At 71.5% G+C, this 56,807-nt stretch carries 45 protein-coding genes and 7 pseudogenes (1 of these 52 running past the window's edge); 17 read left to right on the forward strand and 35 right to left on the reverse strand.

All coding sequences use genetic code 11. The features are described 5' to 3' along the window. Positions 1-149 precede the first annotated feature (149 nt). Genes ACFVTF_RS05955 through ACFVTF_RS05970 form a run of 4 tightly spaced genes read right to left on the reverse strand, consistent with a single transcriptional unit; the run spans position 150 to position 9,870 of the window. Positions 150-1,406: a hypothetical protein gene (locus ACFVTF_RS05955; RefSeq protein ID WP_387809620.1), complete on the reverse strand. Its 1,257-nt coding sequence runs from the start codon at positions 1,404-1,406 to the stop codon at positions 150-152. Further along, on the reverse strand, positions 1,406-4,873 hold the full coding sequence (locus ACFVTF_RS05960; RefSeq protein WP_387809622.1) for a hypothetical protein: 3,468 nt from the start codon (positions 4,871-4,873) through the stop codon (positions 1,406-1,408). The genes ACFVTF_RS05955 and ACFVTF_RS05960 overlap by 1 nt, the downstream gene beginning before the upstream one ends. Before the next feature lie 32 nt (positions 4,874-4,905). Then, positions 4,906-7,035 carry a hypothetical protein gene (locus ACFVTF_RS05965; RefSeq protein ID WP_387809625.1) on the reverse strand — a complete coding sequence of 710 codons (2,130 nt, stop codon included), beginning with the start codon at positions 7,033-7,035 and terminating at the stop codon, positions 4,906-4,908. 15 nt (positions 7,036-7,050) lie between these two features. Further along, a complete protein-coding gene (locus ACFVTF_RS05970; RefSeq protein ID WP_387809627.1) occupies positions 7,051-9,870 on the reverse strand; it encodes a DUF6603 domain-containing protein in 2,820 nt (939 codons plus the stop codon). A gap of 1,162 nt (positions 9,871-11,032) precedes the next feature. Here ACFVTF_RS05970 and ACFVTF_RS05975 point away from each other — a divergent pair. Beyond that, complete coding sequence (locus tag ACFVTF_RS05975) at positions 11,033-11,389, forward strand: beta/gamma crystallin domain-containing protein (RefSeq protein WP_331743564.1); 357 nt, start codon at positions 11,033-11,035, stop codon at positions 11,387-11,389. Positions 11,390-11,555: 166 nt separating this feature from the next. Here ACFVTF_RS05975 and ACFVTF_RS05980 read toward each other — a convergent pair whose 3' ends face one another. From ACFVTF_RS05980 to ACFVTF_RS05990, 3 genes are all read right to left on the reverse strand, one after another. After that, entirely contained in the window at positions 11,556-12,113 is a 558-nt protein-coding gene (locus ACFVTF_RS05980; protein WP_387809630.1) for a hypothetical protein, read from the reverse strand. A gap of 180 nt (positions 12,114-12,293) precedes the next feature. Beyond that, entirely contained in the window at positions 12,294-13,220 is a 927-nt protein-coding gene (locus tag ACFVTF_RS05985) for a CAP domain-containing protein (RefSeq protein WP_387809632.1), read from the reverse strand. A gap of 146 nt (positions 13,221-13,366) precedes the next feature. Then, positions 13,367-14,491, reverse strand: a complete 1,125-nt coding sequence (locus ACFVTF_RS05990; RefSeq protein WP_387809635.1) for an RCC1 domain-containing protein — start codon at positions 14,489-14,491, stop codon at positions 13,367-13,369. Between the two features lie 235 nt (positions 14,492-14,726). Here ACFVTF_RS05990 and ACFVTF_RS05995 point away from each other — a divergent pair. Continuing rightward, a pseudogene (locus tag ACFVTF_RS05995) lies at positions 14,727-14,834 on the forward strand (2-hydroxyacid dehydrogenase); the annotation flags it as partial. 17 nt (positions 14,835-14,851) lie between these two features. Here ACFVTF_RS05995 and ACFVTF_RS06000 read toward each other — a convergent pair. The 4 genes and pseudogenes from ACFVTF_RS06000 to ACFVTF_RS06015 all read right to left on the reverse strand — a co-directional run. Then, a pseudogene (locus ACFVTF_RS06000) lies at positions 14,852-14,965 on the reverse strand (IS5/IS1182 family transposase); the annotation flags it as partial. 324 nt (positions 14,966-15,289) lie between these two features. Beyond that, positions 15,290-16,288 (reverse strand): DUF6529 family protein, encoded by a 999-nt coding sequence (locus ACFVTF_RS06005; RefSeq protein WP_387809638.1) that lies wholly within the window; start codon positions 16,286-16,288, stop codon positions 15,290-15,292. After that, entirely contained in the window at positions 16,285-17,238 is a 954-nt protein-coding gene (locus ACFVTF_RS06010; protein ID WP_387809641.1) for a metallophosphoesterase family protein, read from the reverse strand. Before ACFVTF_RS06010 ends, ACFVTF_RS06005 begins: the two co-directional genes overlap by 4 nt. Further along, positions 17,235-17,774: a plastocyanin/azurin family copper-binding protein gene (locus tag ACFVTF_RS06015; protein ID WP_387809644.1), complete on the reverse strand. Its 540-nt coding sequence runs from the start codon at positions 17,772-17,774 to the stop codon at positions 17,235-17,237. Before ACFVTF_RS06015 ends, ACFVTF_RS06010 begins: the two co-directional genes overlap by 4 nt. Positions 17,775-18,440: 666 nt before the next feature. On the opposite strand from ACFVTF_RS06015, the gene ACFVTF_RS06020 reads away from it, so the two are divergent. After that, on the forward strand, positions 18,441-19,745 hold the full coding sequence (locus ACFVTF_RS06020) for a cytochrome P450 (RefSeq protein WP_387809647.1): 1,305 nt from the start codon (positions 18,441-18,443) through the stop codon (positions 19,743-19,745). Positions 19,746-19,922: 177 nt separating this feature from the next. Here ACFVTF_RS06020 and ACFVTF_RS06025 read toward each other — a convergent pair whose 3' ends face one another. Continuing rightward, positions 19,923-20,480, reverse strand: a complete 558-nt coding sequence (locus tag ACFVTF_RS06025) for a GNAT family N-acetyltransferase (protein ID WP_387809650.1) — start codon at positions 20,478-20,480, stop codon at positions 19,923-19,925. 630 nt (positions 20,481-21,110) lie between these two features. Between ACFVTF_RS06025 and ACFVTF_RS06030 the strand changes: the two genes are divergently transcribed. Then, positions 21,111-22,262 carry a hypothetical protein gene (locus tag ACFVTF_RS06030; RefSeq protein ID WP_387809653.1) on the forward strand — a complete coding sequence of 384 codons (1,152 nt, stop codon included), beginning with the start codon at positions 21,111-21,113 and terminating at the stop codon, positions 22,260-22,262. 395 nt (positions 22,263-22,657) lie between these two features. Here ACFVTF_RS06030 and ACFVTF_RS06035 read toward each other — a convergent pair. The 3 genes and pseudogenes from ACFVTF_RS06035 to ACFVTF_RS06045 form a co-directional block, all read right to left on the reverse strand. Then, positions 22,658-22,915: pseudogene (locus ACFVTF_RS06035) on the reverse strand (IS1182 family transposase); the annotation flags it as partial. 52 nt (positions 22,916-22,967) lie between these two features. Next, positions 22,968-23,348, reverse strand: coding sequence for an alpha/beta fold hydrolase (locus ACFVTF_RS06040; RefSeq protein ID WP_387809656.1), 381 nt, complete (start codon positions 23,346-23,348; stop codon positions 22,968-22,970). Positions 23,349-23,390: 42 nt separating this feature from the next. After that, positions 23,391-23,549 carry an alpha/beta fold hydrolase gene (locus tag ACFVTF_RS06045; RefSeq protein ID WP_387809658.1) on the reverse strand — a complete coding sequence of 53 codons (159 nt, stop codon included), beginning with the start codon at positions 23,547-23,549 and terminating at the stop codon, positions 23,391-23,393. 3 nt (positions 23,550-23,552) lie between these two features. On the opposite strand from ACFVTF_RS06045, the pseudogene ACFVTF_RS06050 reads away from it, so the two are divergent. From ACFVTF_RS06050 to ACFVTF_RS06070, 5 genes and pseudogenes are all read left to right on the forward strand, one after another. Beyond that, positions 23,553-23,702, forward strand: a pseudogene (locus ACFVTF_RS06050) (aldo/keto reductase); the annotation flags it as partial. 323 nt (positions 23,703-24,025) lie between these two features. Beyond that, the gene (locus ACFVTF_RS06055; RefSeq protein WP_387809661.1) at positions 24,026-25,546 is read left to right on the forward strand and encodes an alpha/beta hydrolase; all 1,521 of its coding nucleotides are present in this window, start codon (positions 24,026-24,028) and stop codon (positions 25,544-25,546) included. A gap of 428 nt (positions 25,547-25,974) precedes the next feature. Continuing rightward, a complete protein-coding gene (locus ACFVTF_RS06060; protein ID WP_387809664.1) occupies positions 25,975-26,361 on the forward strand; it encodes an SsgA family sporulation/cell division regulator in 387 nt (128 codons plus the stop codon). Between the two features lie 163 nt (positions 26,362-26,524). Next, on the forward strand, positions 26,525-27,730 hold the full coding sequence (locus ACFVTF_RS06065) for an aromatic acid exporter family protein (RefSeq protein WP_387809666.1): 1,206 nt from the start codon (positions 26,525-26,527) through the stop codon (positions 27,728-27,730). 224 nt (positions 27,731-27,954) lie between these two features. Further along, positions 27,955-30,282, forward strand: a complete 2,328-nt coding sequence (locus ACFVTF_RS06070; protein WP_387809669.1) for a collagenase — start codon at positions 27,955-27,957, stop codon at positions 30,280-30,282. 238 nt (positions 30,283-30,520) lie between these two features. Here the strand turns inward: ACFVTF_RS06070 and ACFVTF_RS06075 are convergent, their stop codons facing one another. From ACFVTF_RS06075 to ACFVTF_RS06085, 3 genes and pseudogenes are all read right to left on the reverse strand, one after another. Further along, a complete protein-coding gene (locus tag ACFVTF_RS06075) occupies positions 30,521-30,970 on the reverse strand; it encodes a hypothetical protein (RefSeq protein WP_387809671.1) in 450 nt (149 codons plus the stop codon). 198 nt (positions 30,971-31,168) lie between these two features. Beyond that, positions 31,169-31,564, reverse strand: a pseudogene (locus ACFVTF_RS06080) (transposase); the annotation flags it as partial. Positions 31,565-31,717: 153 nt separating this feature from the next. Further along, a complete protein-coding gene (locus ACFVTF_RS06085) occupies positions 31,718-32,287 on the reverse strand; it encodes a GNAT family N-acetyltransferase (RefSeq protein ID WP_387809674.1) in 570 nt (189 codons plus the stop codon). Between the two features lie 304 nt (positions 32,288-32,591). On the opposite strand from ACFVTF_RS06085, the pseudogene ACFVTF_RS06090 reads away from it, so the two are divergent. Next, positions 32,592-33,117, forward strand: a pseudogene (locus ACFVTF_RS06090) (MepB family protein). An 80-nt stretch (positions 33,118-33,197) separates the two neighbouring features. Here ACFVTF_RS06090 and ACFVTF_RS06095 read toward each other — a convergent pair. Then, positions 33,198-33,632, reverse strand: a complete 435-nt coding sequence (locus ACFVTF_RS06095; RefSeq protein ID WP_387809676.1) for a hypothetical protein — start codon at positions 33,630-33,632, stop codon at positions 33,198-33,200. A 297-nt stretch (positions 33,633-33,929) separates the two neighbouring features. Between ACFVTF_RS06095 and ACFVTF_RS06100 the strand changes: the two genes are divergently transcribed. Both ACFVTF_RS06100 and ACFVTF_RS06105 read left to right on the forward strand, forming a co-directional pair. Then, the gene (locus tag ACFVTF_RS06100; RefSeq protein WP_387809679.1) at positions 33,930-34,751 is read left to right on the forward strand and encodes a lipase family protein; all 822 of its coding nucleotides are present in this window, start codon (positions 33,930-33,932) and stop codon (positions 34,749-34,751) included. A gap of 189 nt (positions 34,752-34,940) precedes the next feature. Next, positions 34,941-35,222: a hypothetical protein gene (locus ACFVTF_RS06105; protein WP_387809681.1), complete on the forward strand. Its 282-nt coding sequence runs from the start codon at positions 34,941-34,943 to the stop codon at positions 35,220-35,222. Positions 35,223-35,321: 99 nt separating this feature from the next. On the opposite strand, the gene ACFVTF_RS06110 is transcribed toward ACFVTF_RS06105, so the two are convergent. From ACFVTF_RS06110 to ACFVTF_RS06130, 5 genes are all read right to left on the reverse strand, one after another. Beyond that, positions 35,322-35,543, reverse strand: coding sequence for a hypothetical protein (locus tag ACFVTF_RS06110; protein WP_387809684.1), 222 nt, complete (start codon positions 35,541-35,543; stop codon positions 35,322-35,324). Positions 35,544-35,669: 126 nt separating this feature from the next. Then, positions 35,670-37,733, reverse strand: a complete 2,064-nt coding sequence (locus ACFVTF_RS06115; protein WP_387809687.1) for a dipeptide ABC transporter ATP-binding protein — start codon at positions 37,731-37,733, stop codon at positions 35,670-35,672. A 19-nt stretch (positions 37,734-37,752) separates the two neighbouring features. Then, positions 37,753-38,670 carry an ABC transporter permease gene (locus ACFVTF_RS06120; protein WP_387809690.1) on the reverse strand — a complete coding sequence of 306 codons (918 nt, stop codon included), beginning with the start codon at positions 38,668-38,670 and terminating at the stop codon, positions 37,753-37,755. Next, complete coding sequence (locus tag ACFVTF_RS06125) at positions 38,670-39,614, reverse strand: ABC transporter permease (protein ID WP_363581283.1); 945 nt, start codon at positions 39,612-39,614, stop codon at positions 38,670-38,672. The genes ACFVTF_RS06120 and ACFVTF_RS06125 overlap by 1 nt, the downstream gene beginning before the upstream one ends. 46 nt (positions 39,615-39,660) lie before the next feature. Further along, positions 39,661-41,565, reverse strand: coding sequence for an ABC transporter substrate-binding protein (locus ACFVTF_RS06130; protein ID WP_387809693.1), 1,905 nt, complete (start codon positions 41,563-41,565; stop codon positions 39,661-39,663). Positions 41,566-41,971: 406 nt separating this feature from the next. Here ACFVTF_RS06130 and ACFVTF_RS06135 point away from each other — a divergent pair, with 406 nt between their 5' ends. The 3 genes from ACFVTF_RS06135 (at position 41,972) to ACFVTF_RS06145 (ending at position 45,664) form a co-directional block, all read left to right on the forward strand. Then, positions 41,972-43,576: an alpha/beta fold hydrolase gene (locus ACFVTF_RS06135; RefSeq protein WP_387809696.1), complete on the forward strand. Its 1,605-nt coding sequence runs from the start codon at positions 41,972-41,974 to the stop codon at positions 43,574-43,576. A 70-nt stretch (positions 43,577-43,646) separates the two neighbouring features. After that, positions 43,647-44,348 carry a response regulator transcription factor gene (locus tag ACFVTF_RS06140; protein ID WP_387809699.1) on the forward strand — a complete coding sequence of 234 codons (702 nt, stop codon included), beginning with the start codon at positions 43,647-43,649 and terminating at the stop codon, positions 44,346-44,348. After that, positions 44,348-45,664 (forward strand): sensor histidine kinase, encoded by a 1,317-nt coding sequence (locus ACFVTF_RS06145; RefSeq protein WP_387809702.1) that lies wholly within the window; start codon positions 44,348-44,350, stop codon positions 45,662-45,664. Before ACFVTF_RS06140 ends, ACFVTF_RS06145 begins: the two co-directional genes overlap by 1 nt. A gap of 210 nt (positions 45,665-45,874) precedes the next feature. Here ACFVTF_RS06145 and ACFVTF_RS06150 read toward each other — a convergent pair whose 3' ends face one another. From ACFVTF_RS06150 to ACFVTF_RS06165, 4 genes are all read right to left on the reverse strand, one after another. Further along, positions 45,875-46,237 (reverse strand): hypothetical protein, encoded by a 363-nt coding sequence (locus ACFVTF_RS06150; protein ID WP_387809705.1) that lies wholly within the window; start codon positions 46,235-46,237, stop codon positions 45,875-45,877. 127 nt (positions 46,238-46,364) lie between these two features. After that, the gene (locus tag ACFVTF_RS06155; RefSeq protein ID WP_387809708.1) at positions 46,365-48,047 is read right to left on the reverse strand and encodes an FAD-binding oxidoreductase; all 1,683 of its coding nucleotides are present in this window, start codon (positions 48,045-48,047) and stop codon (positions 46,365-46,367) included. A gap of 137 nt (positions 48,048-48,184) precedes the next feature. After that, complete coding sequence (locus ACFVTF_RS06160; protein WP_387809711.1) at positions 48,185-49,390, reverse strand: serine hydrolase domain-containing protein; 1,206 nt, start codon at positions 49,388-49,390, stop codon at positions 48,185-48,187. 278 nt (positions 49,391-49,668) lie between these two features. Further along, a complete protein-coding gene (locus tag ACFVTF_RS06165) occupies positions 49,669-49,824 on the reverse strand; it encodes a hypothetical protein (RefSeq protein WP_387809714.1) in 156 nt (51 codons plus the stop codon). Between the two features lie 56 nt (positions 49,825-49,880). Here ACFVTF_RS06165 and ACFVTF_RS06170 point away from each other — a divergent pair, with 56 nt between their 5' ends. Continuing rightward, the gene (locus tag ACFVTF_RS06170; RefSeq protein WP_387809717.1) at positions 49,881-50,408 is read left to right on the forward strand and encodes a GNAT family N-acetyltransferase; all 528 of its coding nucleotides are present in this window, start codon (positions 49,881-49,883) and stop codon (positions 50,406-50,408) included. Between the two features lie 39 nt (positions 50,409-50,447). Here the strand turns inward: ACFVTF_RS06170 and ACFVTF_RS06175 are convergent, their stop codons facing one another. The 6 genes from ACFVTF_RS06175 to stsA form a co-directional block, all read right to left on the reverse strand. Further along, positions 50,448-51,323: an ABC transporter permease gene (locus ACFVTF_RS06175; protein WP_387809720.1), complete on the reverse strand. Its 876-nt coding sequence runs from the start codon at positions 51,321-51,323 to the stop codon at positions 50,448-50,450. Beyond that, complete coding sequence (locus tag ACFVTF_RS06180) at positions 51,320-52,255, reverse strand: ATP-binding cassette domain-containing protein (RefSeq protein WP_387809723.1); 936 nt, start codon at positions 52,253-52,255, stop codon at positions 51,320-51,322. The genes ACFVTF_RS06175 and ACFVTF_RS06180 overlap by 4 nt, the downstream gene beginning before the upstream one ends. Then, positions 52,252-53,133 (reverse strand): S24/S26 family peptidase, encoded by an 882-nt coding sequence (locus tag ACFVTF_RS06185; protein ID WP_387809726.1) that lies wholly within the window; start codon positions 53,131-53,133, stop codon positions 52,252-52,254. Before ACFVTF_RS06185 ends, ACFVTF_RS06180 begins: the two co-directional genes overlap by 4 nt. Next, positions 53,126-53,419 (reverse strand): PqqD family protein, encoded by a 294-nt coding sequence (locus ACFVTF_RS06190; RefSeq protein WP_331743653.1) that lies wholly within the window; start codon positions 53,417-53,419, stop codon positions 53,126-53,128. Before ACFVTF_RS06190 ends, ACFVTF_RS06185 begins: the two co-directional genes overlap by 8 nt. Next, a complete protein-coding gene (gene stsB, locus ACFVTF_RS06195; protein WP_387809729.1) occupies positions 53,407-54,852 on the reverse strand; it encodes a StsB family radical SAM/SPASM domain sactipeptide maturase in 1,446 nt (481 codons plus the stop codon). The genes ACFVTF_RS06190 and stsB overlap by 13 nt, the downstream gene beginning before the upstream one ends. Before the next feature lie 91 nt (positions 54,853-54,943). Further along, complete coding sequence (gene stsA / locus ACFVTF_RS06200; protein ID WP_279634967.1) at positions 54,944-55,078, reverse strand: StsA family sactipeptide RiPP; 135 nt, start codon at positions 55,076-55,078, stop codon at positions 54,944-54,946. 234 nt (positions 55,079-55,312) lie between these two features. Between stsA and ACFVTF_RS06205 the strand changes: the two are divergent. Next, a pseudogene (locus tag ACFVTF_RS06205) lies at positions 55,313-56,065 on the forward strand (helix-turn-helix domain-containing protein); the annotation flags it as partial. A 66-nt stretch (positions 56,066-56,131) separates the two neighbouring features. Here the strand turns inward: ACFVTF_RS06205 and ACFVTF_RS06210 are convergent. Then, on the reverse strand, positions 56,132-56,807 hold the 3' portion of the coding sequence (locus ACFVTF_RS06210; RefSeq protein WP_387809732.1) for a TIGR03619 family F420-dependent LLM class oxidoreductase. The gene runs 137 nt beyond the window's last position; the window shows 676 of its 813 coding nt (coding positions 138-813); the start codon falls outside the window, past its right edge; the stop codon is at positions 56,132-56,134.

The following is a 56,807-nucleotide window of genomic DNA, read 5'->3' on the forward strand; positions in this document are numbered from 1 at the left end:
TCCTCCCCCGCCGCCCCCCCCCCCCCCCCCCCCCCCCCCGGGGGGGGGGGGGGGGGGGGGGGGGGGGCCGGGGGGCGGGGGGGGGGGGGCGCCCCCACGACTCGGGTCGGTTGCGTCGGGGACGGGCGGGTGACCGGTCAGGTGCCGGGTCAGTCGCTGCTGGAAGGCTCCTCGGGTGCCGTCAACCCCGCCGGGTTGGTTTCGAGTTCGGCCGTGGAGAGCTCGGTGACCTCCCCGCGACCGAAGGGGACCCACGTCACGGTGACCAAGGACCCGGCGCTGTCGCCGACGTAGCGGTACATGCAGAGCGCGCCCTTCCTGACCGGCAGCATCGCATAGGACGAGTGGCCGGGCTCCGGTCGTAGGACGAAGGTCAACCCGCCACTGCTCATTTCGCCGTAAGGAAAGCTGGTGTCGGTGAGCTGCTTGAAGACTGTGAACATGAGGAGGCCATCGGTCGGCGCCTCGAAGCGCTTGATCGCGCCGTAGGGGGCCTCGAGCATCTGGAGGCCCCCGAGGATTCCCATCGTCGCCTCCTCGAAGGTGATGTCGCCCTTCACCGCGAGCTGGTGACCGGTGGGCACGGTCACCTCCTTGGCGGTGATCGTGCCGTTAACGACGAGGTTGGCGACTTCGAGGTCGGGGATGCGGACGGTGACGGTGGCGGAGAGGATCCGCTCGACGGTGTCGGTGCCGCTCTGGACGGTGGCGCGCAGGTAGAAGACGGTGCTGTGGCGGACGTTGTTGACAGTGTAGGTGCTTTGGTTGAGGACGTTCACCTCGGCGACGTCGTAGAGCAGCTTGAGGGAGGAGGCGCCGCTGGCCTCCCAGTTGAGCTTGACGCTGCCGCCGTTTTCGATGACGAACTGCTCGGAGATGAAGTTGCGCAGCACGAAGTCGGCGGGGAACTTGCCGACGTCGATCGTCAGCGAGTCGGTGCTCCAGTAGTCGTCTCCGCTCTCGGCCCACTCGACGTCGATGCGCAGCGGTGAGCTGCCGACCACGGTGTTGATCCGCAAGCCCATCAGCTGCAGAGTCACGCCATCGCCGCGGCCGATGGTGGCGTGGCCGGAGGTGGGGGTGAAGGTGATGGTCTTGGCGGTGGTGTTGGTGGTCGCCGTCCAGCCGGGGAGGCTGATCTGCGCGGTCGCGCTGTTCAGGTCGGAGGTGAGGTCCGGGGAGTTAGGCCCTGTGGGGATGTTGATGGTGATCTTGCGACAGTCGATGGCGAGGGTGCTGCGGCGGCTGCCCACAAGGATGAAGTCGGCCCGTGCGGGGTCACTGTTGGAGGGCGAGATGCGCACCGGGTCGGGGTTGGTGTTGAGTTCGAAGTAGAGCGGTGGTGCGGCGTCCATGCCGTTCTTGGCGTCGGGGTCGGTGGTGGTGATCAGCGGGATGGTGGCCATCATCGGGCTCCTCGTTCGTTGCCGGCGGTGCTGCGGGTGGCCTGGGCGGCGTCCTCCAGGACCAGGAACCCAGTGCGGATCTGCGGGTGTTCGCCGATCGGCAGGGAGGCAGGGTCGGGGACGGTGATGGGCAGTCGGGTCCAGTCGGCCCCGGTGCGCTCCGTCCAGGACCAGCTGCCGGTAGCGGTGGCGGGCTGCAGCAGGGTGGCCGCGCCGTGCTCGGTGGTGGCGATCAGCAGGGGGCCGGTGCGGAAGTTGACGGCCATGGCGGCCAGCGCGGCCTCGGTGAACTGCGACGGGACCAGGACCGAGCCGACCGGCAGGATGTCCGTGGTGGCGTGCACGGGCGCGCGCGGGTCCAGCAGCAGCGTGACGGTGGCGGAGCTGTCCTCCTCGAAGGCGAGCTTGAGGCGCTGGCCGCTCTCGATGGGTCGCAGGTAGCCGCCGTGCTCGCCGCGCGGGGCCAGCACCGTCTCCAGGTGGTCGTAGTCCTCGTCGAGGACGTAGCCGATCAGGCCGTCGTCGGTCTGCAGGGCCTCGCCCAGGCGCACGGTCCACTGGTAGCCGGGCATCTCCGGCTCCGTCTGGGCGATGACGTTGCGCCAGGCGACGTCGGTGCGCGCCGGCCCGTACAGCCGCAGGTCCAGGCGGGCCCGGACCAGGGCGAGGGGCCGACCCAGCAGGAAGGCGAGGCTCTGGTCCTCGGGACCTTCGGGGTCGATGGCGGCCAGGGTGTCGTCGAGCTGGGCCCGCACGGCGTCCAGCACATCCGGGCCGCGCCGCTCGATGGCGGTGAGCAGGTGGTGGGCGTGCGGCGAGAGCGCGGCGAGCTCGTCGAGCGCCTGGACGGGTGAGCCCGGCAGCGCGGTCCAAGTGACGATGCGCCGGCCGTCCGGGTCGAGCACGGCACGCAGATCGCCCAGCGCCTGGCCGTCGGGGGCGTAGCAGGCCAGTGAGCGGTCCAGGCGGTTGTGCAGCAGCCAGGCGCAGACCGGGTTGGTGCCGGGGGTGAGTTCGACGTCCTCGTCACCCGTCGAGGAGAGGAAGTCGAAGCCCAGGCGGGCGGGTTGCAGCAGGCGCGGGCCGAGCTCGGCGTAGCGGTCGGTCTGGATCTCGCCGACGGCGTGGTCCGGGGTCATCGAGGCGGGCTTGATCAGCCGGTCGAAGTGCAGCGGATTGTCGATCAGGTTGACGGCCCGGCCGAACCGGTCGACCACGGACAACTTGGTGAACATGAGGTGCCCGCAGCGCAGTTCCTGGAACGCGACGAGATCGACGACGTCGTCCCAGTCGTCCCAGGGGTTGACGGGCTGGCCGCCGGGGTCGGGCAGCGGCCCGGTGCCGCTCGCGATCAGGTCGCCCAGTTCGCCGGTGGGGATGGCCGAGCCGCCCGCCACGCGCTGGCCGACGGCGGTGCTCAGGCCGTCCAGGCGCTGGGAGAGCTGGTCCAGTTCGCGGCTTTCGCGGCGCAGGCGGCGGATCAGGTCCTCGGGCAGGTCGGCGCGCCCGGCCGCGTAGTGTTCGATCTGCCCTTCCTGGTCGTAGCCGCTGGTGGGGGTGAGGATCTGCCGTCCGCTGACCGTCCTGGGCACGGGCAGGGTGCCTTCGCCGTCCCAGCGGTAGCGGTTTCCGTCGAAGGTCCAGCACTCGGTGCCGTCCTCATGGAACGGGATGGCGGTGTACTCGGCCTCCCAGAGCAGGTAGAGCGGCTGCCAGGGCTGGCGCCAGGGCTCGGTGCCGTGCTCGGGCAGCCGGCCGTCGGCGTCGTCCAGGCCGACGCCGGTCCTGCGGGCCGTCTCGAGGATGAAGAACTCGCTGAGCAGCGCGGGGAGCAGCGGCGGCAGGCCGGCGGTGTTCACCTTGGCCACGTCGGCGGCCACGCTCGCCGCCGTGATCGAGCCGATGCGGGTGATCAGGCGTTCCTGGACGCGGCAGGGCAGGGCCGAGCCGCGGGTCATGGGGGCGTTGAGTTTGGCGCCCTGCAGCATCAGCACGGGGTCCGCGCTGTGTTCGAACGGTTCGGCGGGCACCCGCTGGAGTACCTGGGTGGTGCGCAGGCCGTGCTCGGCGGCGTACGCGCGGGCCTGTGCTGCGAGTTCCTCCTCGCGGGTGGACCAGGGCAGTCGTGCGCGGGCGGCGGTCACCTGGGCGGCCAGGGCCCTGGTGCGGCCTGCGGCGCCGGCCCGGTCGGGGTCGAGTTCGCGCCGGACCGGGGAGCTGAAGACCTCGGGCTGCTTCGGCTCCTGGCTCAGGGCCCAGAGTACGTAGAGGTGTTGCTGTGCGCCGTACAGCTCGCGTTCCAGTGCGTCGAGTTCGCGCTGGGCCCGGTTGAGTTCGGCGGTGACGTCCTGGGCGAGCCGGCGGTCGGCGGCGCGCTCGGCGGGGGTGCGCGCGGCGCGGGTGGCCTCGGTGTCGCGGTCGACCACGCGCCAGGTGTGGCCTCCGGGGACGGGGCCGAAGCCGGAGTCGTGGGCGGCGCGGCCGGGGAACAGGTCGCCGTCCGGGCGTTCGAAGTCCTCCAGCACGCCCAGGGTGAAGGCGGCGTAGCGGCGGGCGTCCTCGGCGCTGAGCGCGCCGGGGCCGCCGGTCTGCTCCTGTAGGACGGCCGCGGCCTCGCCCACGCTGTTGCCGATGGCGACGGCGATGGAGGAGGCGTGCGGGGAGTCTGACTCGGGGATGCCGCCCTCGGGCTGCCAGGCGACGCCGAGCGCGCTGCCGGTGTAGAGCGAGCCGCGGGGGCTTCCCAGGCCGGGGGCCAGGCTCCATTCCAGGTCGTGGAGCAGTTCGGCGAAGTCCCGTTGGTCGTTGCCGTCGGCGACCAGGATGTCGCTGTCCGGGTCGGCGTACCAGCCGGCGACCCAGTAGCTGAGCCGGTCGTCGCCGGTGATGTCCTCCAGGGTGTCGTGCAGGGAGAAGACGTTGGTGTTGTACGGCTGATAGACGGAGAAGGTGAGCAGCCCGGGGCCGAGGGCGGTCAGGAAGGCGTCCGGGGTGTCGGCGGGTTCGCGCCAGGGGTTGGCGGCGGTCAGCTCGACGCGGCGGCCGATCCTGGTGGCGGTCGCGGTCGTGGCGGCCGGGTCCAGGTAGGAGGCGGTGCCGGTCCTGAGGTCGAGGTGGTCGGACTGCACGATCCACGAGCGCACGCCGGTGGTGGAGCGGCGCACGACGAGCCAGCGGTTGGGGACCAGCGGGAAGTCGCCGATCTCGCCACTGTCCTCGTCCTGCCTTCCCTGGCAGAGGGCCTCGGGCAGCTGCCACTGCAGGTAGACGCCGAGCCGGGAGGCGTCGCCGGTCCACATCTCGGTGCCGGCGAACGGCTTCGGTTCGGGTGCCGCGTTGTCGTTGACGAACGGGACGTAGTTGGCGATCCAGCGCTGCATGACGTAGCTGCCGTCGGTGTCGCGGGTCTGCGCGTTGACCGCGAACGCCGCGACCTCGACCGGCACCACCAGGGTGTCGTTGGGCATGGGGATCCTCTTCGGGGACGGTGTCGGTGGGGTCAGGGCCGGACGAAGGTCTGCAGCTGCGGCGCCTTGATCATCTGGAGCGCGAACTGGGCCGGGGACAGGCTCGGCAGCTGGTGGGCGGCGGCCAGCTCGGGGGCGAGCGTGCCGGCGACGTCCAGGACGTCGTGCCCGCCCGGGCGCAGGAAGCGTGCGAAGCCGGGCGGCTGCGGGAAGTCGCCCATGGGGTCGCCGATCTCGCCGGTCAGTCGGCGCAGTTCGATGGTGCCCACGTCGCCGATGCCGAAGTGCAGGCCCTGCGGCGGTTCGGCGAGGGTGAAGGTATCGATGACCTGCGGGTAGAGCAGCAGCAGGACGTCGTTGCCGTAGCGCAGCCGGTGCACCGGGTCGACCACGTCCTCGCCGGCGAAGGCGGTGATGATGGTGCGCGGCCAGTTGGGGATCAGCTCGGAGCGGATCAGCACCGCGCAGGCGGACGGCGCGGGCACGGTGGCCGCCAGCGCGTTCAGGTCGGCGTCCAGCGCGTGCCCGACGCCCACACTCAGCGCTCCGTCGACGGCCGCGCGGACCCACCCCGCGTCCAGGTAGCCGAACCGGACGCTCTCCGGCGGGAGCATCCGCAGGTCGGGCACCAGGTGGTCGAAGGGGACCATGCCCAGCCGGGAGAGCCCCGTCAACCACTCCTCGACCGGCTCCCGTTCGGGGCCGGTCGCCTCCTGGAGCAGCTCGCGCACGTGCTCGGAGGCGAGTTGGGCGCGCAGGTCGCCGACCGCCAGCGGCAGCGCCGCGGCGGTGCGCTGGGCCGGGCGGTGGGCGGCGCCTGCCAGCTCGGCGCCGGTGCGGGCCAGAGCGGCGGGCAGCGTGGTGCTGATCAGCCGGTCGAAGGCCGTGCGTTGCGGGTTGGCGTTCAGCTGGTCGGCCGCCTGGCGCACGCTGCGCGCTGCGGTGACCAGTTCGGGCCGGGTGGCCAGACGGCGCACGGCCCGGCGGGCGGCCTTGCGGAACTCCAGGAGACGGTTGCGGAACGGCGCGTCGGCCAGCGCGAGGGCGCGCCCGAGACTGAACGCGGAGGCGTAGCCGGTGTCGAAGACGCCGTGCTGCTGGAGGTAGATCAGGGCCTCGCCGGCCGACTCCAGGCGCGGGTGTGCCGGGGCGGGCAGCTCCTGGGCGGGGGTGGCGGTGAGCGGGCCGCGGTAGAAGGCGAAGGTACGCTCCCCGGACTCCAGCCGCTGCGGCAGGGCGGTGGCGCCGCTCGCCAGCCGCTGCGGCACGTCGCCGTCCACGTTGCCGGGGTCGATCGGCAGGCGCAGCAGGGTGTCGGTGGCGGCGGCCAGGTTCTCCACGACGTCGCCGAAGCCGATCCCCGAGTCCGGCAGGGTCTCGAACGACCAGGTCTGCAGGGAGACCAGGCGCAGGCCCTCGGCGGGCGGGGTGGTACCGGTGACGTACGGTTCGAAGCCTTCCAGGGAGACCAGGTGGACGACCTGCTGGCCACCCGCTGCCGGTGGGAAGCGGTTGGCGACGACGACGGCGTTGAGGTCCTCCGTCAGTGGCTCCGGATCGCTGCCGGCGACGCGCTGGTGGTCCGCGTCCGGCGGGCCGCCCTCGCGGATGTGCGCCAGCAGCGCCAGCTCGGCGGGCTCGGGGAGGATCGCCGTGAACAGCTCGGCCGGTACCAGGATGCTGCGGCAGGCCTCCTCGGCCTCGCCGGGCAGCATGTGGTCGCGGTCGATGGCCGGGGGGCGGCCTTCTCCTGCCTGGCCGTCGAGGAGCTGAGTGACGGTGCTGACGGTGACCTGGCCGACCGCCTCGCGGTCGCCCGGCAGCTCGTCCTCGCCGAAGAGCAACAGGGCCACCCACGGCACGCCCTCGGTGGTGCCCTTCAGGGGGCGGGCCCAGGGCAGCGCGGGTGCGTCCAGGGTGATGTGCGGCAGGATCTGGCTGAAGGTGCCGATCGCGCCCGGCACGGGGTAGGCGGCCTGGACCTCGGAGGCGGCGATGGAGAAGCGCGGCTGGCGCACGTCGAAGCGCTGCACGCGCTCGGGCAGCGTGTCGCCGGTGGTCAGTCCCTCGATGCTCTCGCTCACGGTGGCGGCGTAGCGGCCGGCGTAGAGCGAGGGGAGGCGGTGATCGAAGAAACGGGTGCGGTGGGCGACGGTGGCCATGTGGGATCCCCTCTCTCAGCTGGTGGCGACGAGCATGGGCTCGGCGGTGAACGCGGTGCGGGCGGCGTGGGCGTAGCCGGACAGGTCGCTGTCCAGTGCGCCCAGGTCCAGGCCGAGCGCGGTGAGCTGGTCGGCCAGCCGGGTGCGGGCGGTGGTCTGGGCCCCGGCGGCGATGGTGTCGGCGATGGCGGCGATGACGCCGCCGGGGCGCCGCGGTACGGCGCCCACCGGCCCGGCCGCCGGGTCCAGCGGCTGGTTGCCGTCGGGGTAGATCGGGTCGAAGGCCAGTGCCTTCTCGTCCATGTAGCCGGTGGAGGTGCCGTGCCGGTTGGCTGGGGAGCTCAGGCTGACGCCGGTGAGCTGGTCCTTGACCAGTTGCTGCTCGCCGTCCGGCAGGGTGCCCTGGGCCGAGGTGCCCCACAGCTCCCGCGGGACGGCGGCCAGACAGCGGCTGTGCGACCAGGTGGCGGGGTCGACGGCCGAGCCGTCATGGGTGAGGGTGACGCGCTGGCTGCTGGTCAGGTTCTGCTTGCGCATCGGCCGGATGTTCAGGGCCGGGCCGGTTTCGGCGGGGGTGCCGGAGGCGCCCAGGAAGATCTCCTTCAGCGGCACGGCGCTGTCGGTGGCGAAGGTGAAGCCGTTGGCCGAGACCTCCCAGGCGGCCTCGGTGCTGCGCTCGGCGCCGGGCTGGTGGTCGACCAGCAGCCCGATCCCGGGGGTGACGCGCACGGTGGTGGGCGGTGGCGGGAGCATCTCCGTGAACCCGGCCCAGTCCAACGTGTTGCCCGCGCTCTGGCGGCTCTTGCCGAAGTCGATGGTGAAGGAGACGAACCAGAGCTTGATCTTGGCCTGTCCGCCGGTGGGCGGCCCCCAGATGCCCAGCGAGACGCCGACCTCGACGGTGATGGTCACCTTCACGAAGACGATCTTCACGGTCGCCGAGACGCCGATCCGCACCCGCAGGCTCACGTCGACGTAGAACGGCTTCCACTGGACCAGCGCGTCGACCTTCGCGGTGCACCAGGCCCGGACCGCCCCATCGTGGAAGCGCACGTCCAGCGCGCCGCCGGCCATCGCGGCGGCCGGGGTGATCGCCAGGTAGGCGCTGCCGGAGATGGTGACCGAGCCGGTCAGGTCCCAGTCGAAGCCCAGCCGCGGCACCACCGGATAGCGGGCCGGGGCCTTGAAGTTGGGGTGGTAGCCGCCCACCGTGTAGACGAAGTCGCCCGCGTGCGCGCTGGGCCCGAACCAGCTGCGGAACGCCACCCCGCCGCGCAGGCGGCAGTTGGGGTCCAGCACGAACGAGGCGGGGGTGAGCTCGGCATCGAACTCGAGTTCGCCCTGGCGGGGTTTGAGGACGGCCCGCAGCGCCGCCTCGATCCGCGCGTACGTGCGCGAGCCGCTCTTGGGCAGCGTGGCGGCGGCGGTGCCGAGCAACGCGACGGTCAGCTCCGAACCGGTCTGCACGACGGCCATCGCCCGGCCCTCGACCAGCTCGGCGATGGTGAACTTCAGGCCCGCCGCCAGCCACAGTTCGTCCTGGGCCGGGGTGATCCACGCGTCGTCGCCGGTGGTGAGGTTGCGCAGGATCTCCACCGGGTCCTGGCGCTCGGCGCCGATCGCGCCCGGGTCGTCCAGAGCCTTCAGCAGCGGGAAGTCACCGACCTCGGAGACCTCGGGCAGCCGGATCCGGCTGTTCCAGCCCAGCCCGGCGGCCACCCCGTTCAGCCGGATCGCCGGGATGCCGAACCCGGGGTCCGCGCCGAGGCCCGCGTAGCCGAAGAACGAGGGCTTGGCCCCGGCGGCCTCCGGTACCACGTAGGCGCCCGCGCCGGTGCCGTACACGCCCCGGCCCGGCGTGCCACCGCCCGCCGCGTCACCGCCGCCGAAGGAGAACATCAGCACGCCGCCGACGATCGACCGGTAGGGCGCCTCGGCGGGCAGCCTGCCCAGACCGCCGGTCACCCGCAGCGGCGCGTAGTCGTAGTCGATGTTGATGACGGCCTCATCGTCGCTGATCTCCAGCTGCCAGCGCCCGTTGCCGCGCTCGCCGTCACTGCCCGCCAGGACCGCGAAGCCCGTCGCGGTGGCGATCGCCCGCACCGGGCGCTCGAACCGCCGTCGCCCCCGCTCCGTCCGGGCCGGCAGGGCCCGGCCCAGGCCGTCCACCCGCGAGCCGTCGGCCACCAGGTGCGGCCGGGCCGGGCGCAGCGGAACCGGCCGCGACCCAGTGCCCGGCAGCAGCAGCCACGCACCGGCGGGCAGCTCGCGCCGGAACGGGCCGGGCCTCGCGGCGGCGGGCTCAGCTTCCAGTTCGACGAGTTGATCGTGCGTCAGCGCATGGTCCGTGCAGATCACCTGCCAGCCGTCCGCTTCGGCCAGGAACGCCCGCCCTGCGCCGGTCATGGCGCGCACGCGCCCGCGTGGGCCGTCGGCGGTCACTGTGCCGCCGGCGGGGTTCGCGGTGAGCGTGACCCGCTCGACCAGCAACGCCGGCAACGGCGGCACGTCGAGACCCAGTCCGCGGGCCAGCAGGTGGGCCAGTGCGCCGGGCCCGTCACCCCGCACGTCGATGGTGAACGCCGTCGCAGTGGAATCGTCATGGCTGATCGCCAGCCGCACTGCGACCGGCTGCTCGGCGAACGCCACCGTGGCCGTCCCCGCCGCCCACGGCACCTGCGGGTCCCCCTCAGCCCAGGCGAGGCGCAGCGTCCCGCCGGGGAAGAGCGCCCGCATCGAGTCGCCGCCGAACCCGAGGGCTTCGACCGGCAGTTCCACCTCCTGCCCCGCGGTCGCGTCCAGCAGTTTGCGCAGCGCATCGATGTGGATCGCCACGGGTACCCCTTTCGCCGCCGCCCGCACCTACGGCGCGGGCCCGGATGGCTTTGGCCTGGGCTCGCCGACCTGCGGGCGCCGCCGGCCCGAGCGGCCGGGCGACGGCTTCGCGCCGGACGGTCCGGGAGTGATCGAACACTTTTGGTGATCGTTACAATGCACACGGTATCTGCGGCAGGCGGCTTCTCACCAAGGGTGAAATCAGCACGCGCCCCGTGCCGACACGCAGCGATGCTGCACGCACATCCCTGCTTCCGCACCCCCACCGGGCCCCCGGCCGCCCGTTTCGGATCGAACCGGACACGAACCGGGTTCACCCCCAGGAGGGACTTGTCGAATGGAAGGCCGACGCCTGCGGTTCGCGATCCGGTCGGCGGGTTGGGGGATCACGGCGCTTGTTGATGCAGACGCAGGTGGCTGGGCGCGCCGAGTGGGCCCGGACCGCGAGTACGCTCCCGGCTGCCGCCGAGGTCACCAGCCAAGTCACCGGTCACGAAGCCAAGCACTGCGCCGACCAGGCGACGGCCGAACCAGCGGCCATCGAACCACCCACACCCGTCCTGACCAGGTAATCAGCACCTCCCACACGTCGGGGGAAGCCCGCCCCACCGCAGGCCCTACCGTCGCCCCGGCGTCGCCCCACATGCCAGGCCGGAGCAGGCCCCCGCCCCGATCCGCCGGCGTGCCGAGCGGGGCAACCGCCGACTCCACCAACGCCGGGCGCCCCTGGAGGCGCACCAGAAACGCTCCACCGTTGCCGCGGCGGCCGTCGCCCGGGAAATGTCGGGCTGGCGCCGGATCCTGTCAGCCATGAACACGTCATGCGTGAACTCGCCAGCCCCACCCCCCTCTCCCGGCCAGGTACCCCCAGCACCTGTCGCGCGCGGTCGGCGGTCGGGCCATCACCCCACGTCAGAGCAGCCGGTGGGCGATCTCGGTCGACGGCCGGTGCGCCCGGCCTCGGAACCACTCGCGGCACACCAGAACAACGCGCCCCACGCCTCGCCGAAAGTTCGGATGGAAATGACTGAGAACAAGTAAGGTCGGGGTTTGTTCGATTGACCCTCACAAAGTCGGTCTGGATACTGATCGAGCACGACGCAACCGAAACTCGTTGCGAAGCGGACTCCGATTCGAAATTTCATCCGGTTGGGGAGAATCCATGATCTCGAAAGCGAAGAAGGTCGTGAGCTCGATGGCGATGGCCTTCGCCGCGGCGGCCACGCTCACCGTGGCCGTGCCGTCCGGCAACGCCTTCGCCATCGACCACGTCCAGTGTGACGGGAGCCGCAATGACTTCCTGAAGATCTGGTCGCACCTCGATGGCCGTGACAGCGTCGACTGCTACGCGAACGGGGGGACGATCGGCTTCGGCGGGTGGTGGATCGACCGGATCTCCACGGGGAACAACGACCTGGTCTACTCCGACGCCAACGGCGACTCGGTGAGGGTCAACCGCTGGACCGACATCACGTACCCGAACCGGCCGCCGAAGGTCAACTCCATCCAAATCCTCTGACGAACCGGCGGAGCGGGACCCGAACGGAAATTCGCCCGGCCGTATCACCGCAAGTCCCCGCAGCGCTTTGATCGCCGGCGAATTTTCTGTGACGTGAATTCGCTCAATTCCGGTCCACCGGCGCCGGCCATGCCCTCCAGGGGCTGGCCGGCGTCGGCATGTGGTGTCACGGCTGCCCGCCGAGCCCCAACTTCCGCACCCCGAAGGGGGAGAAGACCATGTGCGCGGCCCAGCCGCGGTGGATCAGCACGATCTGCGAAGGCACCGGCATCACCGGGTACAGCTCCCTGCCCCGCGACCAGTTCGCGAGCAGGCCCTCCGTGGTGTCGACCGCCGAAACCACCATCGTCACCTGGAGGTCCCCGTCACCCCAGGTGTTCCACAGGGCCCATCCTTCGGGCCTGGCCTCGACCCCGAGGCGCGAGCACGCCTCCTCGTAGCTCTCCCCCATGCTCTCCGGCATCGCCCCGGGCCGCAGGATCGCCACCCCGGCCAGCTTCACCTCGGGCCGGTCCGCCTCCTCGCCGAGGCAGCCGTCCCCCGGGAAGTGGTAGTGCCGGATCTCCCGGGCCAGCGCGTTCACCGCCCGTTGCAGGCGCGTCGCGTCCTCCGCCTCGGGGCCGTACGACAGCCAGCCCTCCGCCGACGCCACGCCCGTCACCGCACGGGCGAGCCGCTCGATCTCCCTCAAGTACTCCAGCTCGGAAAGCTCAGGTCGCGTCACGGCGCCCAGTCTCACAGCGCTCCCCATCCTGGTCATCCCGGTTTCCGGCCTCCGCCTCCGCCTCCGCCTCCCGGAAGTGCCGTCGCTGGCGGAGGTTCTGGCCGGGGCCACCCCCGCGACCGCTCCGCCGGGGTGGGCGGTCGCGGTGGAGCGGCCCCGGCGGAGCGGTCGTGGCGGGGGTCAGCGGGTGCTGAAGTCCGCGTTCCAGGAGGCGTTGCCGGTGCGGGCCAGGCCGACCTCGTTGTAGTCGCCGAGCATGATCCCCAGGTGAAGGGGCGACCTGATCCAGCCGTCGACGGCAGCGTCGATGTCGGTGGGGCCGTAGAAGGCGATCTCGCCGAATCCCCTCCCGGTGTAGCCGAGGTTGTGCGCGATGCCGCTCGAGTCGCAGAAGTGGCCGGAGACGCGGCGCTGGTCCATCTGGTCGGCGTTGCACTTGGCGGCCTGGGAGAGCGTCTGGTTGAGGCGCACCGCCGGCCTGCCGTTCTGGGCGCGCACGGTGTTGAGCCGGTCCAGGAAGCGCTGCTCGACGGAGGTACCCGGGCCAGGGCCAGGACCGGTGCCCGACCCGATCAGGTCGAACCGCTGGGCCATGCTGCCGTCGCAGTTCTCGACGGTGACCTCCCGGTCGAGACCGTGGTAGGTCAGACAGCGGTTGTCGCGGGCGTTGTGGAGGTAGGTGCCGCCGCCGGCGGCGGGCTCCAGGGTCCACTGCTGGTTGTCGCCCGCCCACCAGTGGATGAACTGGGTGGACCGGCCGTCGTTGGTGTCCATCTCCAGCACGCGCTCGGTGCCGTTGACGTTGCGGGCGAAGTCGACCCGGTCGCCGGGCTTGTTGGAGATCCAGAACGAGGTGGAGGCGTTCTGGTAGTTGCGGGCGACGATCCGGGAGCCCTCGCCGTCGGAGCTGGCCAGCGAGTTGTGGTTCTGGTGGTCCTGGATCGTGACCATCTGCTCGACCACGGCGGCGTTCGCCGGCGCGGCGAGCAGCGTGATGCTGCTCGCGGATATCGCGGAGACGGCGAGCGCCAGGCCTGCCAGCCGGGTGCGGCGGCGGGTGCCGGTGCTCGGGCGGGGGCGGAGGGTCCGAGTGGACGGGTGGGACACGGGGATCTCCTGTTGTCGGTGGGCCGCGTGCGGATGCGACAGCGGAACGCGGCCAGGACACCAGGGCTGAATTGACGTTCGATCAGCAGCGCGTTGACGAACTGCCGTGCGCGGCCTCGACGGGGAACCGGGGCCGCGCACCGGGTTCAGTTGGCCAGGCTGAAGTCGCCGCCGAGGGGTGCGGCGATCTTGTCGACGCCGGTCAGCGCGGTGAGCGAGGTGACGGGGGTGCTGGCGTCGGTGGTGGTGCCGTTGCCGAGTTGGCCGGAGCCGTTGTTGCCCCAGGCGCGGACGGTGTTGTCGCCGAGCAGGGCGATGGTGTGTTCGCGGCCGCCGGCGATCAGCTGGACGCCGGTGAGGCCGGGGACCGGGACGGGGGTGACCCGGAAGTCGGTGGTGCCGTCGCCGATCTGGCCGGAGGTGTTCCGGCCCCAGGCCTTGAGTTTGTTGCCGCTGTCGGTGACGGCCAGGCTGTGGTGGGCTCCGGCCGCGATCCCGGAGACCCCGCCGAGCCAGCTGCCCTGGGTGTCGACCGGGGTGAAGCGGCTGATGGTGGTGTTGTCGCCGAGCTGGCCGGTGGCGTTGTAGCCCCACGCCTTCACCGCGTTGCCACTGGTGGGCTTGGTGGAGCTGCTCGGCGGGCCGACCAGGGCCAGGTTGTGGTCGGCGCCGGCGGCGATCCTGGTCACACCGGTCAGGTTGTTCACCGGGGACGGCACGTTGCGGCTCGCCGAAGTGCCGTCGCCGAGCTGGCCGTTGATGTTGTGGCCCCAGGCCCACACGGTGCCGTCCTCGCGCAGCGCCAGACTGTGGTTGAGTCCGGCGGCGATCGCGATCACCTTGTCGAGTCCCTCGACCCGGACCGGGACGCTGCTGTCGGCGTTGGTGCCGTTGCCGAGCTGGCCGTAGTTGTTGCGCCCCCAGGCGACCACGGTCCGGTCGGCGAGCAGTGCCAGGCTGTGCACTCCGCCCGCGGCGACGTCGGTGGCCTCGGAAAGGTTGACGACCTGGCCGGGCGCGTTGTGGCTGAACACCGAGCCGTCGCCGAGCTGCCCCGACCCGTTGGCGCCCCACGTCTGCACCGTGCGGTCGGTCAGCAGGGCCAGCCCGAAGCCTGTGGCGGGGCCACCTCCCCCGGCGGCGATCTTCACCACCTCGGTGCTCGTCAGCCCCAGCACGGTGGTGGCCGTCGTACGGATGTCCGTCCAGGTCCCGTCGCCGAGCTGGCCTGCGCGGTTGTTGCCCCAGGACTTGAGCCGCTTCTCCTGCACTTCATCTCCTCGTCGGGTGTGCTGTCATGCGGGAATGGGGGGATACGGCCGCGCCGGGCGCGGCCGCGGAGGCTGCCGCGAGGACGCGGCGGTGCTGCCTCCCGACGGACCGCTCCTGCCCGGCCCTCCCCGCAAGCTCTCGAACGCATCATCGGTGACGAGCGATCAGAACTCGGGACCCCTGTCTCGATCTTCACCCGAACAGGTGATCTTCTGGCACCTCCAGGCACGCCCGGCCGTCGCCGAACACGCCTGGACACTGGCCCTGGCCGTCAACCGCCGCCTCACCCGCGCCGCCAACCGCTCCCGCGAGTTCGACTTCCGCCTCGACGGCCCCCTAGGGTCTGTGTGATGTTGTGATCATTTGGGTGGTCGTACGAGGTCGTCTATCCAGATCATCGAGGCGCGGAGGTGGAGGCCTGCGAGGTAGCTCTCGGGCTTCTTGTCGAACCGGGTGGCGATGCCCCGCCAGGCGGCGGAGCCGCCGCGGGTCGGGAGCCGATCGCCGCAGTCGGCATCGGATGCCGGCTCCCGGGCGGAGAAGCTCAGCAGCCGCCTTCGCCGGCATCCGACCACCCCGGTGACCACGGCACGGGCCGACCAGCCGGACCGGCCAGTGCGGGCGGATCATGGTCGCTTACCCATCGACTACGGATCGTGATCTTCCGGGCGGTGTGTCGCCTTGAGCGTGTCCTGCCCGCCTGGCCTCCGCGTGCCTCGGTCGGGGCCGGATGCTCCCAGAGGGGGGAGAAGGCTTAATACGCTATTGGCCGTCGCGAGAGGGGCCTCACGTCCTGCTCACAGGCCGGGCGCCTGGGAGCCGTTCAGGTACCAGAAGGGGGCGACGTACCAGATCAGGGCGATCGCAGTGACGAGGGTGCCACCGGCCAGGGGGAGTGCCCAGCCGGGCCAGCGGCGGTGCCGGACCACGACGACCTTGGCGACGAAAGCCCCATAGAGAAAGCAGCCGATGAGCGAATGCAGCGCCACGCGAGTATCGGTCAATTGGACGCCGTAGGCGGTGATGCAGTGCCGAGCGATGGGCAGGGAGAGGAGGAAGGCGGTCAGGCCGATGAGACGGTGCGTGGTGCGGACCCCGTGCGGTGCGGCTCCCAGTGCGGGCAGGCGGCCGTAGATCCACAGGGCAAGAAGCAGCTGAATCAGCGCCAGGCCAAGCAGTGCGGATCCCAGTTGGGCTTTCAGCAGCCTCGCGTCGTTGCCGCGGCTCCCGAAGAGGCTGGTCTCGTAGTTGGGGGTGTGTACCCGGCCGTACCAGAAGAGGCCGGCCATCACCACCACGGGCAGGAGAAGCCACAGGACATCGTGGAGCCGCCGGTGGCCGACGGGGTGGGCGAGACCCTCCGCCTGATCACCCTCCCCTACTCCCGACTCCGCCACCCTGGATCTTGACGGTACGTGCCCGGCCTCGGATGCCTGCCAGACCCCGACGACCAGCAAAATGAGCACCTCGGCGATGACGCTGAGCACGGCCTGTGGGGACGGTTGCAGACCGCGCTCGGAGAATCCGAACAATCCGATGGTGCGGGATGCGACGAAGCCCGCGAGCGCGCCGAGGGCGATCGCGACAGCGGCGATCCGCAGGAGGAGGGGTGCCGCGAACAGGAGGAGTGCGGCCACCGCGAATGCCGTGCTGGCCTGCAGCAGGAACATCGAGCCGATGATGTGGACGAATCGGTACCCGTCGATGTAGAGCTGGGCGTGGATGTATCCGCTTGCCGCGAGCGCGGCGGCAAGCACCAGGCGCAGTGCGGGGGCGGGAAGGCTCCGGCTGTTCATGCGAGTTTCTCGTCCTTGATAGCCAGTGCATGGCTGCCTTGCCGGTAGTTGACGGTGCGGATGCCGAGTGCGTCCTTGAGGCGTCCGGCGGGCAGTACCTGTGGAAGTGGGGCGGGGCCCTGGCCGGGTTTGGGGAACGGGTAGCAGGTGGGACGGGCCGAGTGGAAGGTGATGTTGCCCTCGGTCTTGCTGAACAGCTGGTGGACGTGCCCGTTGAGGCACGTCACCGAGGAGAAGCGGCGGAACATCGACAGCAGTTGCACCGCGTCGTCGGTGCCCCAGCCCCACGTCGGATACATTGCGAACAGCGGGATGTGACTGAAGATGACGATGGGGGTGTCCGAAGACAGGCCGGCGATGTCCTTGCGCACGAAGTCGATCTGATCGTTGCCCAGGTGGCCGAGTTGCTCCAGGTGCAGCGTGTTGACCAGCGCGATGAAGTGCACACCGTGGGTGTCGAAGCTGTACCAGCCGTCGCCGAGGGTGTTCTGGCCGAAAGCCTGTCGGTAGGCGCGTGGTCCGTTGTCCCCGATCGAGTCGTGCTCGCCCGGCACGGTGAAGACCCGGTCAGTGTCCAACTGCGACAGCATCTGCTTGACCTGGTCGAACTGGGCGGGGGTGGAAAGGTGCGTCAGGTCGCCACTGTGCATGACGAAATCGGCTCGAAACCCGAGGGAGTTGACCTGGTTGACCGCCATGCCGAACGTCCCGGCGACGTCCATGTTGGCCGGGCCATCGAAGCCGATGTGGCTGTCGGAGACCTGCACGAAATGCAGGTCCGCGCTGCTCGCCGGGGCCACGCTCGCCGAACCGGGGATATGACTGATCACCTCTCCCGCGACGACGCTCAGGACCACGACACCACCGAACCAGGCGGAGTGCCGCGCGAGCTGCCGGCGGGTCATGCCGTGCTCGCCACCGCCGTGGGAGTCGTCCGTGTGCTCGGTCATGGGGTCACCTCCACCGTGGCGATCATGAACGGGTGGATGGTGCAGAAGTAGGGGTAGGTGCCGGGCTCGGTGAATGTGTAGCTGTAGGTGGCGCCAGTCGTCAGCGGCGCAGAGTTCAGCGGCCCGCCCGATCCTTGCTTGCTGGTGACGGTGTGAGCGTCGGCGTCGGTGTTGGTCCAGGTCACCGTCGTGCCCGCCTTGACCGTCAGGGTGGCCGGGGAGAACGCGAAGTTCCTGATCGTCACCGCGTTGGCGGCCGCCGGGGTGGACGCCTGGCCGCTGCTGTACGGGGTTGATGGCGCGGCTGATGGTGGGCTGACGGCGACCGTACCGCTCGTTCCGGAGGCACCGGGAAATCCCGGCAGGGTCTGGCCGGGTCCGGGACTCAGCGCGCCGGCGGGTTTGGGGTGTGACGATCCGCCGCACCCGCTGAGCAGCACCAGTGCTGCGGCAGCGGCGACAGCGGCCAGGCACGCCGTACGCGACCGCCGGACCGGCGCAGAGGAGTTCGCATTCATGGCCATCGTTCCTTCCACGCGTCCCCGGCTGCACGGGCGGGTGTGGTCCAAGACCGATCCGGGATCGGTCTTCTCGAACAGGCAGACGACCGTGTTGCACCTGCCGGGGGACACTGGGTAGTGGGTGTAACACGGTGGGCTACTTTATGTGGGCGAACAGAACATTCCATACGACGAAACTAATTCCACGGCGGAGTCTCGTTATTTCACCCGGGCGGCGGATACCGGAACGCCCCGAGCAGGGAAGTCCCAGGCCCCGGTGAACTGGCAGGCGGGCTGGTCAGAAGACGTCCAGCGAGTCCAGCGGCCGGTCGAGCGGGACCTGATCCCGGCGTTCGGGCACATTTGGTACACCCGGCACTACACACCGCGGCCCTTCGTCAGGAAGGGTCCTTTCGCCGCCACCCGGCGCTCCGGGTGTGGAGCGAAGCTGCGCCGGGTCCGCAGTGGCAGTATGGAAGTTGGACCCTCGATTGGGAGGGCTCAGGCAGGCGAGAGGAGTGCATGATGATCGCCAAACTGCTCCGCAAGCTTTGTTTCACCCGCCACTACGGTGCGTACGGGGCCAACGCTTGGGATGCGTACGCCGGCGACGACCGGGCCTGACCGCACTACCGGTGGGCCCCCCGGGCGCCCACCGGGGGTATCGGACTGGCCAGGTACGCGAGCGTCAGGGTCGACCTCATGGACCGAGTGAACGAGCCGCCGCGGCTGCCCGAAGGCAGCTTCGCGGCCTGGAGCCACGACCGGCTGGCGCTGGCGCGCCGTGGCACTGACGAGTGCGGGGACGTCTGGCAACTGGAACCGGGTGTCTACGTAGCCGCCACGGCCGGGCCGTGTGAAGCAGTCCTTCGTCGCGCGCAGGACTTCCCCATGGCACCCTCGCCCCTCTTCCCTCCGTTGAAACGGGCGACCGGAGCACCGACACCTGCCGAGCGTGCGCACGCTCACGCCGCCCGCATGCGCGGACTACGCCCGCAGGCGGTTGCGGCCCGGATCAGTGAGATCGCGCCCGGAGCCGCCCAATTTGCCGACCAGTGGCCCACGGGCCAAGACGTCGAGATTCTGCCCCTGGTCCGGCACGCCCTGGCAGAAATCGGCGTGCGTTACCTCTTCTCCGAAGACGCTCCCACCCTGCTGCCCTTCGCCGCACGGCTCTTCCTCGCCCGGGAGGCGCTCGTACGCCCCTCGCGCTGGGTATGGCCGCGCTGGGTCCCCACACCGGCACGGCGGTTCCGCACACGGCAGCAAGTCGCCTTCACCGACGCTTTGCGGCCCGTCGTCCGCCGGCGCCGCACATCGGGCCGGCCCGGTGACGACGTGCTGGGACAGATGCTCCGCCCCTCCTCCCGCTACGGCCTCCTACCGGAAGAGGCCATCCTCGACACTCTCCCCGGAATCACCGTCGCCACCTTCGAGACGCCTTCCCGGGCAGCCGGGTGGATCCTGCTCCACCTGGCCCGGCACCCCCAGGCAGCGGACCGCGTCGCGGCCGAAGCCGCCTTGCTGCCCGCGGATCCGGCCGCGACGACCAGCACCCACCTCGACAGCCTGCGATACACCCAAGCGCTGGTACGCGAGGTGCTCCGGCTGTACCCCCCGAGCTGGCTGCTGACCCGGCGCGTCACGCGCCAGACTCAGCTCGCCGACTACACCATCCGCGCCGGGTCCACCGTTCTCGTCTGCCCCTACACCGCCCACCGCGACGCACGGGAACACTCCGAGCCGGACCGGTTCCAGCCCGAGCGCTGGCTCGATGATTCGGGCTCGCCGGCGAACCCCGGGGCCTTCCTCTCCTTCGGTACCGGGCCGCATGGCTGCGAGGGAGCCGCTCTGGCCATGGCGATGCTGACCCTCCTGACCGCGCAGACCGCCCGCTGTCACCACTTGAGCGAGCCGCCCGGACCGGAACCCAGCTACCAGGTCACCACCCTCGAAGGTCTCGCAACTACCGGCTTGCGCCTGCGTGCCACCTTGCGCAGCTACTGACCTCGGCGCTTGAAGGTGACGGCGGAGGCAGATCTTGGGAACGGCTGCGCCGGTCACTGCGAAGGTCCGCCGGTGGAACGCGCCGATCCATCACCGCGAGGCGCCGAAGTCAGTAAAGGCGGCCAGTTGCTTTCAGTGACAGACCGCGTCCAACCGCACACGCTTGGATGACCAGCCTTATGGTTCGCCCGTCGCGTGTCGCCGCTCGAACTCGTCGGCGAGCATGCCCATCATGACGAGGTCGTGGTGCCGGCCGGCGAAGAAGACGTGTTCCCGCAACCGCCCCTCCTCGGTGAAGCCGAGCCGACGAGTAAGTGCCAGCGACGCCCCGTTGTGGGCGAGGATCGCTGCCAGGCATTTGTGATAGCGCCGCTCGGCGAACATGAAGCGCAACAGCAGCACCAGGGCTTCTGCCGCGTAGCCCTTGCGCCGGTGAGCAGCGCCGATCGTGACATCAAATTCGAACCAGCCTGAACGAGGGCCGGTGCGATGTGAGCCGACCGTGCCGACCAGCTCTCCCGTGACCGTCGTTTCGACCGCCAACCGGAAGCGGTCGTCCTCGCACTCGGCAACGGCCTGCTCCTTCGCCCAGGCACGGTAGCTCCCGGCGGACCGCGGTAGCTCCAGCCGACCCCCTCCCCGTCCGTCCTCGTCCGCGAAGCGCATGAACGCTGTCCAGTCCTCGGGCTCGATGGCGCGTAGACGTACCCGTCTGCCAGTCCAGGACGATGCCATGCCCTATCTGACCACGCCGCGGTGCGCACGAGGTTGGGAGGCGCACCGAGGTGTCCCGGCCCTGCGCCAATCTCGCCTACACCGCCGGCACTGGCGACGTGCGCCACCGGCCGCGGGCCTTCATCGACGCCACCGCCCCGGTGACGGCGTCCAAGGGACCTCGGCGCAGCTGACGGCCTGCGCTCGGCTGCGGGAGCGTGCCCTCCTCCGAGGAGCCCAGTCGGCACACCCGACCGGCCGGCGAATCCTGGTACCGGGGTCATCCGTTCGAGCAGGCCGTCTCGCTGTCCACCACCGCATCTGCTGCGCCCGGCCCCGACAACGGCCACCAGGACGCCGAGCACTTGCCGGACTGCCCTGGGCAGGCCTCGCCCGGCCGGGCCGAGCGGCCGCTGCCCGGCATCTCCACCGGCACATACTGCCCCGCCCTGGTTGTGTCCGGGCCGCCTCCGTGGTGACGTGGGCTGCTCCGTTCGGCTCCCGGTATCGCGGCGCCGCGGCGGCCTTCCGGCGATCACGTCTCGTCCCAGTGACCATGTCCCATGTGGCGGCGCTGGGGCCACTCTGAGCAGTTTCGCCGGCCAGGACGCCCTGTCCTGGCTTTCGGGCCAGCCCTTCAGGAGGCAGTACGTGAGACTTCGGGTGTGTTCGAGCGCGCTGGCTACCGCCGCGCTGACCGTCGGCCTGACCGCCGCCGCGCCCCCGGCCGGCGACCAGAAGCCGTTCCTGGACGGGTTGAACACCGTGTCCACCGTCGCGTCCACCGTTCCGGAGAACGGCGACCTGAACCCGTACGGCACGTTCACCATCCGGGAGAGCGTCGGCGATCTGCATCGAGGCAACGTCCTGGTCAGCAACTTCAACAACTCGGCGAACCCCCCGGCGGGCGAGCAGGGCAAGGGCACCACCCTGGTCCAGATCACCCCGCATGGTGCAAGGACCACGTTCGCCACGATCGACCCGAACAACCTGCCCGGCCCGTGCCCCGGTGGGGTCGGCCTCACCACGGCGCTGACGGTCCTGCCCGGTGGCTGGGTCGTGGTCGGCAGCCTCCCCACCGCGGACGGCACTTCGGCCACCGCCCAGGCCGGCTGCCTGCTGGTCCTCGACAAGCACGGCACGGTGCGCGAGACGATCGCGGGGAACGGCATCAACGGCCCGTGGGACATGACCGCCGTCAGCTCCGACACGCGCAGTGAACGGGGCGGGCGGAGCTGGCAGACGGAGCTGTTCGTGACCAACGTGCTCAACGGCACCGTCGCCGGCGACGGCGCGGAGGTCGACCAGGGCACGGTCCTGCGGATCACTCTGCGCTGCGAGGGCGACGAGCCGCCGAAGCGGGTCGCTACGACCGAGATCGGCGCCGGCTTCCCCGAGCGGACGGACCCGACGGCCCTGGTGGTCGGCCCGACCGGCGTCGGCCTCGGCCGGGACGGCACGCTCTTCGTCGCCGACACCGTGCGCAGCCGGATCACCGCCATCCCGCGCGCGCTGACCCGGAAGCACAGCGACGGCATCGGACGGGTCATCACCGAGGGCGGCAGCCTCAACGGCCCGCTGGGCATGGCTCTCACACCCAGGGGCGACATCCTGACCGTCAACGGCGGGGACGGCAACATCGTCGAGACCACCGGGGCCGGTAGGCAGGTGGCGTCCAAGCAGATCAACGGCGAGGGCAACCCGCCCGGCGCGGGTGCGCTCTTCGGCCTCGCACTGGGCCTGGACCACGACGCGGTCTACTTCGTCAACAACGACGACAACGAACTCGACGTCCTGCACTGAGAATCGGGACCGCGAGGGGACGGTGCACCGGTTGCCGCGGCGGCCGGTGCACCGTCGTCGGCCGCCAGTTGCACCGTGTGGCGTCCGGTCACGATCCTCGCGTTCGGTCTGGTCTTCGCCTCGGCTGCGGCCGTCGGCTTCGCGGCGGTCGCGCTGACCGGCATGCCGCCCGCGACGGCCTTCGTGCTCGGCGCGATCCTGGCCAGCACCGACCCGGTCTGCTCGGCGGCGGTGGAAGCGTCATCGGCGCGGTCGTGGTATTCCTGTTGGAGAGCGTCGTGTTCAGCATCGTCGGCCTGGAACTGCCGGAACTCGTACGCAACCTGCCCAGCGGTAGAGCCCTGGCGGTGGCCGTCGTGCTGGTCGTGGTCCGGGTCAAGCAGGACCCACTTCCCCTCCGCATCGACGTGCCGCTCGTCGATCAGGCGGCCGTCGCTCATCGCCTTGTGCTTGGAGGCGCTGGCCTGAAGCTTCGTGCCGTCCAGGGCGACGCGGCCCATCTCGACCATGCCCAGCCTCTGCGCCAGGTGCAGCGACTGGGTGAACAGACCGGCGAGCGCGTCCAGATGGCGGCGGCGGAACCGCGAGATGGAGCGGAAGTCCGAGGTCTGGTCGGCGGCCGGGAAGCGGAACGCGACGCAGCGCGGGCAGCGGCCCGTGGTCGCGGCTCCCGGACATGGATCGTTCTCCTTCCGCGTCGGGAGGTCAGGGGCGGCCGAGGAAGTCGAGCAGCATGGCGGTCAGTTCCTCGGGGTGCTCCTCGTAGATCCAGTGGCCGGAGTTCGGGATGGTCACGCCGGTGACGTCGGAGGCGTACGTCTTGACCTGGTCGCCCTCCGCGCTGCCGAGGCTGCCCGAGGCACCGATGGCGAGCACCGGCGTCGGGAGCGGGGTCCGCTGGAACTGCGCGTCGTCGCGGATGTCCTGCGGGAACACCCGGAACCAGGACAGGCGCGCCGCCAGGTGGGCGGGGTCGCGCAGGTAGTGGGCGAACACCCGGATGTCGTCCTGGCTCACCGCGCCCGGGACGCCCTCGAACCCGCCGATGAAGCCGGCGGTCCAGGTGACCTCACGGCCCCGGATCATGTTCTCCGGCAGGCCGTCGGTCAGGTTGAAGAACCCGAAGTTTCAGACCCCGGGGCCCCGCTGGGTCAGTGCGGGGATCTGGTAGATGCTCGGGTCCGGGATCGGCGCCTCGCTGAGGACCAGCTTCTTGACGGCGGCGGGGAACTGTGCGGCGTAGGAGTAGGCGACCATCGTGCCGATGTCGTGGCCGACGATTCGCACGTCGTCGCCCTGGCCTGGCTGCTGCGGCGGTCGCCGAACATCCTGCTGATCCCCGGCACCTCGTCGGTGGCACACCTCCGGGAGAACGTCGCAGGTGCGGGACTCCAACTCTCCGACGACGATCTCGCCGAGCTGAACGAGATCGGCCGCTAGGCAGTTCGTTTGACGTCGAGGCGATCGGCCGCGCCGGCCGTACCGTCGCCGTGCTGCGGGCCGAGGACTGCCCAGCGCGAGCGCCGGCGGGCGGTTGGCAGGCCGTCGACCCTGATGGGCGGCTGGCGGGGGGTAAGACCCTGGCCCTACGTCAGCCCGTCCCCCGTACGCCGCAGGTCTGATCATGAACCCATCCCTGCGCCGTACGGGGGACGGACGTACCCGAACGGAGACTTAAGGCGATCCGAGACACCGATTCTGCACAGAGGACTGGCATGGCGCTGCGAGACGGACGAACGATTTCCCTGCTGACGGTCGGCGCGGTGACGACCGTGATCGCGGCGCTCACCCCGGTGACGGCGTTCGCGGCGGGCGGGGACCCGCTCCAGCAGTACGCACAGCAGCGACTCCGCTGGGAGCGCTGCGACACGGACGGGCCGGCGGAGTTCGAGTGTGCGAAGGTCAAGGTGCCTCTGGACTACGGCAACCCCGGGGGCCGGAGGATCGACCTCGCGATATCGCGGATCAAGGCGGGCAGCGCGAAGCAGCGGCACGGCGTGCTGCTGATGAACCCCGGTGGCCCGGGTTTCCCGGGGCTGGGCCTGCCCGTGGAGATCCAGCCGCTGCTGTCGGCGCAGGTACGGGAGCAGTTCGACCTGGTCGGCTTCGACCCGCGTGGGGTCGGGCAGAGCTCGCCGATCAGCTGCGGCCTGACGCCCGACGAGCAGGTCTTTCAACACCCCTACTCGGCAGGGAAGTTCGCCGAGGATGTGGCCAGGGCCCGGACGGTGGCCGACAAGTGCTGGGCCAAGGCGGGTGACACGTTGGCGCACATCACCACCCGCAACACGGCCCGGGACATGGACGTCGTCCGGGCGGTGCTGGGGGAACAGAAGATCTCCTACTTCGGGTACTCGTACGGCACGTACCTGGGCGCCGTCTACACGCAGATGTTCCCCCGGCGCGCGGACCGGTTCGTGCTCGACAGCGCGCTCGACCCGGCGCTCGCGTGGCGGGGGATGTTCCGGGGGTGGTCGGCGGGGGCCGAACTCGCCTTCACCCGGTGGACCGAGTGGGCCGCCGCCCGCAACAGCACGTACGGGCTGGGCGCGACTGCCGCGGAGGTCCGCAAGGCGTACTGGGACCTGATCGCCCACGCCGACCGCACGCCCGTCCCGGCGGAGGGCGGGGCGCTCAGCGGCGACGCCATCCGGTCCAGGTACGCCGAGTTCGTCCGCGTCGAGGCCGTCACGCCGTGGATCGTCGCGCTCAAGGCCGCAGCCGCGGGCGGGCCGACCGCTTCGGCCGCTTCGCCCGCTTCGGCCAGGGCGACCGGGGCGACCGGGGCGGCGGTGTCCGACGCCGCCCCGGTCCGGGCCGCCGACGAGGGCGCGGGCGCGCGGGCCGCCGACGCGGTCGACCCGGAGAACAACCGGGCCGCCGTCGTGTGGGCCGTCTTCTGCGGCGACACCCGCGACTGGCCGCGCGACCCCGAGCAGTACCGCCGGGACGCGATCCGGGACAGGGCCCGGTACCCGCTGGCCGGCGACCTGGGCGCCAACATCCAGCCGTGCGCGTTCTGGAAGCGGGCGCCCGGCGAGCCGGCCACCGTGGTGAACAACGACGTCAACGCGCTGATCGTGCAGAACCAGTGGGACCCGCAGGCGACGCTGGCCATGGCGCAGGGCATGCGGCGGGCGCTGCACGGTGCGCGGATGATCACGGTGGCCGACGGCGAGGGCCACGGCGTGGTGGTGGCCGGCCCGTCCTGCGCGAGCGCCGACGTCGACCGCTACCTGATCACCGGCCGACTGCCCGCCAAGGACCTGACCTGCGGAAGCTAGGGCTTGGCCGACAATTCGCGTCGCATCGGCGCGCGGCGGGGCTTGTCGGACAAGCCCTTCGACGGCCGGGGTGGTGCGGACGTTCGACTCGCCGCCGGCGGCCGCCGGGGGCCACCTCCGAAGGGGCCGCGTTCCGGCCGGACGGACACCCCGCGCGAGCGGGGGCGGGGCCGTATCCCCTCCGGCAGGGACGAGGGGGTGCCCGGCGCGCCGCTATTCCCCTTCCGCCGCTTCGGCCGGCATGACGCACCCCACACCAGTGAAGTACAACATTCAACATATCTGGAGGTAGCGTCGTCTCATGCCCCACCACAGCGGGGGCCGACGGTGCCCGGCCGGACGACGGCCGCAACGAGCCACCCGCCCGCGCGGGCCAGAACCGACCAGGTAGGAGAGCCGTGACCGGCCGTGTAGATCAAACGCTTGACATGGAGCTCGTGCTCGCGTCGGGAGAAGCCGTCGCGCTGCGAACCCGCCTGTCGTACCGCTCGCACGACCCGCTCGCCGTGCACGCGCACTTTCGCACCGACGCGGACGACCTGGTCCCGTGGGTCTTCGCCCGCGACCTGCTGGCGCAGGGCCTGCTCAGGCCGAGCGGGCAGGGGGACGTGCAGGTGTGGCCGGGTGGCGCCGGGCCCGAGGCGGTACTGAACCTGGCCCTGTCCTCCCCGGACGGGACCGCCTGGCTCAGGGCCCCGCTCGCGGAGGTGGCCGGCTGGCTGGAGCGCACGTACCGGCTGGTGCCCGCCGGCCGGGAGACCGACGGATGCGACCTGGACGCCGAACTGTCGCGGCTGCTGCCCGGAGCCGCCTGAGGCTCGTCGGGGGCCCGCCGGACGCGGGCCCCGACGCCGGGCGCCCGGCTCTCCACCGGTCGACCGGTTCCGGGCCCGCGACCACGACCGCCCCCCCCCTCACGGACACGCCGAACCCCGGCGCGGGCCACCCCGCCGCAACAGACGGAGCAGGAGCAGAGCCATGACAGCCCACGCCTTCGTGCGACTGCCCCTCACCACCGCGCGGTGGCGGGAGACGGCAGGCCGAGCCCTACGGCTGCCGCGCACCTCCCGGCCGACACCCCTGGGCCGGATGGCCTCGGTGCCCGCCCGGAGCGCCAAGAGCCTGATCGCGGCCGTCCTGGCCTGGGAGGCCGTCTCATGGTGGCTCCCCGGCCAGCAGCAGTACCTCGCCGCGGCCACCGCGCTCGCCATGGTCAACGCCCCGACCATCTACCGGTCGGTGACCCAGGCGCTGCGCAGCGTGGCCGCCCGGGCGGCGGGCCTGTCGCTGGCCGTGGCCGTGGTGTGGCTGCTCGGCTCGGCCGCGGGAAGCGTCGCGGCCCTCCCGGCGATCGCGCTGGTCGCCAGCGGCCGCCGGGGCTCCGAGGGCCGGCTGCAGATCGCCTCGACCGCGGTGCTCACCCTGGCGGCGGCGACGGCCGTGCCCACGGGCCACCTGGTCGCACTGACCCTGGCGACGCTGACCGGCGCCGCGGTGGGGATCGCGGTGAACGCCCTCATCCTGCCTCCGGTGCACCTGGGGGCCTCCGACGCCTCGGTACGCGGCCTCGCCGCGGCCATGGGCGAGCTGCTGGGCGACATGGGCAGCGGGCTGAGGGAGCGCCGACACGCCGACCGGGCACAGGAGTGGCTGGAACGGGGCCGGCATCTGGAGGAGTTGGCGGTGGAGGCGCAGGAGGACGTGCGCCGAGGCCAGGAGAGCCTGCGGTGGAACACGCGGTGCGTCGTGCGCGGCAGGCGGGCGCCGTCGACCCACGACGAGGCACTGCGCGCCCTGCACCGGATCTCCTTCCAGGTGCGCGGAATCGCCCGGACGCTGGCCGACACCGTCGACGACCGGCATACCGGCCACCGCCTGGGCCAGCTCTTCCTCGACCGGTACGCGGCCATCCTGGAGGCCGCAGGGCGAGCGGTGGGATCGTTCACCGGTTCCGGGATCCCCGCCGGCCCGGAGGGGGACGGGCCCCGGGAGAGGCTGCGCCGCGCCATCGAGGAGGCCACGACCTGGCACGGGATGATGACCGGCGAGATCGAGCGCGGCACGCTGACCGAGCCGGGCACCTGGCACGTGTACGGGTCGCTGATGACCGACGTCGAACGTCTGCTCGTCGACCTCGACCGCGCGGACCGCTCCCCCAAGGCCGCGCCGGACCCCCGTCCGTAGCCCCTTGCTCCGCGAGTACCAGCACGCGGCCTGAACAGGGCGGATGGCGCTTTCGCCACAAACAGGTCCGGAGCCGCGCGATCTGACAACGTTTCGGTTGCGGTGGACGGCAATCCGTTCCTGGGCCTTCCCGGCGCTACGCGACACGTGACATTTTACATGTCACACATCGAGCGGTCGCGTGCCCCAACACGCGGTCACAACGGCCCCGGAGGCCCCCACAGATGCGTCTCTCCCGGATACCAAAGGTCAGCGCGCGCAGACTCCCCGCGCTCGGCGCGGCCCTCTTCATCGCGCTCGGCCTGTTCGCGCCGCAGAGCCAGGCCGCCCCCGTCGGCGCCACGACCCCGGCCGCCGCGAACACCGCCGGACCCGCCACCCAGGCGCCGCGGTCGATCCCGGTCCCCAAGTCACCCGACGCCAGGAACAACAGCTCCTTCAAGCTCTTCGCCCAGGACCACGCCGAGGAGGCCACCGCGCCGGGCGCCCCGGTCGGCGAACCCGCCAAGGCGGCCAAGCAGTTCTCGGCCACCGCCGGGGAGCCCTGCCCGAACCTGTCCGAAGTGATCAACGCCACGGGCAGCGCGTTGGTCCAGCAGCTCAAGGCACTGCCGAACGTCCCCTGCGCCTACCCTCTGTTCAACCTCACCGGCGCCGACGCCGGGAAGGCCTTCCGCGAGTCCCAGATGGTGACCGTCGCCGACGCACTGCGCGACACCTCCGCCACCTACCCCGGCGACAACAGCACGTCCATCGGGCAGCTGGTGATGTTCCTGCGCGCTGGCTACTACGTGCAGGAGACCCGCCCGAACGAGGTCGGCAGCTACGGCGCCACCCTGGACACCGCGGCCCGCGGCGCGCTGGACGCCTTCTTCGCCGCCCCGCACAGCAAGGACGTCACCGACGCCAACGGCGACACCCTCAACGAGGTCGTCACGGTGATCGGCCAGACCCACACGCTCGGCCGGTACGCCGGCGTTCTCAAGTGGGTGCTCGGCAACTACAACAGCACCTGGCCCCAGTCGATGACCCTCTCCCTGGACCACTTCGAGTGGGTCATCAAGGACGGCTTCGACTCCAAGACCGACAGCCAGGGCTGGAAGGCCGCCCTCAAGGCCGACCCGGGCATCCTCGACACCTGGGCCGGCTTCATCACCCGCAACGACTCCCAGCTGAACCGCCTGGACATCGTCAGCAACATCGGCCGCTACCTCGGCTACGCCCTCGACGTGCCCGAGCTCAAGGACCGGCTGCGGCCGCTGCTCAAGGACCTGATCAACCGCTACCCGAACGTCGGCCCCACCGCCCCGATCACCATGAACCTGGGCTGGGCCACCCGCCAGTTCGACAAGGGCAACTGCGCTGCCTACGCCATCTGCGACCTGAGCGACCGTCTGCTCCCGGTGATCCTGCCGATCCAGCGGACCTGCAACCCGGAGCTGAAGATCCGCGCCCAGGACATGTCCCCCGGGCAGCTGACCACCACCTGCACCAGCCTGATCAACCAGGACGCCTACTTCCACAAGGTGATCGGCGACAAGGGCGCGATCCCCGGTGACGTGAACACCAACCTGGAGGTCGTCGTCTTCGACGACTACACCCAGTACTCGCTGTACGCCTGGGCCTTCTACGACATCGACGTGGACAACGGCGGCATGTACGAGGAGGGCGACCCGGCCAAGCCCGGCAACCAGGCCCGCTTCATCGCCCACGAGGCCAGCTGGCTGCGCCCCGACTTCCAGATCTGGAACCTCAACCACGAGTACACCCACTACCTCGACGGCCGCTACAACATGTACGGCGACTTCGAGGCCAGCCAGACCACCCCGACCATCTGGTGGGTCGAAGGCATCGCCGAGAACATCTCGTACGGCTACCGCAACGAGCGCAACACCGCCGCGATCAACGAGGCCGGTAAGAACACCTACAAGCTCAGCGAGCTGTTCGACACCGTCTACGGCCAGGAGGCGGACCCCGACGTCAACTCGAACCGGGTCTACCGGTGGGGCTGGCTGGCGGTCCGCTACATGCTCCAGGAGCACCGCGCGGACATCGAGACCGTGCTCACCAAGTACCGCGCCGGCGACTGGAACGGTGCCCGCACCTTCCTGAAGCAGACCATCGGCACCAGCTACGACGCCGGCTTCGCCACCTGGCTGAAGACCACCTGCGCGACCGACGACTGCGGCCCCCTGCCGGAGGCCCCGGCCCCGGCCGCACCGCTGTGCACCATCGCCGACCCGCGCCAGTTCGACAAGAACTGCCGCCGCGACAACCTCGCGGCCACCACCGGCAACTACAGCTACCACTTCCTGTACCTGCCGGCCGGCGTCAAGCAGCTGACCATCACCAGCAGTGGCGGCACCGGCAACGCCGACCTGTACTACGGCGGCAGCAACTGGGCCACCACCAGCAGCTACCAGGCGAAGTCCACCGACGCCGGCAACAACGAGACCCTGACCATCAACAACCCGCCGTCCGGCTGGGTCTACTTCAGCCTCTACGCCCAGCAGGACTTCACCGGCGTCAGCGTCACCACGCAGTACCAGTAACCGCACACCCACGACCTCGGGCGATCGGTGAAGAGCCCGGGCGTGTGAGGGTTCCCGTGCAAGTAGCCGTTGTCGTACCGATCAAGAGGCCTGCCGATCGAGCGGGAGTCTCGATCGGGTGATCGCGGTCGGTGGCGGGCACGGCAGCAGGGCCTCGTGGCAGCTCGGAGGGCGTCTACGCCGACGAGCGATCCAGGAGGTCCTGCTTTCGCGGTTTCCCGCAGTCGCGGCGGCGGGTTCAGCCCACGCTGAAGGTCTCGGCGCGGGTCGTGACGGCGGGGATCCGCGTGCACGGGACGACGGACACCTGCGCCGTGACCGGGCCACCGTTGCGGGAGAGCTCGGCCAGCAGACAGACCGTCGCCTGGGCGGAGCTCCACCCGCCCGGGTACAGCACGTCCGCCATCACACCGACCTGGACGGAGGCTTCCTTCCTGGCCGCGGTGACGACGTGCACCGCCGTGCCCTTGGCGAGCGCCTCCAGCGAATCGACGGTCTGCGGCCCGGATTCGAAGGCCGGGGCGAGCCTGGCCGCGTACGTCCGGGCGCTCGCCTCCGCCCCGGCCGCCGCCCGTACCCGGCGCTCCTCGGTCTCGACCCGGTCGCGGTGGGCGATCACCACAACGGTCGCGATCGCCAGCGCCGCGAGGACGGCGAGCCCGGTCATCACCCAGCGGACGGCTTTCATCTGATCCCATCGGGAAAGGGCTGGGTCCCGTGCAGGGCCCGGCGGGTCGGACGCTCTGTCGGGATGCGGGGGCCCATCGCCAGGCTCCCGCCTGCGCACCGACGCCGGGAGCCCGACGACAGACCTTAGCTAAGGCTTGTCCCGTAACGATCTCCGAAGGGTGTGATGTGGGCTGACCGCCCCTGCGGGGCTCGCTCGCTACGCGACCGCCATGAGGTTGTGCAGGCGGGCGATGCCGAGCATGGCGTGGTGGACGCCATCGCCCTTGAGGCGGCAGTCGCGCAGGATCTTCCATGTCTTCATGCGCGCGAAGACATGCTCCACGCGGGCGCGGACCTGCTTGCGGGAGCGGTTGTGCTCGCGTTTCCAGTCGCTCAGATCGCCGCCGACCGGGCGGCGATGTGGGATGACCAGACCGGTGCCCGGGTAGCCGCCGTCGGCAATAGTGGTGGTCTTGCCGACGGCGGCGGCGCCTGATTCGGCCCAGGCCTTGCAGCCGTTGCGGTTGCCGGGGACAGGGCGTCCGACGATTACGGCCAGCCGCCGGTCGGCGTCGATGACGACCTGGTGGTTGGTGGAGTAGCGATAGTTCTCCCGCAGCGCAGACTCCTGCTACGCCTCCCAGGCAGGGACGAGCTCAGCGACGAGTTCGGCAAGATGCTGCCGGGATATGCCCGATAGGGCGTGATGAGACAAGGCCGCGCGGGCCGATGACTTCACATCCACGGGCGCCACGCCTCGCGCCGCCTACGCCTGCCGCCGCTCCCACTGCTCCTTCGTGATCTCGTACCGCACACCCCCGTGCTCGGAACCCTCGACCGCCATCATGTCGTCCGGCGTGGGGATGTTCTCCGCGAGCGTCATCCCGAGCTTCTCCATGACGTTACGCGAAGGGCGGTTCACGGTCATCGTCTCGGCCCAGACCATGCGGATGCCGAGCTCGGCGAACCCCTTCGCCAGCAGCGCCTGCGAGACTTCGGTGGCGTAGCCCCGGCCCCAGGCCGCCTGGCGCAGGCGATAGCCGAGTTCGGCCTCCTCACGCGGGCCGCTGCGCAGCGGACGCAGGCAGAACCAGCCGACGAACGCGCCGCCGTCCTTCTCGTGCGCGGCGAACAGGCCGAGGTCATGATTCCAGCGCTCGTAGCCGGCGAGGATGCTGGGGATGGCGAGGCCGCGGACCTTCTCTGGCGGGGTTGGAGCGCCGCCGGTCAGGTAGCGCATCACCGCCGGGTCGCTGTCCAGCTCGATCAGCAGGTCCGCGTCGGCGGCGGCGAAGGGGCGGAGGGTCAGGCGCTCGGACTCGAGGTAGGTGGCCACGTGAGGATCATGGCCGAGACGGGTCGGACGGTCCAGGGAGTTTTCGGGCCGCGTCTGTCACCGGGTGGCGTGCTGGAGGAACAGCAGCATGACACGGCCGCCTTCACGTCACGGCCGAGGACCCGCCTGTATCGCTCCCCAAGTCGTAAGAGGACATCTCATTCGGAGAGTCTGCGGGTTAGGCCCCCAAATGAGATGTCCTCTTAGGAACTTCGTTCGGGCGCACAGGCCCGCCGATCGCGGGCCTGTGCGAGGAGGGAACCTCTGGCTCAAGGGGCGGCCGTCTCGATGGCAGGATGACGGGATGTTGACGAACCAGCCGTGGGCAGGGCTTCACGGTGACCTGCTGGCGGCGAAGGCACTGGTGTACGACCCGAGTGGTTACGCCTGTTCGCCCCCGGTGGCCGAACCGGAGAGTGCCGAAGACGCGGCTTGCCGGTTCACGATCGACGGCCGCTCGGTCCGGTTCCGCGCGGCCAAGACCACCCCGACGAAGGTGGGCCAGTTCGTCACCGTGTGGTTGCGCTCCGAGGAGGGACCGATCCGCCCCTTCGACACCGACGACGGGGTGGACCGCTTCGTCATCAGCTGCCGCGACGACAACGGCTTCGGGCAGTTCGTCCTCCCACGCGACGTGTTGTGCGAGCGCGACATCGTCTCCCGCAACGGCTCCGGCGGGAAACGGGGGGTTCCGCGTCTACCCGCCATGGGTGACCACGACCAATCGGCAAGCGCGCAGCACCCAGGCCTGGCAGGTGAACCACTTCCTCCACATCGGCCGGAACGGGCCTGCCGACCTGACGCGCGCCCACGCCCTCTACCACCCGTAGCCGCTCCCCTGACGGGCCGGGCACGGCCTGGGCCGCGGCCGAACCGGGACCGCGGGGACGCCGGGTCGACGTGGCCTGAGCTACGCCCCGGTCCAGCCGTTGAGGTTCTCGAAGCCGGTGTCCGTGGTGCCGGTGAACGCCAGTGCCTCGCGTCCGATGCCGAGGGCGCCGAGCAGGGTGTCGATCGCCGCTTCCACGTCGTGTGAGGCCCGGTCCAACCACACCGTCGTGTACTGGGGAGTCCCGCCCTCGAACTGGCTCAGCGCGAAGTCGGTCCGGTCGATACGGAACATGGCCACGTCCACGCAACCGAGGTCCTCCCAAGTCCGCTCCACGACCAGCCGCAGACGCGCCGCGAGCGCGCCGAGCGGCGGCTGCAGACCGGCGACGATGCGGTACGAGCCGCCCGCGATCTCCCACGCGCTGTGCTGGAGAGCGGGGTTCCGCTTGCCGCCCTGGTACTCCGGAGCCGTCTCCCAGTCCGCCTCGGGGCCCGGCACTTCGATGGCCGCCATGTCTCCCGCTCCCTCGCCTTCCGACTCCTCTGTCCAGCCTCGGCCTGGCCGATGCCCTGGGGAGGATCCCCGCTTCAGAGCCGGGCAGTCAAGGCGTCCACCGTCACCGAGTTCATCACCCTCGACCCGCCATTGCACGGCCACCCCTCGGTACGCCCCGTGCGCCTGCTCGTCTGTCGGGGTGACTTCCGGGCGCGGCCCGCTCGGGGCGGCGGTCCGGGCTCTGGTACGACGGGTCTGATGTCCGCGCCGGCGGTGGGTTCCCCGTCCGCCGGCCGTCCCGGAGGAGAGATCGCCGTGCCCGTGCCCACCACCTTCGACCACCAGGCGAAGAGCTACAGCGTCCCGCACGCCTACTGGCTGGCGAAGGCGTCCGAACTCGCCTACCAGGACGAGGCCGCCGTCGAACAGCAGGCCCGCGACTGGGGCTTCGACCGGGTGCGTCACCACCAGACCCGGTTCACCCCGCCCTTCCCGCTGGAGGACACCCAGGCCTACACCATGGCCAGCGACCACATGATCGTCACGGCGTTCCGCGGCACCCAGCCGGCCGAGATCCGCGACTGGCTCTCCGACTCCTCCACGCCGCCCTGGCCCGGCCCCGCCCGCACCGGCTACGTCCACTACGGCTTCGCCGAAGCGCTGGAGTCGGTCTTCCCGGACGTCCTGGACGCCCACGCCCAGCTGCGCACCAACGGCCAGAGCGTGTGGTTCACCGGCCACAGTCTCGGCGGAGCCCTGGCGATGCTGGCCGGCGCCCGGTTGTACCTGGAGGACCCGCGCCTCCAGGCCGACGGCATCATCACGTTCGGGCAGCCCCGCACCTGTGACCGGCTGCTCGCCGCCGCCTGCAACGAGGGCTTCAAGGGGCGCCTGTACCGGTTCGTCAACAACAACGACATCGTGCCCCAGCTGCCGCCGGAGCCGGCGTTCACCCACGTCGAGGCGCTGAAGTACATCGACTCCTCGGGCCGGCTCCACGACTCCATGGGCCTGGTCGCCGGGCTGGCCGACCGTGCCAAGGGCCTGACCGCAGACGCGTTCGCTCCGGCCACGGCCGGTGTGCGCGACCACGCGATGAAGCGCTACCTCGCGGCCCTGGAACAGAACCTCGCCTGACGGGGTCAGGCCCTGCGGGCGGGACGTTCGGGGCAGGCAGGGAGGGCGGGCCGAGGGCCGGGTGAACCGATGGTACGAACAGCCTCCCCCGGTAGCGACGGGCACACGGCCGTGTGTGGATGGTGACGGGCCGCCGCACCACGGCCGTCCGATCCGCCCTCACCATTCGCACCTCGAAGGGTTCCACCCATGCGTACCGCGCACCGCATCCTGGCCGTCTCCGTCCTCAGCCTCCCGCTCGTCATCGGCGCGGCGACCACCGCCTCCGCCGCCGCGCCCGACAACATCCCCACCGTCAACTTCGACAGCGGCGTGTTCGCCGTCGGCCCGAACGGCAGCGCCCTCCAGGTGACCGAGAACGAGTTCGGCCCCTGCGGCTCCACCTTCCTCACCGGCGCCGTCGCGGTCGGCGCGGGCGGCGTCGCGGGCATTGCGACCGAGACCGGCATCAGCGTCCCCGGGCAGGGCTGACCCCACCCGCACCCGCACCGCGGCTGCCCCGGGAGCATCCCCGCCCCGGGGCAGCCGCCCGTCCGAGCCGGGACAGGCCGTCCGGTGCCTGGTGCGCGGTCACCGAGCGGCCCAGGCCGAGCAGGCGGGCTGGTGCCAGGTCCTCTGGACCACCTCGCCGCCGGGCAGCCTGTGCTCGCTGTTCCAGGTCCGGCAGCACGCGGTGGCAGGTCGGCGCGGCGCGGACGGCACCGCGGGACCGGTGGCCTGGCGGGCGGGCAGGGGTGCGAAGGCCGGCTTGCCGGGGCGGCCCCGACGGCGCCTGGTGGAGGAAGTCGTCATGCCCGCCGTTCTGCCACCCCCGGCTCCCGTCCAACCTCTCCTCACCCGAACGGATGAGCAGCCCGGGCCGGGCCGCCCCGATCCCGGTCCCGGGCGTCGGGTGAGGCGTCGGCGGGCGAAGCCCCGTCAGCCGGCCTGCGGGCCGGGCGGACCGGGGGCGGGCCGCAGGGGGAAGTGGCAGGCGGCCAGGTGGTCGTCGGGGCCGAAGGCGGTCAGCGGTGGCTCGACCTCCGCGCAGATCTGCTGCGCCGCCGCGCAGCGGGTGCGGAAGCGGCAGCCGGACGGCGGGTCGATCGCGGACGGGAGTTCCCCGGCGACGCCCCGGCTGCTCTTGGCCTTCTCGACCACCGGGTCGGCCACCGGGATGGTGTCCAGCAGGCCCCGGGTGTAGTGGTGCACCGGGCGGGCGTACACCGACGGCGCGGGGCCTATCTCGACCAGTTTGCCGAGGTACATCACGCCGATCCGGTCGGACAGGTACCGGACCACGGACAGGTCGTGCGAGATGAACAGGTACGACAGTCCGAGTTCGCCCTGAAGGTCGCTCATCAGGTTGAGGACCTGCGACTGGATCGACACGTCCAGGGCCGAGACGGGCTCGTCCGCGACGATGAGCTTGGGGCGCAGGGCCAGTGCGCGGGCCAGTCCGATGCGCTGGCGCTGGCCGCCGGAGAACTCGTGCGGGTAGCGGTCCAGGGCGGTGAGCGGCAGGCCGACCAGGTCGAAGATCTGCCGGATCCGCCGGTCGCGCTCGGCCTGGCCGTCGACCCGGTGGATGTCCAGCGGCTCGCGCATGATCGATTGGACGGGCATCCGGGGGTTCATCGCCGCGTAGGAGTCCTGGAACATGAGCTGGACGTCCCGGCGCAGTCGGCGCCGCTCGGCCCGTGGTACGAGGGCCAGGTCGCGGCCCTCGAACACCAGGCTGCCGCTGGTGGGCCGCTCCAGGCCGACGATGAGCTTGCCGACGGTGGTCTTGCCGCAGCCGGACTCGCCGACCAGGCCGAGCGTCTCTCCCCGGCGGACCGTCAGGGAGATGTCGGCCACGGCGCTGACCGCGCCGACGGCCCGGCGCAGGATCAGACCGCTGGTCACCGCGTACTCCTTGACCAGGTTGTCGATGCGCAGCAGCGGCTCGGCCGGTGCGTCCTCGGGCGCCGCCGGGGCCCGTACCGCCGTCTCCGGCTGCGGCGCCGCGGCGGTGGGGCGGCCGCCCGGCTCGGCCTCGCCGACCGGGAAGTAGCAGGCGTAGCGGTGTTCCGGGGTCTCCCCGGACAGCGGCGGCTCCTGCGTGTGGCACTGCTCGGTGGCGTAGCGGCAGCGTGCGGCGAAGCGGCAGCCGGGCGGCGGGGTGGTCAGGTCCGGTGGCAGGCCGGGGATCGAGTAGAGCCGGCCGCCGGACTCGGCGAAACGTTCCGGCAGCGATTCGAACAGTGCCTCGGTGTACGGGTGGCGGGGGTTGGTGTAGAGCTCCTCGGTCCTGGTGGTCTCGACGACCTTCCCGGCGTACATGACGGCGATCCGGTCGGCCCGTCCGGCGATGACGCCGAGGTCGTGGGTGACGAGGATGACGGCCATGCCGAGCTGCTGCTTGAGGTGGTCGATGAGTTCGAGGATCTGCTTCTGGACGGTGACGTCCAGGGCGGTGGTCGGCTCGTCGGCGATGAGCAGTTTGGGCTCGTTGGCCAGGGCCATGGCGATCATGGCCCGTTGGCGCATCCCGCCGGACAGTTCGTGCGGGTAGACCAGGGCCCGCTGGGCCGGGCTGGGCATCCCCACCAGGGACAGCACCTCGACGGCGCGCTCGTGCGCCTCCTTCCGGGAGGCCCGGCGGTGGATGCGCACGGACTCGGAGATCTGCCGGCCGATGGTCATCGTCGGGTTGAGCGAGGTGGTCGGGTCCTGGAAGATCATCCCGATGTCGTTGCCGCGCACCCGGTCCATCTTCTCGGGGCCGAGCGCGAGCAGGTCGCGGCCGTCGAGCAGGACCCGGCCGTCGACGACGCTGCCGCCGTTCGGCAGCAGCTGCATGATCGACATGGCGGTCATGGTCTTGCCGCAGCCCGACTCGCCGACGATGCCGAGGGTCTCGCCGACGTCCACCGCGAGGTCGACGCCGTCCAGGGCGTGCACCACCGAGCGCTTCAGCCGGATCTCGGTGCGCAGGCCGGTCACTTCGAGGAGCGCCACTGCTGATCCTCCGTCGGGTTCACCGCTTCTGCAGCCGGGTTTCGAAGGCGTCGCGCAGGGCGTCGCCGATCACGTTGAAGCACAGGATGATCAGGATGATCACGGCGGCGGGCGGATAGATCATCCACCAGCAGCCCTGGCCGGCGAAGGTGGTGCCGACGTCGAGCATGCCGCCCAGGTCGTTGTTGGGTGCCTGGAGGCCCAGGCCGATGTAGCTGAGCGTGGACAGGGCGAAGACCGCGTCGGCGATCGAGAACGTGGTGTTGACGATCGTCGTGCCGATGGTGTTGGGCAGGATGTGCTTGAGCACGATCCGCCGGCCGCCCGCGCCCATCATCCGGGACGCCGACACGTACTCGCGGACCTTGATGGCCAGGGCCTCGCCGCGGACCAGGCGGGTGATGCCGAACCAGGAGGTCAGGCCGACCTCCAGGATCAGCATGGCCTTGCTCTTCCCGTAGACGCTGCTGAGGTAGATCAGCAGGAAGATCAGCGGGAAGGACATGAAGGAGTCGATCACCCGCATCATCAGCGCGTCGATCCAGCCACCCAGGTAGCCCGCGACCGCGCCGTAGAGCGCGCCGAGGACGGCGGCGATCAGGCCGGCGGCGAGGCCGATCTCCAGGCTGGTCTGCCCGCCGACCATCACCTTGCCGAGTTCGTCGATGCCGTCGTTGTCCGTGCCGAGCGGGTGCCCGGCGCCCGGCGGCAGGGTGACGGCGGAGAGGTTCACCACCGAGGTGTCGGCGTGGTAGAACAGCGGGCCGAGGAAGCAGAAGGCGATGATCGCGACCAGGACGGCGACGGCGACCAGGGCCAGCCTGTTCTCGGCGAAGACCTCCGCGCCGCGCCGGAGCATCGAGCGGGGCCGCCCGGCCGGCTCCCCGCCCGGGGCGGAGGCGGGCCGGCCTTCCGCCGGATCGTGTGTCAGGGCCATCAGGTGAGCCTCACTCGTGGGTCCAGCACGGCGTAGCCGAGGTCGGCCAGCAGCGAGCCGACCACGGTGGTCACCGCGGTGAGCAGGGTGGCCGCCAGGGTGATGCCGTAGTCGTTCTGCAGCGCGGCACGGGTGGTCAGCAGGCCGATGCCCTGGATGTTGAAGACGTACTCGACGATCAGCGCGCCGCCGACCAGCGCGGGCAGCGAGAGGCCGACCAGGGTGACCATCGGGATCAGGGCGTTGCGCAGCACGTGGCCGTACAGGGTGCGGCGCCGGGAGGCGCCCTTGGCCTGGGCGGACCGCACGTAGTCCTGGGTGATCTGGTCCAGCACCCCGGAGCGCATGTAGCGGCTGTAGCCGGCCACGGTGGTGACGGTCAGGGTCAGGACGGGCAGGCAGACGGCCCCGGGGTGGGTGAGCGCGTCGCCGAAGGTGGCCACCTGGTCCTGTACCGAGACCCAGTGCAGGTCGTCCTCGAACCACTGCTGGATCAGGAAGCCGATGAAGAACGTCGGCACGCCGTAGGCGACGAAGGAGAACACCGTGAAGGCGTGGTCCAGCACGCTGTTGCGGCGGGTGGCCTGGAGCAGGCCCGCCGGCACCGCGATCAGCAGCGCGAGCAGCAGCGAGGCGCCGACGATGTAGGCGGAGGCGCCGAGGGCGTTGAACAGCAGGTCGGAGATCGGGCGCTGCTGGATGTAGTCGAAGCCCAGGTTGCCGTGCAGCAGGCCGTCCAGCCAGGTCCAGTACTGCACGTAGACGGGGCGGTCCAGACCCATCTGCTGGGTCAGGTGGGCGATGTTGGCCGGGGTGGCGTGGGAGCCGAGGATCGCTCGGACCGGGCCGCCCGGCATGAGCTGCATCAGGCCGAAGGAGATGACGGTGACCATCAGCACCGTCAGGAGGGCCTGGAACAGCCGTCGGATGAGGTAGGCCGTCACCGCCGCCCCCCGAGGGGGGCAGCGGCGACGCCGTCACGGATGGCCGTCATTTCGTGTAGTACCAGTACTCCGGCTCGTAGCCCTGGAAGGGGTCACCGGCGTCGAGGTGCAGCTTCTTGGTGACCTCGCTGATCGCGAGCGTGTTGGGGGTGTAGATGACCGGCTGGACGCCCGCGATGTAGTCCTCGTAGGCGTACAGGTCGTTGACGTCGCTGCCGGTGGTGGTCTTGACGATCAGCTGGTCGAGCTTCGGGTCGGAGAAGCTCCAGACGTTCGGCCCGGCTCCGGTGGCGAACAGCGCGTCGCCGGTCGGGTAGTAGTCGGGGGCGTAGACCCAGCCGCCGTAGAGCAGGCCCTGCCACTGGCAGCCGGCCGGCTGTGCGTCGCTGCAGGCCACGCCCTCGTTGCCGATGGTGTTCTGGGTCTGGCTGACCATGGTGATGCCGATGCCCGCCTTGGCCGCGTCCGAGCGCATGTCCGCCGCCATGGTGTCCAGCGCGGCCTGGCCGGAGGGGTAGTCGAGCGTGAACGCGGCCTTGGTGCCCGCCGCGATGCCGGCGCCGCACTGGTTCGGGCCGGTGCCCGGGTCGGTGCAGGTGGCCGGGACGCTGTCGGTGTTCCAGCCGTGGCTGTTCAGCAGCTGTTTGGCGGCCGCCGGGTCGTAGGTCGCCCGCTCGGACTGGCTCTTGGGGGAGAGCGGGTTGCCGGCCGGGAGGCTGGGCACGGCGCCGGTGCTCGGGTAGCCCCAGCCCTTCCAGATGCCGTTGATGATGCCCTGCTGGTCCACGGTGTCCTGGACGGCCTTGGTGAAGTAGGGCTGCTTGAACAGCGGCCCCACGGCCGGGTTGGCGAAGTTGATCTGGTAGTACGAGATCTCGTCCAGGTAGGTCGGGGCCGGGATGTAGTAGCCCGCGCTGCTCAGCGGGTTGCCCGCGTCCGGGTTCTTGGCGTTGAAGGTCGGGGAGTTCTCGGCCGGCAGGTAGCCGACGTCGATCGCGTTGGCGCCGCCGCTGCCGGCCTTCAGGTCCGCGTACTCCGTGGTGGCCGAGGTGTAGGGGACGAAGTCCACCTCGTCGAGGTGCGGCTTCTGCGGGCCCGAGTAGGCGGTGTTCGGCACGATCCCGTAGGCGCCGGAGGTGCCGTTGTAGTTCTTGAGCTTCCACGGGCCGTCGACCACCGACCACAGCGGGCTGCCCGCGAAGTCGCCGCCCTTGGTCGACTGCGCGCTGAGGTAGGCGTAGTCGGCCGCGCAGTCCTTCGCGGCGGCGTCCGAACCGAACACGTCGCTCGCGCAACTGCCCTTCTGCCCCTGGCCGGTGAGGTCCCAGGCGAGCGGCATCGGGGTGATCTGGCTGAGCTCGTCGTCGGTGAACCAGGTCTGGTTGACCGGGGTGTTGAGGGTCAGCGTCAGGGTCTGTCCCGAGGCGGTCGCCGAATCGACGTTGTCCGGGAAGTACTTGGCGCCGATCGCCGGGTTCGGCGGGGTGTAGTAGCCGCTGTTGGACGACTCGGCCTTGGCCATGTTGATCCAGAACAGCACGTCCTGGGCGTTGACGTCCTCTCCGTTGGACCACTTCCACGGCTTGACCTGGACGGTGACGGTCTTGCCGTCCGCGCTCCAGGTGGGCGCCTCGCCGAGGGACACCTCCGGGTCGAGGGTGACCTTGTCGTTCAGGCCCCAGTAGTACAGGGGGCGGTAGAACAGCTGCTGGAACTGGCTGGTGTTCACCGTGCTGACCTGGGACGGGGAGTCGAACGGCCAGATGGCGTCCGGGAAGGTGGAGGGCGCCTCGGCGACCCGCACCACACCCCCCTGCACCGCCGCTCCGGCCGGCCCCGGGTTGCCGCTGCCGCCGCCCCCACCACCGCCGGTGCAGGCCGCGGCGGTTGCCACGACCGTGACCAGCGCCACCACCTGCGCGAATCTGCGCGCTCCTGCGGACTTCGTCATCCTTGACTTGCCCCTCTCCCCCACGTGAACACCACGAGTTCTTTCCTTGCGCGACCTGACGGTTCGCCGACGCGGGCATGGCGATGCCGTGGTCGGGCAAGGTGAGCGGCTTTCCCGACGGCGGGAAGGCACCGGCGTCCGCGGGCTTCAGCCGCTTGCCGCGTGCTGGCCCTGCCCCGTTCGGTGCTATTAGTTAGACCGATTTTTCGAACAGAGAGAAGCCTTGGGGACGACTCGTGTTCGTCAAGTTTCCATCAAGGAAAGGATCTTGGGGCCGCACGCGGTTCTCACACCCGGGACCGGGCCGGAGTTCTTACACACCTTTGCCGTCGCTCTGCCGAACCGCTGACCGGCACCCGGCAGGGCCGTGCCCACACCGAGCACGGGACGTACGGAGGGCACCACGATGACGACGAACACGGCGACGAGCACGGCGGCGGAGACGGCCGGCACGGCGACGGACGCGACTGCGGGCCGGGCGAAGGAGCCGGCCCGCCGGGGCGGGCTGGCCGCCGCCGCGCTGGCGGTGCTGGCGGCGGTGCTGCCGGTCACCACCGCCTCGCCCGCGCAGGCCGCCCCCACCGGGGCGGCGGGCCGGCCCGTGTGGTGCCCGACCGTCCCCGGGCACCAGGTCGACTGCACGACCATGCGCCGCCCGCTGGTGACGGACGAGCCGCGCCTGGGCGGCATCGGCGTGAGCTACGCGGTGGTGCGCCACAGCCGCCCCGGCCCCGTCCGGGGCACCATCGCGCTCAACCCCGGCGGCCCCGGCGAAACCCTCATCGACCGCGCCGACCAGGTGGCCGGGGCACTGCAGGGGGTGCTGGACGACTACGACCTGCTCCTGCTGGACCCGCGCGGCACCGGCCGCTCCGGCCGGCTCCCCTGCGACGTCACCGAGGCCGACTACCGCTTCGCCCCGCGCCCCGCCCAGCGCGAGCTCGTCGCCGACTGCGCCGGGGAACTCGGCCCGCGCGCCCGCGGCTACACCAGCGCCGCCACCGCCGACGACCTCGATGCCGCCCGCGCGCGCCTGGGCGCCCCCAAGCTCGTCCTGTACGGCCTGTCGTACGGCACCTACCTGATGCCGGTCTACGCCGACCGCCACCCCCAGCGGGTCGAGTCGATGGTGCTCTCCGGCGCCTACCCGCTCGCCTTCGACTCCCTGGCGCGGCCCGGCGCCCAGCAGGTCTCCCTGACGCTGCGCCGGATCTGCGAGCGCAGCGGGGCCTGCGACCCGGACGGCGCCGTCCGCGACCTCGCCGCCACCACCGAGCGGCTGCGCACCCGCCCGCTGGTGCTGACCGCCGCCCTCGGCGGCAGGCCGCGCACCGTGGTCTTCGGCGAGGACAAGCTCGCCGACCTGATGTACGAGCCCGCCACCCGGGGCATCGGCCTGCACCCCGAGGAGCCCGGTCTGCTCGGCGCGCTGCCGGCCGCCCTGCACGCCCTCGCCGCGGGCGACGACGCACCGCTGACCGCCCTGGTGCGCGCCGAGGTCGAGCACACCGGCACCGAGGACCAGGCCTCCTTCCTGGCCGTCACCTGCAACGACTACGCCCGCGCCTGGGACCCGGCCGCCCCGCCCGCCGAGCGCCGCCGCCAGTACCGGGCCGCCCTGGCCGCCGCCGACCCGGCCGACTTCGGGGCGTTCAGCGTCAAGGGCTGGACCGAGGGACAGACCGACGGCGGCGACAACTGCCTGTCCTGGCCGCGCCACGGCACCGCCGCCCCGCAGCCGACCGACCTGAAGAACGTGCCCGACGTACCCGTCCTGGTGCTCTCCGGAGACCTCGACACCAACACCCCCGAGGCCAACTCCCTCCTCTCCGCCGCCCAGTTCCGCCGCAGCGCCTTCGTCTCCGTGCCCAACAGCGGGCACATCCCGGAGATGGAGTCCACCGGCTGCGCGGTGGGCATCTCCACCGACTTCATCCGCACCGGCGCGGTCGGCGACACCTCCTGCCTCGCGCACATCCCGCCGGTCCCCGTCGTCCCGGTCCCCCGCTGACCCGCTGACCTACCGCCCTCGACCGCCCCCGACCGGCATGACCACGCCCGCCACCAGCGAAAATGACACCATGACAGATCCCACCGCCGCCCGGCGCACCGTCCTGGTCGTCGAGGACGACCCCGGCGTCCGCAACACCCTCGACCACCTGCTCCGCTTCGAGGGCTACCGGGTACTCACCACCGCCGACGGACAGGAGGCCCTGGAGCTCCTGGAGCACCGGCGCCCCGACCTCGCCGTGGTGGACGTGGTCATGCCCCGCCTCGACGGCCTCGCGCTGTGCCGGATGCTGCGCCGGCGCGGCGACCGCCTGCCCGTCCTGGTCCTCACCGCCCGCCACCAGCTCGGCGACCGGGTCGCCGGGCTCGACGCCGGCGCCGACGACTACCTGGCCAAGCCATTCGCCACCGAGGAACTCCTGGCCCGCATACGCGCCCTGCTGCGCCGCACCGAGCCGCTCGGCGGCGAGAGCACCGAACTCGGCCTCGACGACCTCGCCCTGGATCCCGGCGCCCGCCAGGCCCACCGCGGCGGGCGCCGGCTCGACCTGACCAAGACCGAGTTCGACCTGCTGGAACTGCTCCTGCGCAACCAGGGCACCGTCCTGACCCGCCACCAGATCTACGAACGCATCTGGGGCTACGACTTCGACACCGACTCGCGCTCGCTCGACGTCTACATCGGCTACCTGCGCCGCAAGACCGAAGACGGCGGCGCGCCCCGGCTGATCCACACCGTGCGCAACGTCGGCTACACCGCCAGGACCGCCTGATGCTGCGCACCAGGATCGGCCTCGTGGTCCTCGCCTCCGTCCTGCTGGCCATCGCCGTGCCCGTCACCGCCGCCTACCACGGCGTCAGCACCCTGGTCGCCGACCAGCTCGACCGGAGCCTGGAGGACCGGGCCCACACCGTGCTCGCCGCCCTGGACCTGGACCGCCCCCCGCCCGCACGGCCCGACACCGTCGAACAGCTGCTGCTGCCCGACGGCACCACCCGGCCCCTGGGGGCCCCGGACGGCCCGGCGCTACCGGTCTCGGACCGGGCCAGGGAGGTGGCCCGTACCGCACAGGGCGCCCACCAGGAGGACGCCACCGTCGACGGCACCCCCTACGGCATCCTCACCAAGGCCCGCCCCGACGGACAGGGCGCGGTGATGATCGGCCAGACCTACGCCGGGGCGCAGAACGTCGACGACGCCTTCCTGCGCCGCATCACCTGGACCAGCGCCGCGGCCGCGGCCGCCTCCGCACTGCTCAGCTGGCTCGTCCTCGGCCGGATCCTGCGCCCGGTGCGACGCCTGGCCCGCGCCGCCGAACACATCACCACCACCCGCGACCTGGCCACCCCGCTGCCCGCCGCCGGACGCGACGAAGTCGGCCGCCTCACCCGCGCCTTCGAGGCGATGGTCGGCGCCCTGCGCCGCTCCCGCGACCAGCAGCAACGCCTGGTCCAGGACGCCAGCCACGAGCTGCGCACCCCGCTGACCTCGGTACGCGGCTGCGCCGAACTCCTCCAGCGCGCCCGCGGCCGGCTCGCCCCCGCGGACGAGGAGCAGATCCTCGCCACCCTGGTCACCGAAACCGTCGCACTTGACGAACTCGTGCGCGAGCTGGTCGAGTTGGCCACCGACCAGCAGACCGCGGAGGACCCTGAGCCGGTGGACCTGACGGCCGCCGCCGAGGACAGCGCCCGGCGCTTCCGGCGCCGCACCGGCCGCGAGATCACCGTCACCGCCGAACGGCCCGTGCCGGTGCGGGCCCGCCCGCGCGCGCTGCAGCGCTGCGTGGACAACCTGGTCGGCAACGCCGTCAAGTTCAGCCCGGACGGCACCCCGGTGGAGGTCCACGTCACCGACACCCGGCTGGCCGTGCGCGACCACGGGCCCGGCATCGCCCCCGGCGACCGGCAGGCCGTCTTCGAGCGCTTCTACCGCGCCGCCGGCACCCAGTCGACCCCGGGCTCGGGGCTGGGCCTGGCCATCGTCCACGACCTCGTCGCCGCCGACCACGGCACCGTCTTCGCCACCGCCGCCCCCTCCGGCGGCGCCGAGGTCGGCTTCCAGCTGCCGCCCGCACCGGAGGACTGACGGTCCGCCCGGGCTCCCGGGCCGCGACGAGGCCCTGCGCGCCGGGCAGGCGTGCCACCGGTGTGATCGGCTGGAAAACGGGCGCCCCGTGGCGGTTCGGGCGAACCCGGAACCGCCACGGGGCGGGCCATGCCGGTCGTCACCGGATCGGTACGGCCCCCGGCCTGCGCGTCCGGGGCGGCCGGGGAGGTGTGCTCGGGAGAGGTGTGCTCAGTTGAAGACCAGGACGTCGGTGCGCATCGGCAGCGCGCTGCCCCAGCCGATGTTGATCTTGAACGTCACCACGCCGTTGCCGGGGGCGATGCTCGACACCTGGAAGGGCGCCGCGCCGACGAACCGGTTGCCGTTGCTGTCGATCTCGGAGGCCGTGATGACGACCGTCGAGTCGATCCCGATGGCGTTCCAGGCGATCTGGAGGTTGAACGTCCCGTTCCCCGGGGTCCACGTCCACCACCCCCGCCACACGGCGCCGACGTTGCCGCCGATCGCCGCGAGGCCCTGGTCGCGTTCGGCGGGCTGCGAACTGCTCTCGATCCGCGGCACCTCGATGGAGGAAGATTCGGCTGCGGCCATGACGGCTCCCCTCGCGCCGGGAGAGCTCCCATGAGCTCTCCGAATACTTTGAGTGTCCGGTAATGCGCACAGCGTCACAATCACTCGTGCGAGTGAACCCCCGGCGCGCCTCCCCCTGGGGCTTTCGTCACGGCCTCCGGTCGGGCGGTTCGATGGCGAGGGCGTGCCGGAAGATGTTGCGCGGGTCCCAGCGGGCCTTGACCTGTTGCAGGCGGGGGTAGTTGTCCTTGTAGTACAGGGTGTGCCACGGAGTGCCGGAGGTGTTCCACACCGGGTCGGCGAGGTCGGTGTCCGCGTAGTTGATGTAGGAGCCGTCGCTGACCTCGCCGGGGACGGGGACGCCTCCGGTGTCGCGGTACACCTCGCGGTAGAAGTCACGGACCCAGGCCAGCTGGGCCGCGTCGTCCGACTCGTCGGCCCAGACGGTGTAGTAGACGGCCTTCATCACCGAGTCGCGCTGGGCGACGGCGGTGGCGTACGGGGGCACCGCGTTGACCTGGCCGCCGTAGCCGACGAGGAGCAGGCCGCACTCCGTACCGCCCGCGTCGTTCGTCAGGTGCTGGTAGGCGGTGGCGAGTTGGGTGTCGGTGAGGGAGCGGCGCAGGTAGCCGGCCTTGTCCTTGTAGCGCCGGGTGATCGAGTTGCCGGCCTCGCCGGTCCCCGGCCAGGTGCTGGTGGGCAGCCAGGGCATGGTGCCCCGGAGGACGGCGGGTTCGGTGGCACCGACGTCGGCGGTCACCGCGCGGACGAAGTCGGTGAGCACCGTGTCGGACCCCGGAACGCCCGCGTCGATCTGCACGACCAGCTCAAGGGTGCCGGACTTGCGGTGTCCGGCGATGAGGACCGCGTACAGGTTCGCCGCAGGGGTGCCCGGTTCGCTGTTGCGCTCGTGCCAGACGCCGTAGTTGCGCAGCAGGGTGGTGAACGCCCGTTCCGTCATCCTCTCGTCCCAGCTCCAGGCGACCAGGCACCTGCGCAACTCGCCCGGGGCGCGCGGCAGGAGTGCCGCGGGGTCGTGGCCCGCGGTCTCGTGCGAGCGGAGCCAGTAGCGGGTCACGACGCCGAAGTTGCCGCCACCGCCGCCGGTGTGGGCCCACCACAGGTCGTGGTTCGGATCGTCCTGGTCACGGGTGGCGACCACCGCCCGGACGGTCCCGTCCCGGTCGGCCACCACCACCTCGACGGCGTACAGGTAGTCCACGACCGAGCCGTAGGCGCGGGACAGCGGACCGTACCCGCCGCCGGCCAGATGCCCGCCCGCGCCCACCTCGGGGCAGCCGCCGGCCGGGATCGTCACGCCCCAGCCCTTGAACAGGGTCCGGTACACGCGCCCGAGGGTCGCCCCCGGCTGCACCGCGAAGGCACCCATCGCGGGGTCGAAGCCGACGGCGTCCATGGGTGAGAGGTCCAGCAGGAGCTGCACCGCCGGATCGCCGGTGAAGTTCTCGAAACAGTGGCCGCCGCTGCGCACGGCGATCCGGCGCCCGGAGCGGACGGCGTCGGCGACGGCCCGCACCACCTGCCCGGTGGAGCCGGCCAGGCGGATCTCCTCCGGCCGGCCGACGAAACGGTAGTTGTCACCCCGCAGCAGGCTGTCGTAGCGGGAGTCATCGGGGCGGACCGTGACCGGACCGAACGGCCGACCCTCCGACCCGCCCCCGCCGCCCGCCGGGCCCGGGCCCTGGCCCTGGGGGCCCGCCGCCTCGGCGGGCCCGCCGGACAGGCCGGCGACCGCACCGCCGACCGCCACCGCACCGGCCCGGGCGAGCAGGTGGCGACGCCCCAGCCGTTCGTCCGCCGACCCGTCCATCTCTTCCTCCGTTCGCCACGACCATCCGTCAGCGCATGCTACCGGCACACGTGCCATCCAAATACGCTGACCATGCAGATAATTGACGCAGAATCAGATAGCGGTCATCGACACGCCCGGCCGCCCCCGGCGAACGCTCAGCGGGTGCCGCAGAAGACGGCGTCAAGGAACTTGTTGCCCGCCTCGTTCTGCGCCGTCTGCTCGGCGTCATCGCCCCGCGGGGTGTAGGAGAGCGCGACCTGGCGGTCGGCGGTGCCCCACAACTGGGTGGTGAAGCCGAAGGTGCCGCCGTTGTGGCCCAGCACGGTGGTGCAGGAGAGCTGTACCCGCGCCAGCCCCATCCCGTAGTCGATGTCGTGCGAGCCCGGCACGGTCTCGAGCATCGTGGTCATCTCGCGCTGCTCCGCCGGGCGCAGCAACTTCCCGTTCAGCAGGGCCTGCTGGAATCGGATCAGGTCATCGGTGGTGGAGATGATCTCTCCGGCGGCGCCCGCCCAGGAGGGGTTCTGGTCGGTGACGTCGACGTCGGTCTTCTTGACGTTGCCGGTGCCGGCGCCGTCCACGGTGGTCCAGTAGCTGTGGGCGTGCGGGCCGGGGATCGTGGTGGAGCGGCCGGGGAGCGTGGTCTTCGTCATCCCGAGCGGGCGCAGGATGCGCCGGCCGACCTCCTGCCCGTAGGGGTGCCCGGTGACCTGCTCGATGATCAGGCCGAGGACGTCGAAGTTGGTGTTGGAGTAGCCCCATTGGGTGCCGGGCGCGAAGTACGGCGCGTGGGAGACGGAGGCGGTCACCAGCCGGCGCGCGGTGAACGTGCGGTTCAACCCGCCCTGGGCCAGCCAGGTCCGGAAGACGGCCGGGTCGTTGAGGTCGGGGAAGACGTCGGTGCCCTCGTTGGTGGCGTCGAACAGGCCAGTGCGCTGGTTGAGCAGCTGGCGGACGGTGATGTTCTGCCCGTTGGGGACCAGTCCCGGCAGGTGGCTCGACACCGGGTCCTCCAGGCCGAGCCGGTGCTCACCGACCAGTTGCAGCACCGTGGTGGCGACGAAGGTCTTGGTGACGCTGCCGATCCGGAACCGGCCGTCACCACGGACGGGCGCCTGACCGACCAGGTCGGTCACCCCCGTGGTGCCGCGCCACCGCTGGTCGCCGTCGCGCACCTCGGCGATCGCGGACACGGCCTTGGCGCCGGTCAGCCCGTTGAGGGCGAGTTGCAGCGGACCACCTCGCAGGCGGGCCGACGAAGCTGCGGAGTCCTCGGCTCCCGCCACAGCGGCGGAGGCGGGTGACGCGGACACCGCCAGACAGAAGGCTGCGATCAGGGCACTGGTCAGACGACGAGACATGGAGCTTCCCTTCACTCGGGCGAACAGGGGTTCGCCGCGAGTCAGCCTGTCAGCGCCGCCACCGAGGGAGCGTCACTCCGGATGAGGACCCGTCCATCCTTCAACAGGCTTACGAAATACGCACCTTGGGACACCAAAGAGGTACGCGAGGGGTCGTCCCGCGGTCGCATCCGGGGATGCGCCCGCACCCTCGGTCGCGCTACAGCCGGGGGAGCCTCTGGTTCTGGTGGCTCCCGCCGGCATCGGCACAAGGTCCCGCTCTTCGGCCGGTCAGCCGGTCAGCCGGCGCTGATGACCTGGCCGCAGGTGATCGTTCCGTTGAGCGTGACCGTTTGACCGAGGTCGTAGGTGGCGGCCACCTCCGTGTCCGTCAGCGTGACCGTCCAACCATCGCCGGTCTTCCTCGCCTTGACACCGGTCGCGTTGTTCCTCACGCAGCCGCCGACGTTAGGCTGCGGTCTCATCCGACCACCGAGACGAGGACCAGCCCATGCGCAGCCGTACCGGTATCCGTCTGATCGAGACCGCCGACGCCGCCCCGATAGCCGCGCACCGGGCGCGGGACGTCGAGGCCTTCCGGCCGTGGGAACCGGCCCAGCCGGCCGGGTTCTTCACCCCGGAGGGCCAGGCGGAGCGGATCGACGGGCTGCTGGCCGGGTACCGGGCCGGCACGGTCTGGCCGGGCGTCGTGCTCGCCGACGACCAGGTGGTCGGGCAGATCACCGTCGCGGGCATCCTGGCGCAGCCGCACCTGCGCCGCGGCTCCCTCGGATACTGGATCGCCAGTGTCGCCCAGAACCAGGGGCACGCCGGGCGAGCCGTCGAACTCGCGCTCCGGGTGATGGCGGACGAACTCGGGCTGCACCGCGCCGAGGCGTCCACCAGCCTGGAGAACGTGGCGTCGCACCGGGTGCTGCGCCGCCACGGGTTCAGTCCGTACGGCGTCGCGCACTCCTCGATCTTCCTCGACGGGAGCTGGCGGGACGGGCTGCTGTGGGAGCGGATCCTCGGCGACTGAGCGTACGCCCCGTCCGGCAACGGGGCACCGGACGGTCCGTCACAGCTTCGCGGCGCGCGTCAACAGGGAGCGGGCGGTCAGCGCGCTGGTGACGGCGGCGATGCCGGCCAGGAGCAGCATCTGCGGCCAGGCCGCGTCGAAGCCCAGCAGGGCGGAGTCCCGTAGGCAGCGGACCACGTAGGTGACCGGATCCGCCCAGGACAGCAGGCGCAACACCGGGGCCATCTGCTCCACCGGGTAGAAGGACGGGGCAGCGAACAGCAGGACCGGGGCCAGGACGTTGACCGTCACCGTGAAGCGCTGGAAGTCGGTGAACAGCGTGGCCAGCAGCAGGTAGAGGCCGTTGCAGGCGAAGGACGCCAGCACCGTCGAGGCGATCAGGGCGGCCCAGTGCCCCGCCGGCCAGCGGAAGTCGAACACGGCGAGCGCGATGGCGAGTGCCACCAGGGTCTGCGCCAGGACGAGCCCCGCGCCGGCCGCCAGCTTGCCCAGGACGTAGCTGCTGCGCCGTAGCGGGTACGACCAGAGTTCGAGCTCCATCTGGCCGAGCCGCTCCTGGAACAGCGAGGTGCCCGCCGCGGTGGCCGCCGCCAGCATGGAGGAGAGCATCAGCGCGGGCACGGTGAACTCGGCGTAGCCGACGGCGCGTCCGTGGTACCGGACGTCGCCCACCAGGTGGGAGAGCGAGGTGGCGAACAGCAGCAGGTAGACCGCGCTCGGGGTGATCGCCAGCAGGAGGTTGGTCCGGTTCCGGGTGAGCAGGCAGTACTCGCGGTACAGGGTGGCGACGGCGTCCTGCCGCCACCGCCCGCGCCGGGCGGTGGGCGGGGCGGGCGCGGTACCGGCGGTGTCGGCGGAGGCGGAGGAGTCGGCGGAGTCAGCAGTGCCGGCGGAGTCGGCGGTCGCAGTGGTCACGGTTGGCTCTCCACGAGGTCGATGAACGCGTCCTCCAGCGACGGCGGGAGGTACTCCACGGACGCCGTGTCCGGGCCGTCGGAGCGCAGGCGGGTGAGAAGGGCGGGCAGCCGGGTGCGCACGTCGCGCCCGGACAGCTGCACCAGTCCGTCCGTGACGACGGCCTGCAACCCGGCCGAGCGGGCCAGGTCGGCGAACGGCTCGGGCTGCGCCGGGTCGGCCGGCCGGACGCGTACGACCTGCGGGCCGAAGCGCTCGGCGAGCTCGCGCGGGGTGCCGTCCTGGAGCAGCCGGCCCCGGTTGACGATCAGCACCCGGCCGCAGTTGCGTTCCAGCTCCTCGACGTAGTGGCTGGTCCACAGCATGGTGGTGCCGTACCGGTGGCGCAGGTCCCGCAGCAGCTCCCACATCCTCCGGCGGCCGCTCACGTCCATGCCGGCGGAGGGCTCGTCGAGCAGCAGCAGCCGGGGGCGGCCGAGCAGCGCCCGGACGATCTGGAGGCGGCGCCGCTCGCCGCCGGAGAGGGTGAACACCAGCTGGCCGGTGGCCGAGCCGAGGCCGAGCGTGTCCAACAACTCGTCGACCGTCGGGCGGACTTCGTGCCAGCGCAGGCCCTTGAAGGCGGTGGCGATGCGCAGGTTGTCCAGGAGGGACAGCATCATGTCGAAGGGCGCCGACTGGTGGACGACGCCGAGCTGGTGCTTCACCTCGCTGCCGGCCGTCGGCTCCTCGTCGAACACGGTGACCCGGCCCGTGGTGGGCGCGGTGACGCCGCAGATCAGCTTGGTGAGCGTGGTCTTCCCGGCGCCGTTCGGTCCGAGCAGTCCGACGACGGCGCCGTCGCCGAGGTCGAAGGAGATGCCGTCGACGGCGTTGCGGGTCATGCCGGTGTAGCGCTTGACCAGGTTCTCCACGTGCAGCGGGTTCGTCATCCGAACCACCCCGCGAGGTCCGGCCGGACGGGGGCCTGGTCCGGCCCGGTGGGAAGAACACCCCGGACGGGAAGAACGCTCCGGGCGGGGACAGCGCCCCGGGCGGCTTCGACGCGTGCGCGGACGAACTCGGCGGTGTCGGCCGGTCGCGGCGGGTCCAGCAGGGTGCCGTGGCCGACGTGGAAGTCCGCCGTCCCGGGTCGCAGCGGCGGCCGTCCGCCGCAGCCGTCCGAGGACCGCGTCGCCCGATCGTCCGAGGGCCCGGCCGTCGGGCCGTCCGGGGGGAGACCGGCGGCCCGGCCGATCAGGATGTCGACGTCGCGCCGGCCGGCGGCGGCGAGCAGTTCGTCGAGGGCGGTCCCCGGGAGCGCGCCGTACGGGGAGACGCTGATCACCGGTCGGGCCTCGCCCCTCGACAGGCCGGGCGTGTCGCCGCGGCGCGTCGCCGGGTGCCACCACGCGTAGGCCGGGGCCGGGCCGGGGAGCCAGATCCGGGTCCGACCCGCCCCCCGGTCGGGGTGGGCGGCGAGCCGGGCCAGGTCCAGGCCCGGGAGCGTGACCGCTCGGCGGTACGCGGGCACCACCCCGAGGTACTCCCCTGGCCCGACCACCGGGTCGACCAGCGGGAGGTTGTCCCCCCGGGTGAGCAGCCGGCCGCCCGCCCGGTCGACCACGCGGTGCACGATCACCTTCCGGTCGAGCAGGACGACCGCCACGTCCCCCGGCTCCACCTCGTCGAAGGGCCGGGCCAGGACCGTGATCACGGTCCCGGGCTCGATCGTGGGCAGCATGCTCCGCCCGGCGGTCCTCAGCCGCGCCCTCCCCACGGCGGCCAGGGCGCTGCGCAGCAGTCGGATCTGCGACGGTTCCTCAGACACGGGCGTCACCCTGGTCCGCCGCCACCAGCAGGTCCTGTGCCAGCAGTCGTGCCACGAACTCCTGGACGTCCTTGGCGATCAGTGCCCGCTGCGCGGGGCTTTCGGCGCCGTGGCGCCGGGCGAGTTCGGCGACCACGTCCGGGACGGAGCGGTTCTCGGCCAGTTCCAGCCAGATCTCGGCGGCGGTGTGGTTGAGGGTGCGGAACTCCCCACTGCGGGCGGAGTAGATCCGCACCTCGTCCAGGGAGGGGGTCCAGACCACCTCGGAGTCGATCAGGTAGTGCATCGGCGGTCCTCTCGGTCGGCGAGCGGCAGCAGGCGGCGTTCCGGGGCCTTCCAGTCCTCGTACACCGGGTGGAGGGAGTCGTCCCGGACGAGCAGCGGGCGGAACAGCTCGTCCCGTCCGGCCTTGAGCCGGGCTCCCGGGACGCCGTTCACGCTCCACAGACTGGCGATCATCGACTGGCGCAGGATGCGGCAGAGGTGGCGGCCGTTGCGGTGCACGTCGCCGGTCTCGGCCAGGTGGTAGGCCCGGCAGCCGCCGCCGCAGGCACCGCGGATGTAGCAGTGGCGGCAGTCCTGGAGGTTCTCCCCGGTGAAGACGTTGTTGGTCCGCAGGTCGGCGAGGACCGGGGCGGCGAAGATCTCCGCCAGCGGCTGGCGGCGGACGTTGCCGGCGATGTGGACCTGTTCGGTGACCAGCTTGCAGGGGTAGACCGTGCCGAGCGAGTTGACGTAGACCTCGTTGCCGCCCATGCCGCAATTGCCCTTCACCGAGCAGGGTTTGCTCGCTTTCGGGCCCTCCGGCAGGAGCTTGCCGGCCAGCGGGTGGGTCCAGCAGAAGTCCAGCACCTTCTGGTAGTCCGCCCAGCCGTAGTCGAAGCCGTCGGTCGCGCCGCGGCCCAGGTCGGTGTGGTTCATCATCCGGACCCGGGAGATGTCGAGGTCGGCGACGAACTCGGCCAGCCGGTCGAGGACGTCGACGTTCTCGGGGGTCACCACGTGGTTGATGACCGGGGTGACGCCCGCCTGGTTCAGCAGGCGCAGGCCCTGGGCCGTCCGGGCGAAGGTGCCCTTGCCGCGGGTCCGTTCGTGCGTCTCGACGGTGCCGCCGTCCAGGCTGACCGTGACCTGGTTGAAGACCTCGGCCATCCGCTGCGCGGTTTCGAGCCTCCGGATGGTGGTGCCGTTGGTGATGATGTTGGCGGCGAGCCCGCGTTCCCGGGCGTGCCCGGCGACGGTGAACAGGTCCTTGCGGAGCATGGGTTCACCGCCGGTGAAGACGATGACCCGGGCCCCCAGGTCGGCGGCCTGGTCGACGAGGTCGAGCGACTCGGCGGTGTCAAGCTCGCCGGGCAGGGCCTTCTCCGAGGAGGCGTAGCAGTAGGGGCAGCGCAGGTTGCAGCCGTCCGTGATCGCGTAGTAGACCATCGACAGCCGTGGCTCCGGGGCCCGGACCACGGGGCGCCGGCCGGGCAGGTAGACCAGCCAGTTCAGGACCGCCTTCGCCAGCGCGCGTTCGGCGGTGCCCGCGTCCGAGGGCAGCGCGCCCCTCGGGCGGCCCGGGGCGGCGAGCGCGCGGAGCACGTCGGTTTCCGGGGCGGTCATCAGGCACCAGGCCGCCAGCTCCGGATTGGTGACCAGACGGTCCCCGCCGTTCGTGAAGTAGACCAGGTCGTCGGGAACCACCAGGTCGTCCCAGAGTTCGAGCAGTTTCATTCTCCACCTCGGCCGTCAGGGGTGGGTGCCCGGCCCGGAGGCCGGGCACCGACCGGCTACGTGATGAGCGGTGCCGATCTCGGCAGGGCCGTCACTCGGCCGCGGGGTCCTCGATCCCGTGGCCGCTGCCGGCGCCGGAGAAGGCGCCGCAGCTGCAGGAACAGCTCATGCCGGCCTCGAACTCGTCGGACCTCATCTCCGGCTTGACCCAGGCGCTCTCAGTCATGGTTCGTGATCCCTTCCGTTGACGGGACCCGCCCTGGCGGTGCGGGTGGAATGAGCATGACGCCCAGTCAGCGCACCTGGGGAGGGCAAGACTTGCCCTGGGTCCGGCCGTTGCCGTGTGCAGGAGGCGTGAAGGAACATGGCCGGTTGGTGTCTGTGCGACGGCACGGGGATCGCGCACGATGCATGCGTGGACACCAAGGCCGCGATACGCGAGTTCCTCGTCTCCCGTCGCATGCGACTGCGCCCCCAGGACGTCGGCGTACCCCCCTGGCAAGGCGTCCGCCGGGTCGAGGGCCTGCGCCGGGAGGAGGTCGCCGCGCTGGCGAACGTCAGCGTCGACCAGTACGTCCGCCTGGAGCGCGGTCAGGCCTCCCGGGTCTCGGATGCCGTCATCGACGCGGTCGCCGTCGCGCTGCGCCTGACCGCCAACGAGCACCGCTACCTGCGCACGCTCGCCCGCCCGGCCACGCCGCCCCGGCAGGCGGCCGCTCGCCGGCGCCCGGTGCGCCCCAGCGTCCAGCTCTTCCTCGACTCGATGCGCTGCACCCCCGCCTACCTGGTCGGCCACTGCGGCGCCATCCTCGCCTGGAACCACCTCGCCGCCCACGCCTTCCTCGACTTCGCCGACGTCCCCGAAGCCCGGCGCACGCTCGGCCGGCTCGTCTTCACCGACCCCAGGGCGCGCGACATCTACGTGGACTGGCCGACCAAGGCCCGCGAGACGGTCGCCTACCTGCGCACCGAGGCCGCCGCGCGCCCGCACGACCCGGAGTTCGCCCGGCAGATCGCCCGACTCCGCCAGGAGAGCGCCGAGTTCGCGGACCTGTGGGACCGGCACTCGATCATGGAACTCACCCACGACATCACGCGCCTGCGCACCCGCGCCGGAACGGTCGAGCTGTCCTGGGACGCCTTCCAGATGGCCGACGACGCCCACGAGTTCATCGTCGTCTACACCCCGACCACCCCCGCCGCGGCAGCCACCCTCGCCCGGCTGGAGAGCGAGCCGGTCGACGGCGGCGACGACTCGGCAGGTCCGCGAGCCGGCGCGCTACCCGGTCAGCGCCGCGTACAGGGGGGCCAGCAGGGAGAGGTCGTCGGTGGTGACGGTGAGGTGGGTGGCGCCGGCGGACCGCCAGGCGTCGGCGAGGGAGCGCCAGGTGTTCGGCCGGCCGGGGTCGGGGCGCAGGCGGGCCTCGACGCCGAAGGCGCTCCAGTCGCGGCCGGCGTCGGTCACCGCCGTCCGCAGTTCGGCGATGAGCGCGGCGCCGCGGTTGACCCGGTTGGCGAGCAGGCCGGACATGGTGAAGCCGTCGGCGAGGGTGGCGATCCGGCGCAGTGAGCCCGGTCTTCCCCCGGTACGCAGGGTGCCGCCGCCCATCCAGAGGGGCACGGCACGCGGCCGGGGGGTGAGGGTGACGCCGGAGAACGCGACGTGCGCGCCGGCGAAGTCCGCGTCCGGCCGCGTCCACAGCAGGCGCAGCGCGTGGACCTGTTCCTCGAACAGTGCCGCGCGGGTGCCCGGGGCGACGCCGAGGGCGGCGGACTCGGCGGGGTCGGATCCGATGGCGACGCCCAGCCGCAGCCGGTCGCCGCTGAGGTGGGCCAGTTGCGCGGCCTGCTTGGCGGCGAGCACCACCGGGCGGTGCGGCAGGATCGTCATCGCGGTGGCCAGCTCGATCCGGGTGGTGACGGCCGCCAGGAACGCCACCAGTGTCAGGCTCTCG

The organism is Kitasatospora sp. NPDC057940, assembly GCF_042887425.1.
Taxonomy (GTDB): Bacteria; Actinomycetota; Actinomycetes; order Streptomycetales; family Streptomycetaceae; genus Kitasatospora.

Bases quoted from the DNA above. Each gene is read 5' to 3' on its own strand.
- ACFVTF_RS05955 (WP_387809620.1), bottom strand. From the start codon at position 1,406: ATGGCCACCATCCCGCTGATCACCACCACCGACCCCGACGCCAAGAAC.
- ACFVTF_RS05960 (WP_387809622.1), bottom strand. From the start codon at position 4,873: ATGCCCAACGACACCCTGGTGGTGCCGGTCGAGGTCGCGGCGTTCGCG.
- ACFVTF_RS05965 (WP_387809625.1), bottom strand. From the start codon at position 7,035: ATGGCCACCGTCGCCCACCGCACCCGTTTCTTCGATCACCGCCTCCCC.
- ACFVTF_RS05975 (WP_331743564.1), top strand. From the start codon at position 11,033: ATGATCTCGAAAGCGAAGAAGGTCGTGAGCTCGATGGCGATGGCCTTC.
- ACFVTF_RS06005 (WP_387809638.1), bottom strand. From the start codon at position 16,288: ATGAACAGCCGGAGCCTTCCCGCCCCCGCACTGCGCCTGGTGCTTGCC.
- ACFVTF_RS06010 (WP_387809641.1), bottom strand. From the start codon at position 17,238: ATGACCGAGCACACGGACGACTCCCACGGCGGTGGCGAGCACGGCATG.
- ACFVTF_RS06020 (WP_387809647.1), top strand. From the start codon at position 18,441: ATGGACCGAGTGAACGAGCCGCCGCGGCTGCCCGAAGGCAGCTTCGCG.
- ACFVTF_RS06025 (WP_387809650.1), bottom strand. From the start codon at position 20,480: ATGGCATCGTCCTGGACTGGCAGACGGGTACGTCTACGCGCCATCGAG.
- ACFVTF_RS06040 (WP_387809656.1), bottom strand. From the start codon at position 23,348: ATGATCCGGGGCCGTGAGGTCACCTGGACCGCCGGCTTCATCGGCGGG.
- ACFVTF_RS06060 (WP_387809664.1), top strand. From the start codon at position 25,975: ATGGAGCTCGTGCTCGCGTCGGGAGAAGCCGTCGCGCTGCGAACCCGC.
- ACFVTF_RS06065 (WP_387809666.1), top strand. From the start codon at position 26,525: ATGACAGCCCACGCCTTCGTGCGACTGCCCCTCACCACCGCGCGGTGG.
- ACFVTF_RS06070 (WP_387809669.1), top strand. From the start codon at position 27,955: ATGCGTCTCTCCCGGATACCAAAGGTCAGCGCGCGCAGACTCCCCGCG.
- ACFVTF_RS06075 (WP_387809671.1), bottom strand. From the start codon at position 30,970: ATGAAAGCCGTCCGCTGGGTGATGACCGGGCTCGCCGTCCTCGCGGCG.
- ACFVTF_RS06095 (WP_387809676.1), bottom strand. From the start codon at position 33,632: ATGGCGGCCATCGAAGTGCCGGGCCCCGAGGCGGACTGGGAGACGGCT.
- ACFVTF_RS06105 (WP_387809681.1), top strand. From the start codon at position 34,941: ATGCGTACCGCGCACCGCATCCTGGCCGTCTCCGTCCTCAGCCTCCCG.
- ACFVTF_RS06110 (WP_387809684.1), bottom strand. From the start codon at position 35,543: ATGACGACTTCCTCCACCAGGCGCCGTCGGGGCCGCCCCGGCAAGCCG.
- ACFVTF_RS06120 (WP_387809690.1), bottom strand. From the start codon at position 38,670: ATGGCCCTGACACACGATCCGGCGGAAGGCCGGCCCGCCTCCGCCCCG.
- ACFVTF_RS06130 (WP_387809693.1), bottom strand. From the start codon at position 41,565: ATGACGAAGTCCGCAGGAGCGCGCAGATTCGCGCAGGTGGTGGCGCTG.
- ACFVTF_RS06135 (WP_387809696.1), top strand. From the start codon at position 41,972: ATGACGACGAACACGGCGACGAGCACGGCGGCGGAGACGGCCGGCACG.
- ACFVTF_RS06140 (WP_387809699.1), top strand. From the start codon at position 43,647: ATGACAGATCCCACCGCCGCCCGGCGCACCGTCCTGGTCGTCGAGGAC.
- ACFVTF_RS06145 (WP_387809702.1), top strand. From the start codon at position 44,348: ATGCTGCGCACCAGGATCGGCCTCGTGGTCCTCGCCTCCGTCCTGCTG.
- ACFVTF_RS06150 (WP_387809705.1), bottom strand. From the start codon at position 46,237: ATGGCCGCAGCCGAATCTTCCTCCATCGAGGTGCCGCGGATCGAGAGC.
- ACFVTF_RS06155 (WP_387809708.1), bottom strand. From the start codon at position 48,047: ATGGACGGGTCGGCGGACGAACGGCTGGGGCGTCGCCACCTGCTCGCC.
- ACFVTF_RS06160 (WP_387809711.1), bottom strand. From the start codon at position 49,390: ATGTCTCGTCGTCTGACCAGTGCCCTGATCGCAGCCTTCTGTCTGGCG.
- ACFVTF_RS06170 (WP_387809717.1), top strand. From the start codon at position 49,881: ATGCGCAGCCGTACCGGTATCCGTCTGATCGAGACCGCCGACGCCGCC.
- ACFVTF_RS06180 (WP_387809723.1), bottom strand. From the start codon at position 52,255: ATGACGAACCCGCTGCACGTGGAGAACCTGGTCAAGCGCTACACCGGC.
- ACFVTF_RS06190 (WP_331743653.1), bottom strand. From the start codon at position 53,419: ATGCACTACCTGATCGACTCCGAGGTGGTCTGGACCCCCTCCCTGGAC.
- stsB (WP_387809729.1), bottom strand. From the start codon at position 54,852: ATGAAACTGCTCGAACTCTGGGACGACCTGGTGGTTCCCGACGACCTG.
- stsA (WP_279634967.1), bottom strand. From the start codon at position 55,078: ATGACTGAGAGCGCCTGGGTCAAGCCGGAGATGAGGTCCGACGAGTTC.